The sequence below is a fragment of the Amycolatopsis sp. CA-126428 genome, assembly GCF_002904335.1.
GTDB lineage: Bacteria > Actinomycetota > Actinomycetes > Mycobacteriales > Pseudonocardiaceae > Amycolatopsis.
Map to the genome: position 1 here is coordinate 55,280 of NZ_PPHF01000034.1, position 56,642 is coordinate 111,921.

Annotated in this window: 58 protein-coding genes (2 of these 58 running past the window's edge); 41 read left to right on the forward strand and 17 right to left on the reverse strand. The window is 70.5% G+C overall.

Annotated elements, in window-relative coordinates; all coding sequences use genetic code 11:
* From hemB to C2L58_RS10160, 8 genes are all read left to right on the forward strand, one after another.
* Positions 1–919, forward strand: the 3' portion of a protein-coding gene (hemB, locus tag C2L58_RS10125) for a porphobilinogen synthase (RefSeq protein WP_103337299.1). 53 nt of this gene lie to the left of the window's left edge; 919 of the gene's 972 nt are visible here — the last part of the coding sequence; the start codon falls outside the window, past its left edge; its stop codon occupies positions 917–919.
* A 17-nt stretch (positions 920–936) separates the two neighbouring features.
* Complete coding sequence (locus C2L58_RS10130) at positions 937–1,473, forward strand: hypothetical protein (RefSeq protein WP_103337300.1); 537 nt, start codon at positions 937–939, stop codon at positions 1,471–1,473.
* Entirely contained in the window at positions 1,470–1,916 is a 447-nt protein-coding gene (locus C2L58_RS10135) for a hypothetical protein (protein WP_103337301.1), read from the forward strand. The genes C2L58_RS10130 and C2L58_RS10135 overlap by 4 nt, the downstream gene beginning before the upstream one ends.
* Before the next feature lie 13 nt (positions 1,917–1,929).
* A complete protein-coding gene (locus C2L58_RS10140) occupies positions 1,930–2,268 on the forward strand; it encodes a hypothetical protein (protein WP_103337302.1) in 339 nt (112 codons plus the stop codon).
* A gap of 62 nt (positions 2,269–2,330) precedes the next feature.
* Entirely contained in the window at positions 2,331–3,632 is a 1,302-nt protein-coding gene (locus C2L58_RS10145) for an efflux RND transporter periplasmic adaptor subunit (RefSeq protein WP_103337303.1), read from the forward strand.
* On the forward strand, positions 3,629–4,333 hold the full coding sequence (locus C2L58_RS10150) for an ABC transporter ATP-binding protein (protein ID WP_103337304.1): 705 nt from the start codon (positions 3,629–3,631) through the stop codon (positions 4,331–4,333). The genes C2L58_RS10145 and C2L58_RS10150 overlap by 4 nt, the downstream gene beginning before the upstream one ends.
* Positions 4,330–5,535 (forward strand): ABC transporter permease, encoded by a 1,206-nt coding sequence (locus tag C2L58_RS10155; RefSeq protein WP_103337305.1) that lies wholly within the window; start codon positions 4,330–4,332, stop codon positions 5,533–5,535. Before C2L58_RS10150 ends, C2L58_RS10155 begins: the two co-directional genes overlap by 4 nt.
* An 11-nt stretch (positions 5,536–5,546) precedes the next feature.
* Entirely contained in the window at positions 5,547–6,104 is a 558-nt protein-coding gene (locus C2L58_RS10160) for a hypothetical protein (protein ID WP_103337306.1), read from the forward strand.
* Here C2L58_RS10160 and C2L58_RS10165 read toward each other — a convergent pair.
* Complete coding sequence (locus C2L58_RS10165) at positions 6,101–6,577, reverse strand: TspO/MBR family protein (RefSeq protein WP_103337307.1); 477 nt, start codon at positions 6,575–6,577, stop codon at positions 6,101–6,103. The two genes, C2L58_RS10160 and C2L58_RS10165, sit on opposite strands and share 4 nt — an antisense overlap.
* Before the next feature lie 60 nt (positions 6,578–6,637).
* Between C2L58_RS10165 and hemL the strand changes: the two genes are divergently transcribed.
* The 7 genes from hemL (at position 6,638) to C2L58_RS10200 (ending at position 14,738) form a co-directional block, all read left to right on the forward strand.
* Positions 6,638–7,939, forward strand: coding sequence for a glutamate-1-semialdehyde 2,1-aminomutase (hemL, locus tag C2L58_RS10170; RefSeq protein WP_103337308.1), 1,302 nt, complete (start codon positions 6,638–6,640; stop codon positions 7,937–7,939).
* Positions 7,936–8,562 (forward strand): histidine phosphatase family protein, encoded by a 627-nt coding sequence (locus C2L58_RS10175; protein ID WP_103337309.1) that lies wholly within the window; start codon positions 7,936–7,938, stop codon positions 8,560–8,562. Before hemL ends, C2L58_RS10175 begins: the two co-directional genes overlap by 4 nt.
* Positions 8,559–9,119, forward strand: a complete 561-nt coding sequence (locus C2L58_RS10180; protein ID WP_103337310.1) for a TlpA family protein disulfide reductase — start codon at positions 8,559–8,561, stop codon at positions 9,117–9,119. Before C2L58_RS10175 ends, C2L58_RS10180 begins: the two co-directional genes overlap by 4 nt.
* 763 nt (positions 9,120–9,882) lie before the next feature.
* The gene (locus tag C2L58_RS10185) at positions 9,883–10,656 is read left to right on the forward strand and encodes a cytochrome c biogenesis CcdA family protein (RefSeq protein WP_103337311.1); all 774 of its coding nucleotides are present in this window, start codon (positions 9,883–9,885) and stop codon (positions 10,654–10,656) included.
* Positions 10,653–12,248 (forward strand): cytochrome c biogenesis protein ResB, encoded by a 1,596-nt coding sequence (gene resB, locus C2L58_RS10190; RefSeq protein WP_103337312.1) that lies wholly within the window; start codon positions 10,653–10,655, stop codon positions 12,246–12,248. The genes C2L58_RS10185 and resB overlap by 4 nt, the downstream gene beginning before the upstream one ends.
* Positions 12,249–12,251: 3 nt before the next feature.
* Positions 12,252–13,220, forward strand: a complete 969-nt coding sequence (ccsB, locus tag C2L58_RS10195; RefSeq protein WP_103337313.1) for a c-type cytochrome biogenesis protein CcsB — start codon at positions 12,252–12,254, stop codon at positions 13,218–13,220.
* A 75-nt stretch (positions 13,221–13,295) separates the two neighbouring features.
* A complete protein-coding gene (locus C2L58_RS10200) occupies positions 13,296–14,738 on the forward strand; it encodes a MinD/ParA family ATP-binding protein (protein ID WP_103337314.1) in 1,443 nt (480 codons plus the stop codon).
* A gap of 77 nt (positions 14,739–14,815) precedes the next feature.
* Here C2L58_RS10200 and C2L58_RS10205 read toward each other — a convergent pair whose 3' ends face one another.
* Both C2L58_RS10205 and C2L58_RS10210 read right to left on the reverse strand, forming a co-directional pair.
* Positions 14,816–15,001, reverse strand: a complete 186-nt coding sequence (locus C2L58_RS10205) for a hypothetical protein (protein ID WP_103337315.1) — start codon at positions 14,999–15,001, stop codon at positions 14,816–14,818.
* Between the two features lie 145 nt (positions 15,002–15,146).
* Positions 15,147–15,359: a BldC family transcriptional regulator gene (locus C2L58_RS10210; protein ID WP_103337316.1), complete on the reverse strand. Its 213-nt coding sequence runs from the start codon at positions 15,357–15,359 to the stop codon at positions 15,147–15,149.
* Positions 15,360–15,636: 277 nt separating this feature from the next.
* Between C2L58_RS10210 and C2L58_RS10215 the strand changes: the two genes are divergently transcribed.
* Genes C2L58_RS10215 through C2L58_RS10225 form a run of 3 tightly spaced genes read left to right on the forward strand, consistent with a single transcriptional unit; the run spans position 15,637 to position 17,485 of the window.
* Positions 15,637–16,110 (forward strand): Lrp/AsnC family transcriptional regulator, encoded by a 474-nt coding sequence (locus tag C2L58_RS10215; RefSeq protein WP_199191200.1) that lies wholly within the window; start codon positions 15,637–15,639, stop codon positions 16,108–16,110.
* 11 nt (positions 16,111–16,121) lie between these two features.
* Positions 16,122–16,403 (forward strand): DUF4229 domain-containing protein, encoded by a 282-nt coding sequence (locus C2L58_RS10220; protein ID WP_103337318.1) that lies wholly within the window; start codon positions 16,122–16,124, stop codon positions 16,401–16,403.
* Positions 16,400–17,485, forward strand: coding sequence for a PLP-dependent cysteine synthase family protein (locus C2L58_RS10225; protein ID WP_103337319.1), 1,086 nt, complete (start codon positions 16,400–16,402; stop codon positions 17,483–17,485). The genes C2L58_RS10220 and C2L58_RS10225 overlap by 4 nt, the downstream gene beginning before the upstream one ends.
* Here C2L58_RS10225 and C2L58_RS10230 read toward each other — a convergent pair.
* The 4 genes from C2L58_RS10230 to C2L58_RS10240 all read right to left on the reverse strand — a co-directional run bounded on the left by C2L58_RS10230 (position 17,482) and on the right by C2L58_RS10240 (position 20,706).
* On the reverse strand, positions 17,482–18,354 hold the full coding sequence (locus C2L58_RS10230; RefSeq protein WP_199191201.1) for a 1,4-dihydroxy-2-naphthoate polyprenyltransferase: 873 nt from the start codon (positions 18,352–18,354) through the stop codon (positions 17,482–17,484). The genes C2L58_RS10225 and C2L58_RS10230 overlap by 4 nt on opposite strands.
* A gap of 113 nt (positions 18,355–18,467) precedes the next feature.
* Positions 18,468–18,605, reverse strand: coding sequence for a hypothetical protein (locus C2L58_RS49785; RefSeq protein ID WP_199191202.1), 138 nt, complete (start codon positions 18,603–18,605; stop codon positions 18,468–18,470).
* Positions 18,606–18,656: 51 nt separating this feature from the next.
* Entirely contained in the window at positions 18,657–19,781 is a 1,125-nt protein-coding gene (gene menE / locus C2L58_RS10235) for an o-succinylbenzoate--CoA ligase (RefSeq protein WP_199191211.1), read from the reverse strand.
* Between the two features lies 1 nt (position 19,782).
* Positions 19,783–20,706 (reverse strand): 1,4-dihydroxy-2-naphthoyl-CoA synthase, encoded by a 924-nt coding sequence (locus C2L58_RS10240; protein ID WP_103337386.1) that lies wholly within the window; start codon positions 20,704–20,706, stop codon positions 19,783–19,785.
* A 90-nt stretch (positions 20,707–20,796) separates the two neighbouring features.
* Between C2L58_RS10240 and menD the strand changes: the two genes are divergently transcribed.
* The 3 genes from menD (at position 20,797) to C2L58_RS10255 (ending at position 24,584) form a co-directional block, all read left to right on the forward strand.
* The gene (menD, locus tag C2L58_RS10245; protein WP_199191203.1) at positions 20,797–22,473 is read left to right on the forward strand and encodes a 2-succinyl-5-enolpyruvyl-6-hydroxy-3-cyclohexene-1-carboxylic-acid synthase; all 1,677 of its coding nucleotides are present in this window, start codon (positions 20,797–20,799) and stop codon (positions 22,471–22,473) included.
* 118 nt (positions 22,474–22,591) lie between these two features.
* On the forward strand, positions 22,592–24,124 hold the full coding sequence (locus C2L58_RS10250; RefSeq protein WP_103337320.1) for a M1 family metallopeptidase: 1,533 nt from the start codon (positions 22,592–22,594) through the stop codon (positions 24,122–24,124).
* A 22-nt stretch (positions 24,125–24,146) separates the two neighbouring features.
* Positions 24,147–24,584, forward strand: a complete 438-nt coding sequence (locus C2L58_RS10255) for a DUF3592 domain-containing protein (RefSeq protein ID WP_103337321.1) — start codon at positions 24,147–24,149, stop codon at positions 24,582–24,584.
* 383 nt (positions 24,585–24,967) lie between these two features.
* Here C2L58_RS10255 and C2L58_RS10260 read toward each other — a convergent pair whose 3' ends face one another.
* Complete coding sequence (locus C2L58_RS10260; protein WP_103337322.1) at positions 24,968–25,525, reverse strand: GNAT family N-acetyltransferase; 558 nt, start codon at positions 25,523–25,525, stop codon at positions 24,968–24,970.
* Positions 25,526–25,555: 30 nt separating this feature from the next.
* Positions 25,556–26,386 carry an inositol monophosphatase family protein gene (locus C2L58_RS10265; RefSeq protein ID WP_013222446.1) on the reverse strand — a complete coding sequence of 277 codons (831 nt, stop codon included), beginning with the start codon at positions 26,384–26,386 and terminating at the stop codon, positions 25,556–25,558.
* Positions 26,387–26,563: 177 nt separating this feature from the next.
* Between C2L58_RS10265 and C2L58_RS10270 the strand changes: the two genes are divergently transcribed.
* The 18 genes from C2L58_RS10270 to nuoN all read left to right on the forward strand — a co-directional run bounded on the left by C2L58_RS10270 (position 26,564) and on the right by nuoN (position 46,980).
* Entirely contained in the window at positions 26,564–27,634 is a 1,071-nt protein-coding gene (locus C2L58_RS10270; RefSeq protein ID WP_304532846.1) for a glycosyltransferase family 4 protein, read from the forward strand.
* 1 nt (position 27,635) lies between these two features.
* Positions 27,636–28,739 (forward strand): glycosyltransferase, encoded by a 1,104-nt coding sequence (locus C2L58_RS10275; RefSeq protein ID WP_103337324.1) that lies wholly within the window; start codon positions 27,636–27,638, stop codon positions 28,737–28,739.
* A 22-nt stretch (positions 28,740–28,761) separates the two neighbouring features.
* Entirely contained in the window at positions 28,762–29,451 is a 690-nt protein-coding gene (locus C2L58_RS10280) for a demethylmenaquinone methyltransferase (protein WP_103337325.1), read from the forward strand.
* 10 nt (positions 29,452–29,461) lie between these two features.
* The gene (locus tag C2L58_RS10285) at positions 29,462–30,748 is read left to right on the forward strand and encodes a geranylgeranyl reductase family protein (RefSeq protein WP_199191205.1); all 1,287 of its coding nucleotides are present in this window, start codon (positions 29,462–29,464) and stop codon (positions 30,746–30,748) included.
* A 435-nt stretch (positions 30,749–31,183) separates the two neighbouring features.
* The gene (locus tag C2L58_RS10290; protein WP_013222453.1) at positions 31,184–31,603 is read left to right on the forward strand and encodes an NADH-quinone oxidoreductase subunit A; all 420 of its coding nucleotides are present in this window, start codon (positions 31,184–31,186) and stop codon (positions 31,601–31,603) included.
* Between the two features lie 4 nt (positions 31,604–31,607).
* Positions 31,608–32,156, forward strand: a complete 549-nt coding sequence (locus tag C2L58_RS10295; protein WP_003081859.1) for a NuoB/complex I 20 kDa subunit family protein — start codon at positions 31,608–31,610, stop codon at positions 32,154–32,156.
* A 4-nt stretch (positions 32,157–32,160) separates the two neighbouring features.
* The gene (locus tag C2L58_RS10300) at positions 32,161–32,910 is read left to right on the forward strand and encodes an NADH-quinone oxidoreductase subunit C (RefSeq protein ID WP_103337326.1); all 750 of its coding nucleotides are present in this window, start codon (positions 32,161–32,163) and stop codon (positions 32,908–32,910) included.
* On the forward strand, positions 32,907–34,286 hold the full coding sequence (locus C2L58_RS10305; protein WP_103337327.1) for an NADH-quinone oxidoreductase subunit D: 1,380 nt from the start codon (positions 32,907–32,909) through the stop codon (positions 34,284–34,286). The genes C2L58_RS10300 and C2L58_RS10305 overlap by 4 nt, the downstream gene beginning before the upstream one ends.
* Positions 34,283–35,140 carry an NADH-quinone oxidoreductase subunit NuoE gene (nuoE, locus tag C2L58_RS10310; RefSeq protein ID WP_103337328.1) on the forward strand — a complete coding sequence of 286 codons (858 nt, stop codon included), beginning with the start codon at positions 34,283–34,285 and terminating at the stop codon, positions 35,138–35,140. Before C2L58_RS10305 ends, nuoE begins: the two co-directional genes overlap by 4 nt.
* Positions 35,140–36,438 carry an NADH-quinone oxidoreductase subunit NuoF gene (nuoF, locus tag C2L58_RS10315; protein ID WP_103337329.1) on the forward strand — a complete coding sequence of 433 codons (1,299 nt, stop codon included), beginning with the start codon at positions 35,140–35,142 and terminating at the stop codon, positions 36,436–36,438. The genes nuoE and nuoF overlap by 1 nt, the downstream gene beginning before the upstream one ends.
* Positions 36,435–38,906: an NADH-quinone oxidoreductase subunit G gene (locus tag C2L58_RS10320; protein WP_103337330.1), complete on the forward strand. Its 2,472-nt coding sequence runs from the start codon at positions 36,435–36,437 to the stop codon at positions 38,904–38,906. Before nuoF ends, C2L58_RS10320 begins: the two co-directional genes overlap by 4 nt.
* The gene (gene nuoH / locus C2L58_RS10325) at positions 38,903–40,252 is read left to right on the forward strand and encodes an NADH-quinone oxidoreductase subunit NuoH (protein WP_103337331.1); all 1,350 of its coding nucleotides are present in this window, start codon (positions 38,903–38,905) and stop codon (positions 40,250–40,252) included. The genes C2L58_RS10320 and nuoH overlap by 4 nt, the downstream gene beginning before the upstream one ends.
* Positions 40,239–40,763, forward strand: a complete 525-nt coding sequence (gene nuoI / locus C2L58_RS10330; RefSeq protein ID WP_103337332.1) for an NADH-quinone oxidoreductase subunit NuoI — start codon at positions 40,239–40,241, stop codon at positions 40,761–40,763. The genes nuoH and nuoI overlap by 14 nt, the downstream gene beginning before the upstream one ends.
* Positions 40,760–41,647 carry an NADH-quinone oxidoreductase subunit J gene (locus tag C2L58_RS10335; protein ID WP_103337333.1) on the forward strand — a complete coding sequence of 296 codons (888 nt, stop codon included), beginning with the start codon at positions 40,760–40,762 and terminating at the stop codon, positions 41,645–41,647. The genes nuoI and C2L58_RS10335 overlap by 4 nt, the downstream gene beginning before the upstream one ends.
* The gene (gene nuoK, locus C2L58_RS10340; protein ID WP_003081840.1) at positions 41,644–41,943 is read left to right on the forward strand and encodes an NADH-quinone oxidoreductase subunit NuoK; all 300 of its coding nucleotides are present in this window, start codon (positions 41,644–41,646) and stop codon (positions 41,941–41,943) included. The genes C2L58_RS10335 and nuoK overlap by 4 nt, the downstream gene beginning before the upstream one ends.
* A gap of 11 nt (positions 41,944–41,954) precedes the next feature.
* Positions 41,955–43,856, forward strand: a complete 1,902-nt coding sequence (nuoL, locus tag C2L58_RS10345) for an NADH-quinone oxidoreductase subunit L (RefSeq protein WP_103337334.1) — start codon at positions 41,955–41,957, stop codon at positions 43,854–43,856.
* Positions 43,856–45,406 (forward strand): NADH-quinone oxidoreductase subunit M, encoded by a 1,551-nt coding sequence (locus C2L58_RS10350; protein WP_103337335.1) that lies wholly within the window; start codon positions 43,856–43,858, stop codon positions 45,404–45,406. Before nuoL ends, C2L58_RS10350 begins: the two co-directional genes overlap by 1 nt.
* A gap of 2 nt (positions 45,407–45,408) precedes the next feature.
* Positions 45,409–46,980, forward strand: a complete 1,572-nt coding sequence (nuoN, locus tag C2L58_RS10355) for an NADH-quinone oxidoreductase subunit NuoN (protein WP_103337336.1) — start codon at positions 45,409–45,411, stop codon at positions 46,978–46,980.
* A 49-nt stretch (positions 46,981–47,029) separates the two neighbouring features.
* Here the strand turns inward: nuoN and C2L58_RS10360 are convergent, their stop codons facing one another.
* The 5 genes from C2L58_RS10360 to C2L58_RS49790 all read right to left on the reverse strand — a co-directional run bounded on the left by C2L58_RS10360 (position 47,030) and on the right by C2L58_RS49790 (position 50,827).
* A complete protein-coding gene (locus tag C2L58_RS10360; protein WP_233225658.1) occupies positions 47,030–47,695 on the reverse strand; it encodes an ESX secretion-associated protein EspG in 666 nt (221 codons plus the stop codon).
* Positions 47,695–49,026, reverse strand: a complete 1,332-nt coding sequence (locus tag C2L58_RS50345) for a PPE domain-containing protein (protein WP_146073565.1) — start codon at positions 49,024–49,026, stop codon at positions 47,695–47,697. Before C2L58_RS50345 ends, C2L58_RS10360 begins: the two co-directional genes overlap by 1 nt.
* Positions 49,026–49,643 carry a DUF3558 domain-containing protein gene (locus tag C2L58_RS10370; RefSeq protein WP_146073566.1) on the reverse strand — a complete coding sequence of 206 codons (618 nt, stop codon included), beginning with the start codon at positions 49,641–49,643 and terminating at the stop codon, positions 49,026–49,028. Before C2L58_RS10370 ends, C2L58_RS50345 begins: the two co-directional genes overlap by 1 nt.
* Before the next feature lie 8 nt (positions 49,644–49,651).
* Positions 49,652–49,924, reverse strand: a complete 273-nt coding sequence (locus C2L58_RS10375; RefSeq protein WP_233225659.1) for a hypothetical protein — start codon at positions 49,922–49,924, stop codon at positions 49,652–49,654.
* A gap of 312 nt (positions 49,925–50,236) precedes the next feature.
* Positions 50,237–50,827, reverse strand: coding sequence for a hypothetical protein (locus C2L58_RS49790; protein WP_199191206.1), 591 nt, complete (start codon positions 50,825–50,827; stop codon positions 50,237–50,239).
* Between the two features lie 259 nt (positions 50,828–51,086).
* On the opposite strand from C2L58_RS49790, the gene C2L58_RS10385 reads away from it, so the two are divergent.
* Positions 51,087–52,139 carry a polyprenyl synthetase family protein gene (locus C2L58_RS10385; RefSeq protein WP_103337340.1) on the forward strand — a complete coding sequence of 351 codons (1,053 nt, stop codon included), beginning with the start codon at positions 51,087–51,089 and terminating at the stop codon, positions 52,137–52,139.
* Between the two features lie 23 nt (positions 52,140–52,162).
* Positions 52,163–53,389 (forward strand): sunset domain-containing protein, encoded by a 1,227-nt coding sequence (locus tag C2L58_RS10390; RefSeq protein WP_103337341.1) that lies wholly within the window; start codon positions 52,163–52,165, stop codon positions 53,387–53,389.
* Here the strand turns inward: C2L58_RS10390 and C2L58_RS10395 are convergent.
* The 3 genes from C2L58_RS10395 to C2L58_RS10405 form a co-directional block, all read right to left on the reverse strand.
* Entirely contained in the window at positions 53,382–53,723 is a 342-nt protein-coding gene (locus C2L58_RS10395) for a VOC family protein (RefSeq protein WP_233225660.1), read from the reverse strand. The genes C2L58_RS10390 and C2L58_RS10395 overlap by 8 nt on opposite strands.
* A 96-nt stretch (positions 53,724–53,819) precedes the next feature.
* On the reverse strand, positions 53,820–54,884 hold the full coding sequence (locus C2L58_RS10400) for a 2-oxoacid:ferredoxin oxidoreductase subunit beta (RefSeq protein WP_103337343.1): 1,065 nt from the start codon (positions 54,882–54,884) through the stop codon (positions 53,820–53,822).
* Positions 54,881–56,642: the 3' portion of a 2-oxoacid:acceptor oxidoreductase subunit alpha gene (locus tag C2L58_RS10405; protein WP_103337344.1), read on the reverse strand. It continues 164 nt past the right edge of the window; only the last 1,762 of its 1,926 coding nucleotides appear in the window; its start codon lies beyond the right edge, outside the window — the gene reads right to left on this strand; it ends in the stop codon at positions 54,881–54,883. The genes C2L58_RS10400 and C2L58_RS10405 overlap by 4 nt, the downstream gene beginning before the upstream one ends.

Sequence of the window (56,642 nt, forward strand, 5' to 3'; positions counted from 1 at the left end):
GCTGGTGGGCGAAACGACGCTGCGGCCACGCCAGCTGATCCTCCCGATGTTCGTCGCCGAAGGGATCGACGCGCCGCGGCCGATCTCGAGCATGCCCGGCGTCGTCCAGCACACCCGCGACACGCTGCGGAAGGCCGCCGTCGACGCGGTCAACGCCGGCGTCGGCGGGCTGATGCTGTTCGGCATCCCGGCCACGCGCGACGCCGAAGGCTCCGGCGCCGTCGACGAAAAGGGCATCCTCAACGTGGCCCTGCGCGACCTGCGCCAGGAGCTGGGTGACGCCACCGTGCTGATGGCCGACACCTGCCTCGACGAGTTCACCGACCACGGCCACTGCGGTGTCCTGGACGCCGACGGCGGGGTCGACAACGACGCCACGCTGCGGATCTACGCCCAGATGGCCATCGCGCAGGTCGAAGCCGGGGCGCACGTGCTCGGGCCGAGCGGGATGATGGACGGCCAGATCGGCGTCATCCGCCGGGCGCTCGACGAGGTCGGGCACAAGGAGGCGGCGATCCTCGCCTACTCCGCGAAGTACGCCAGCGCGTTCTACGGCCCCTTCCGGGAGGCCGTCGACTCGCAGCTCAAGGGCGACCGCAAGACCTACCAGCAGGACCCGGGCAACGGCCGCGAGGCGCTGCGCGAGATCGAGCTGGACCTCGCCGAGGGCGCGGACATGATCATGGTCAAGCCCGCGCTGGCCTACCTGGACGTCATCAAGGCGGCCGCGGACATCTCCCCGGTCCCGGTGGCGGCGTACAACATCTCGGGCGAGTACGCGATGGTCGAGTCCGCGGCGGCGAACGGCTGGCTGGACCGCGAGCGGACGGTTCTCGAAGTGCTGACGTCGATCCGCCGCGCGGGCGCCGACCTGATCCTGAGCTACTGGGCCGCGGAAGCCGCTGCCTGGCTCGACTGACCCGTTAGAGTCCACGCGTGGAAGACAAAGAGGACCTCACGGGTCTGACCGACGACGAACGGCGCAAGCTCGGCCGGTCGCCCGACCCGGTGCTCCCCGGCGAGCGGGCCCCGAAGGCGGCACCCCCGCGTCCGGTGGCCGTGTCGTTCTGGCTGTGGCTGGCCGGCGGCGTCGTGCTGATCCTGGGGTACGTCCAGCTGATGGCCGGCAAGTCCGCGGTCATCGACCGGTACGTCAAGGGGACGACCGACCCGAAGATCACGCCGCAGATGATCGCGGACGGCGTCACGGCGATGCTGTGGTTCCTCCTCGCCGGATCGGTCGTGTTCACCCTGCTGTTCCTGCTTTTCGCGTACAAGGCCCGCGAAGGCACCCGCTCGGCCCGGACGGTGCTGACCGTGCTGCCGATCGTGATGGTGCTGCTGATCTTCACCTTCGCGCCGGTGCTCAGCTACCTGACGCTGGTCGCGGTGCTGCTGTTCGTGATCGCGCTGGTGCTGCTGTACCTGCCTTCGGTGAGCGGCTACTTCCCCAAGGTCGGCAAGAAGCTGTGAGCGACCGGTTCTACGCCGAGTCCGGCGTGAGCTGGGCGGCGATCGGGTGGGGCCCGGCGTTCGCGCTGGTGGGCGCGCTGGCGGAGCTCGTCACCGGCGGCCCGGTGCACGTGGTGGGCTGGCTGATGGTCGGGTTCGCGCTGGCCGTCATCACGATGCCGTGGGTGTACGCGCGCCGCCGGTTCCTGTCCCTCGAGGTGACGACCGAGCAGCTGCGGCAGGGCCGGGAGAAGGTGCCGGCCGCGCAACTGGCTTCGGTCACCGACGTCGGGACGCCGGTCGGCGCGCGCGTGCTGGGCGGGGGCTGGTCGGTGCCGCGCAAGTACGACTCGCTGCCGGTGCGGCTGGCCGACGGCACGGTCGTGCTGGCGTGGGCGAAGGACGTCGAGGCCCTCCAGGACGCGCTGGACCGGCTCGTCCGGGCGACGCCGCGCGAAGCATGAGAAAATCCCCGGTGTGATCGACCTTCCGCAGCCCACCGGGGCCGAGCTCTGGCCGCCGGAAGAACCCGGCCCGCGTGCGCGGCTGCACAAGCCCTGGCGGACGTTCGTCGCCGCCGTGGAAGTCGTGCTCGCCGTCGTCGCCGGCTGGGCCGCCTACGCGTGCTGGCACAGCAGCGTCGCCACCGTCGTCACCCGGACCGAGGACGGCGCCGTGCTCGAGTCGCACCGGTACTTCGGCGGGCTGCTCGCCGCCGCCATCGGGCTCGGGACCGTGGCCGCGCTGCTGCTGGTCGACGCGGTGCGTCAGCTGGCGCTCGCCATCCGTGCGCGGAGCGCCAAGACCAAGGCCTGATACACAGCTCGCGCACAGGAAACGAACAGTCTCCTGCTAAGCGGCGGCACCAAGGTTGCCGCATGACGCGCGTGCGTGCCTCGAAGGCATGGGTGATCAACGGAGCCCTCGTTGTCCTGCTGGCCGGGGCCGGATTCGGGATATACCAGGCATTCAGCCCCGGACCGAGCTCGGCGCAGACCCAGTCGCGCAGCACCCCGGTCCGCCGGGCGACGGTCACCGAGACCGTCTCCGCCGCCGGGACCCTCGCCAGCAGCTACACCGGCGCGGCGAACTTCGCGACGGCCGGCAAGGTCACCTCGATCGACGTCAAGGTCGGTGACGTCGTCAGCACCGGGCAGAAGCTCGCCACCGTCGACAGCACCCAGGCGGCGAAGCAGCTTCAAGTCGCGAAGGCGAACCTCGCCGTCGCCCAGAACGCCCTCAACACCGCCGAGACGGCCGAAAACACCCCGGCCACCGGGCAGAACAGCCAAAACAGCCAGAACAGCGCCCAGGCCGCGGCCAACAACGTCACCTCGGCGCAGGCGAAGCTCGACCAGGCCCAGCTCGACGTCCAGACCGCGCAGCAGACGCTCGACAACACGACGCTCTACGCGCCCGGCGCCGGCACGGTCACCGCGATCAACGGCGCGGTCGGGCAGCAGTCCTCCAGCGGCTCCTCGGCCACGAGCCAGTCTTCGAGCAGCGGCAGCGGCCAAGGCGGCCAGGGCTCGTCGTCGAATTCCGGCGCCGCCGCATCGAGCAGCAGCAGCAGCTCCGGGTTCATCACCATCACGAACCTGACCGGCCTGGTCGTCAACACCTCGGTCGCGGAGATCGACGTCAGCAAGGTCAAGACCGGGCAGAAGGCCACCGTGACGCTCAACGCGCTGCCGGACAAGCCGGTCCAGGCCACCGTGTCGAGCATCAACCTGACCCCGACCACCAGCGGCAGCGTCGTCTCCTACGGCGCGCAGCTGGCCCTGACCAGCCCGCCGGACGGGCTGCGGCCCGGCCAGTCGGCGAGCGTCGTGATCACCGTCGCCGAGGCGGACAACGCGCTGAGCGTGCCGGCCGCGGCGGTGCAGACCGTCGGCAGCACCAACCTCGTCACCGTGCAGGAAAACGGGCAGAACGCCACCCGCCAGGTGCAGGTCGGGCTGCGCGGCGAGTCGACGGTCCAGATCACCTCCGGGGTGACCGAAGGCGAGAACGTCGTGCTCACCGGGACGGCCTCCACCGGGACCACCGGCGGCACCGGGCGCACCGGCGGCACGGGCGGCACCGGTGGCTTCCCCGGCGGCGGGACCGGTGGGTTCCCGGGCGGCGGCCAGCGCGGCACCGGCACCGGCACCGGCGGCGGCTTCGGCGGACGCGGATGAACCCGGTGATCGCGGTCTCCGGACTGCGCAAGACCTACGGAGCCGGCGAGACGGCGGTGCACGCGCTGCGCGGCGTCGACCTCACCGTGTGGCCCGGCGAGTACGTCGCGATCATGGGCGCGTCCGGCTCGGGGAAGTCCACGCTGCTGAACATGCTGGGCTGCCTGGACGTGCCGACGTCCGGCCGGTACCTCCTGGACGGCTTCGGGGTCGGCAAGCTGAACGAACGGCAGTTGGCGTTGCTGCGCAACCGGAAGATCGGGTTCATCTTCCAGTCCTTCAACCTGGTGCCCCGGACGTCCGCCTTGTCCAATGTGGAACTCCCATTGGTCTACAGTGGACTCAAGCGGTCCGAGCGGCGTCGCCGCGCGCTCGCGGCGCTCGACATGGTCGGGCTGTCCGACCGGGCCAAGCACCTGCCGAGCGAGCTCTCCGGCGGCCAGATCCAGCGCGTCGCGGTGGCGCGGGCGCTGGTCACCGGCCCGGCGATGCTGCTGGCCGACGAACCCACCGGCAACCTCGACCGGCACAGCACCGAGGACGTCCTCGGCGTGTTCGACCGGCTCAACTCCCTCGGCCGCACCATCGTCGTCATCACGCACGAGGACGAGGTCGCCGCACACGCGCACCGCGTCGTCCGGGTCGACGACGGGCTGATCGTGTCCGACGAAACCACGCGTGCGGTGGGAGCGGTCTTGTGAACCTCCTCGAAATCCTGCGGTTCGCCGTGCGCGGGCTCACCGCGAACAAGCTGCGCTCGGCCCTCACCACGCTCGGCATCACCATCGGTGTCGCCGCGGTGATCCTGCTGGTCGCGGTCGGCAACGGCGCGTCGGCGGCCATCGCGGCCAGCATCCAGGGCCTCGGCACCAACGTCGTCAACGTCTCCCCGGCCCGCGGCGGCGGCCAGGGCGCGGCGGCGCGGCCGCTGACCGTCCAGGACGCGCACGCGCTCGTCGACCCGGTCGGCGCCCCGGACGTCAAGGCCGCTTCGCCGGTGGTCAACACGACGGCGACCGCGACCTACGGGCAGACGTCCTACGACATCTCCAGCGTCGCCGGCACCGAACCCGCGTACTTCACCACGACCAACCGCGAACTCGCCCAGGGGCAGCTGTTCACGAGCGAGGACGTCACGGCCGCGCGGAAGGTCGTCGTGCTCGGCCCGACGACCGCGGCGTCGATCTTCGGCACCACCACGGACGCGGTCGGCAAGAACGTGTTGCTGAACAGCATCCAGTTCACCGTGATCGGCGTGCTGCAGGCCAAGGGCAGCACCGGGCTGCAGAACGCCGACGACGTCGCCATCGCGCCGATTTCGGCGGTCCAGAACTCCCTCGCCGGCTACGGCAGCCTCAGCCAGATCGCCGTCCAGGCCACCAGCGCCGACGCCGTCTCGCTGGCCCAGTCCGAGATCACCGCGATCCTCAACGCCCGCCACGGCGTCCGGCTCGGCGGCACCCCGGACTACCAGATCCAGAACTCCGAGCAGCTCCTGGCGACCCGGACGTCGGCGACCGAGACGTTCACCGTGCTGCTGGGGGCGGTCGCGGCGATCTCCCTGCTGGTCGGCGGGATCGGCGTCACCAACATCATGCTCGTCACGGTCACCGAGCGGATCCGCGAAATCGGCATCCGCAAGGCCATCGGCGCCCCGCGCTCGGCCATCCTCGGCCAGTTCCTCGCCGAAGCGACCATGCTCAGCCTGTTCGGCGGCCTGCTCGGCGTCGCGATCGGGGTGATCGGCAGCCGGTTCACCATCTCCGGGATCAAACCCGTCGTGGTGCCCTCGTCGATCCTGCTCGCCTTCGCGGTCTCCGCCCTGATCGGGCTGTTCTTCGGCAGCTTCCCGGCGAACCGGGCCGCCAAGCTCCGGCCCATCGATGCGTTGCGTCACGAATAAGGAGTCCCCGCATGTCTTCCTCCACCCAGACGCCGCCCGTCCCGGGTGACGAGCCGACGGCGATCCTGCCCGCCGTCGAGCCGACCGCGGAGCAGATCGTCGCCAGCCCGGCCGTCGACGGCGACCTGAACGCCGAAATGCGCCGGGCCGCGAAGCCGTTTTCCCGCACCACGCTGGTGCTCGCCGGGCTGGTCGCCTTCGCGATCGCGTTCGGTGGCGGCGCCTGGACGCACGCCGCGTTCGGCTCCTCGACCCCGTCGACGCCCGGCCGTCCGGCGGGTGGCACCCAAGGTGGCCAGCAAGCCGGCACCGGCCAGCAGGGCGGCGGGTTCCGCGGCGGCCGTGGCACCACCGGCACGATCGACCACGTCGACGGCACCACTGTCTACGTCAAGACCGCGCAGGGCGACGACGTCAAGGTGTCCACATCGGACTCGACCACGGTCGGGGTGACCCAGCAGGGCAAGCTGGCGGACCTGAAGCCGGGCGCGACGGTCGTCGTCCAGGGCCAGGCCGGCAGCGACGGGACGGTGGCCGCGCAGACCATCACCCAGCAGGCGGCGCGCTAGTTGAGGACGATGATCGCGGTGTTGAGCGCCGTCGCGTAGAGGATCCAGGCGAGGTAGGGCACCAGGAGCGCGGCGGCGGCCTTCGACCGGCGGCCGAACAGGACGATCGTCACGACCACCACGACGTCCAGCAGCACGATGTCGGCCAGGGCGAGCCCGGCCGCGCCGCCCTCGAAGAACAGCGGGGTCCAGAGCAGGTTGAACAGCAGGCCGATGCCGTACGCGGCGAACCCGCGCGTCTCGCCGTCGGTCCGCCAGTACAGCCAGCCCGCCACCGCGATGGTGACGTACAGCACCGTCCACACCGGACCGAACAGGGCGGCGGGCGGTGCCCACGCCGGCTGCTCGAGCCGCGCGTAGACCGCCCTCGCGTTCGCCGCGGCCAGGCCGCCGACCACGGCCACCACGGCGACGACGCCCAGGAACCCGGCCAGCACGAGCCACGGGTTGCGGTGCGGGGCGCGTTCGGTCACCGGCTGTTCCCCTCCCGGGCGGCTGCCCGCCATCCTAAGCGGGTTTGCCACACTGGGTGGGTGAGCACTGGAACCGAGCAGTCCAAGGCATGGTTCGACCGCGCGAAGACGGCCATCCCGGGCGGGGTGAATTCGCCGGTGCGGGCGTTCAACTCGGTCGGCGGCACGCCGCGGTTCATGGTCCGCGGCGAGGGCCCGCACCTGTGGGACGCCGACGGCAACCGCTACGTCGACCTGGTGTCGTCCTGGGGCCCGATGATCCTGGGGCACGCGCACCCGGCGGTCGTCGAGGCGGCGCGCCGGGCGGCGACGTCCGGGCTCTCCTTCGGCACCCCGACCATCGGCGAGGTCGAACTGGCGGAGGAGCTCATCGGCCGGGTCGAGCCGGTCGAGCAGGTCCGCCTGGTCAACTCGGGGACCGAGGCCACGATGAGCGCGATCCGGCTGGCCAGGGGGTTCACCGGCCGGTCGAAGATCGTGAAGTTCGCCGGCTGTTACCACGGTCACGTCGACGCGCTGCTCGCGCAGGCCGGCTCCGGCGTCGCGACGCTCGGGCTGCCGACCTCGCCGGGTGTCACCGGGGCCCAGGCCGCGGACACGCTGGTGCTGCCCTACAACGACCTCGACGCGGTCCGGAAATCCTTTGTGGACAACCCGGGCGAGATCGCCGCGGTGATCACCGAGGCGGCGGCCGGGAACATGGGCGCGGTCGCGCCGGACGACGGCTTCAACGCCGGATTGCGCGAGATCGCCCACGAGCACGGCGCGCTGCTGATCATGGACGAGGTGATGACCGGGTTCCGCGTCTCGCACGCGGGCTGGTTCGGCCTCGAAGGCGTGGCCGGCGACCTCTACACGTTCGGCAAGGTGATGTCCGGCGGGCTGCCGGCGGCGGCCTTCGGCGGCCGCGCCGACGTGATGGCCAAGCTCGCCCCGGGCGGCCCGGTCTACCAGGCCGGGACGCTCTCCGGGAACCCCGTCGCGGTGGCCACGGGCCTGGCGACGCTGCGCGCGGCCGACCACGCCGTGTACGCGGCGCTCGACGCCAACGCGAAGCGCCTCGGCAACCTCTTCCACGCCGCGCTCCTCGAAGCGGGGGTCGCGCACAACGTCCAGTACGCGGGCAACCTGGTGAGCGTGTTCTTCGGTGAGACGCCGGTCCGCGACTACGCCGGCGCGCAGGCGTCCGAGACGTGGCGCTTCCCGCCGTTCTTCCACGCGTTGCTCGACGGAGGCGTGTACGCGCCCCCGAGCGCGTACGAGGCGTGGTTCGTCAACGCGGCCATGGACGACGAAGCGTTCTCCGTGATCGAAGCGGCGCTGCCCGCGGCGGCGCGCGCGGCGGCCGGGGCCGTCCAGTGACCACCGTCGTCCACATGCTTCGGCACGGCGAAGTGCACAACCCGTCGAAGATCCTGTACGGCCGGCTGCCCGGCTACCGGCTCTCGGAGCGCGGGCAGCGGCAGGCGCTGACGGTCGCCGAAGCCATTGCCGCCCACGACCTCGTGCACGTCGTCGCCTCGCCGCTGCAGCGGGCGCAGGAGACGGCGGCCCCGATCGCCGCCGCGCACCGGCTCGACATCGCGACCGACGAGGGCCTGATCGAGGCGGGCAACCAGTTCGAGGGCCTGCACGTGGCGGTCGGCGACGGCGCGCTGCGGGAGCCCAAGCACTGGCCGAAGCTGGTGAACCCGTTCAAGCCGTCGTGGGGCGAGCCCTACCTCGAGATCGCCCACCGGATGCTCGGCGCGGTCCACCGCGCCCGCGAGGCGGCTCTTGGTCACGAGGCCCTGTGCGTCTCGCACCAGCTGCCGATCTGGACGCTGCGGCGGTTCCTCGAGGGCAAGCGCCTGTGGCACGACCCCCGGCGCCGCCAGTGCTCGCTGGCGTCCCTGACGTCGCTGGTGTTCGACGGCGACGAGCTGCGCGAGATCGTCTACAGCGAGCCGGCGGGCACGACCGACCCGAAGGTGACCGGGGCATGAGGCTGGTCTGGGCGGTGCTCGCGGTACTGGCGCTGGCCGGCTGCAGCGCGGGCAAGGACGCGGTGGTGCAGGGGAGCAGCTTCAGCTTCGTCTCCCCAGGCGGCAAGGTCGACATCACCTACGACGCCGCCCAGCGCCAGACGGCCCCGGTCCTGGCCGGCGAGGACCTGATGAACGAGGGCAAGCAGCTGTCGCTGGCCGACTACGCGGGCAAGGTCGTGGTGCTCAACCTGTGGGGCCAGTGGTGCGGGCCGTGCCGCACGGAGGCACCGGAGATGGAGTCGCTGGCGAAGCAGGGCGTCCAGGTGGTGGGCATCGACGTCCGCGACCCGGCCCGCGAGGTGGCCCAGGACTTCGTCCGCGACCGGCAGCTGACGTACCCGTCGATCTACGACCCGGACGGCCGGGTGCTCCTCAAGCTGAGCGGCTACCCCCGCAACATCATCCCGTCGACGATCGTGCTGGACAAGCAACACCGAGTGGCGGCGGTGTTCCTGCGACCGGTGCTGGCCCAGGACCTGCTCCCGGTGACGCAACGACTGACCGCGGAGGCTTGAGCGGGCGCTTTTGCGGGGGCTTTTTGCCGGTTTGCCGACCGGCGCGCCTGACCCGCGCCCCACCCAGACCTCCCCCGCCACCCCGATCCGAAGCCAGCACGCGGACGGTGGTGCCGGGTCAAGGCATCTTTCCCACCTTGACGCGGCGCTACCGTCCGTAGTCACAATCCGGCTTCGGGGTGGCGGTCACCCGCAACGACACGCCTCCCGATGCTCGACGACCGCCCGGCTCGAGAGCGCGGCCCGCCCTTCCCTTGGGGGGACCTCCCTGGTCCAGTCTATCGGCGGGGTACGACAGAACCCCGAAATCGCCGGTCGGAAAGCGGAGTCCTCCACAACTCGGCCGGGCTGTGGATGAATCAGGCGGAGTCAGGGCCGGGCCGGGCTGTGGAGGAATCAGGCGGAGTCAGGGCCGGGCCGGGCAGGAATGGCGGAATCCGGGCCGGGCCGGGCTGTGGAGGAATCAGGCGGAGTCAGGGCCGGGCCGGGCTGTGGATGAATCAGGCGGAATCAGAGCCGGGCCCGGGCTGTGGAGGCATCAGGCGGAATCAGAGCCGGGCCCGGGCAGGAATCGGGCCATCCCGCGCCGCAACCTCACCGCAACAGCGCGGACCGCGACCGAACCACGCCCCAAGCCCGGCACCGGGAAACCCGGCCACCCGGGCCGAAACCCCCGGGACCAAGGTCCTGATCTGCTGTGACCGAGGTCCTGTGAAGCGGCCCCGGCGTTCTCACCAGGACCTCACTGCCTACCCTCAACGGAGTGAACTCCGTGACCGAGCTGGCGATCTCCGGACCGCTGCTGCTCGCCGCGGGTGTCGCGCTGCTCGCCGGCGCGATCTCGTTCGCCTCGCCGTGCGTGGTGCCGCTCGTTCCGGGCTACCTCGCCTACCTCGCCGCGCTCGTCGGGGCCGATGCGCCCGCCGTCAGCGCCGATGAAGAGCGCAAGCAGGGCCGGTGGGCCGTCGTCGGAGCCGCCCTGCTGTTCGTGCTCGGGTTCACCGTCGTTTTCGTCGGCACGTTCGGCACCCTCGTCTGGCTGACCGCGACCCTCACCCTCAACCAGGACCTGCTGCAGCGCCTCGGCGGCGTGCTCACCATCGCCATGGCGCTGGTCTTCCTCGGCTGGATCCCCGGCCTGCAGCGCGAGGTGCGCTCGCACCACGTCCCGCGCGGCGGTGTCTGGGGCGCCCCGCTGCTCGGCGCGATCTTCGGGCTCGGCTGGACGCCCTGCATCGGCCCGACGCTGTCCGCCGTCACCACCCTGGCCAGCGCGACCGGCGGCGCCGCAGCCCGCGGGTACCTGCTGATCGCCGTCTACTGCCTCGGCCTCGGGGTGCCGTTCCTGCTCATCGCGCTCGGCGCCCGGTGGGCCGTGCGCGCCACCGACTGGGTCCGCCGGCACGGCCGCCAGGTGCAGGTCTTCGGCGGCGTCCTGCTGATGATCGTCGGAATCCTGCTGGTCACCGGCGTCTGGGGAGACCTGATGGGCTGGTTCCGCAACGAACTCGCGGTCAACCTGGAGCTGCCGCTGTGACGGCCACTGAAGTACCCCCGAAGACCCCGCCGGGTCCCACGCCCGCCAAGCGCACCTTCGCCTTCCTGCGCAACACCTGGCGCGGCCTGACGTCCATGCGCACCGCGCTCGTCCTGCTGTTCCTCCTCGCCCTGGCCGCCCTGCCGGGCGCGCTCCTGCCGCAGCGGAAGCTCAACGCGCCCAAGGTCGCCGAGTACATCGCCGCCCACGGGTGGTGGGGGACGCTGCTCGACAAGCTCGAGTTCTACGACGTCTACTCCAGCATCTGGTTCTCGGCGATCTACCTGCTGCTGATGATCTCGCTGATCGGCTGCCTGACGCCGCGCAGCTTCGAGTACGTCAAGGCCATGCGCGCCAAGCCGGTGCTGACGCCGCGCAACCTGGCGCGGATGCCGCACTACCGGCTCGGCCGCAGCGAAGCCGACGTCGCCGCCGAGATCGCGGGCGTCCACAAGCAGCTCTCCGGCTGGCGCCGCGTCGAACGCGAGGAAGCCGACGGCGTCCGCACGATCTCGGCCGAGCGCGGGTTCCTGCGCGAGACCGGCAACCTCGTCTTCCACTTCAGCATGCTCGGCCTGATCGTCTTCTTCGCCCTCGGCAAGCTCTACGGCTACGAAGGCCAGGTCATCGTCCAGGCGAACGGCGACGGCTTCTGCAACGCCGGCATCTACAACTACGACTCCTTCAACGCGGGACTGCGCGTCGACGGCACCGACCTCGACCCGTTCTGCGTGAAGGTCAACGACTTCACCGCGCGCTACACCGAGTCGGGCCAGCCCGACTACTACCACTCGAACATCGAATACCAGTCCGGCCCGGACCTCGAGACCGGCACCTGGCGCCCGTACGGCCTCGAGGTCAACTCGCCGCTGCGCACCGCCGGCGACCGCGTCTACCTGCTCGGGCACGGCTACTCGCCGAAGTTCACGGTCACCTTCCCGGACGGCTCGCAGCGCACCCAGAACACCCAGTGGCGCACGGTCGACCCGACCACGATGCTCGCCGAGGGCGCGACGAAGTTCGACCAGCCCGGCATCACCGACGAGGTGCAGCGGCGGACCCGCCAGCTGGCCGTCACCGGCCTGTTCGCCCCCACGGCGTTCCTGCACGGCAACGTCCTGACGTCGTCGGCGCCCGAGGCGAAGGACCCCGCCGTCGCCGTCGACGTCCTGCGCGGCGACCTGGGCCTCGACGCCGGGCGCGGCCAGTCGGTGTTCGAGGTCGACCAGACCCTGATCGACGACGGCAGGCTGAGGAAGGTCGCCCGCGAGAACCTGAAGGCCGGCCAGGAGATCAAGCTCGACGACGGCACGAAGGTCCGCTTCGACGGCGTCGGCGAGTGGGTCTCCCTGCAGGTTTCCCACGACCCGACCCAGGGGTTCGTGCTCGGGTTCGCCATCGCGATGTTCCTCGGCCTGGGCGCGTCCCTGCTGGTCAAGCGCCGCCGGCTGTGGGTGCGGGTGAAGCCGGGGACGCCGGCCGAGCCGGGTACCGTGATCGAGGTCGCCGGGCTGGCCCGCACCGACCAGGCCGGGTACGGCGAAGAGTTCCAGCGGGTCAGTGAACGCCTGATCAGTGGTCAGAAGGGCTGAGGCATGCCGATCAACGAGACGCTGTCGACCTACAGCGATTGGCTGTACACGACCGCCGCGGCGATCTACGTCGTCGCGCTGATGATGACGCTGGTCGAGCAGGGCTTCGGCGCCAAGGGGCGGCTCGCCACCGAGCGCGCCAAGCTGCGGGCGCGCGAGCTCGTCGGCGCCGGCGGGCCGCCGGTCGAAGAGATCCCAGCCGCCCAGCGGGAGGTCGGCCGCCCCGAGCGGATCGGCCGGATGGGCGCGTCGCTGCTCGTGCTCGGCGCGCTGCTGCAGCTCTCGGCGATCGTGCTGCGCGGCCTCGCCGTGCACCGCGCGCCCTGGGGCAACATGTACGAGTACGGCATGGCCGTCACGTTCATCACGGTCCTCACCTGGCTGATCGTGATGGCGAAGTTCCCGGTCCGGCACCTCACCGGCTTCCTGCTGCTGCCCGTCGTGATCCTGATGTTCATCAACGGCACGCTGCTGTACACGACCGCCGCGCCGGTGCAGCCCGCGCTGCAGTCGTACTGGCTGGTCATCCACGTCTCGGCGGCGATCATCGGCTCCGGCGTCTTCCTGGTGCCGGGCGTGGCCAGCGTGCTGTACCTGTTCCGCGCGGCCTACGAAAAGGACGGCACGAAGTTCGCCCGGTTCGCCTCGAAGCTGCCGTCGGCCGACGTCCTCGACCGGATCGCCTACCGGACCACCATCTTCGCCTTCCCGGTCTTCACCTTCGGCGTCCTCTGCGGCGCCGTGTGGGCCGAGTCGGCGTGGGGCCGGTTCTGGGGCTGGGACCCCAAGGAGACCGTCGCCTTCATCGCCTGGGTGGTCTACGCGGCCTACCTGCACTCGCGGGCCACCGCGGGCTGGCGGGGGGCCCGGGCCGCGGCCATCAACATCGTCGGGTTCGCCGCGATCGTGTTCAACCTGTTCTTCGTGAACCTCGTCACCGCGGGCCTGCACTCCTACGCCGGGGTGGGCTGAGCAGCCCGCGCGTCCGCCGACTACCGTCGTCACCGGGGGCGGAGTGTCAGGCGGAGCGCGTGGAGGTTTTCACCGGTGACCGGACCCAGCGAAGAATCGGCTCCAGGCCACCCCGAACAGGCTGAACCGGCCGCTGCGGCACCGCAGCCGGGCCTGTTCGCCGACGATCGGACGGACTCGCACCCGCACCCCGAGACATCGGGGGCGTTCGACGTGCAGCCGACGCAGGCGGTGGCGCCGCCGGTCAACCCGGCGGTCTCGGGGCCGCACCAGGTGCCCAACCCCGCCATGTCGGGGCCGCACCAGGTGCCCAACCCCGCCATGTCGGGGCCGCACCAGGTGCCCAACCCCGCCGTGTCGGGGCCGCACCAGGTGCCCAATCCGGCCGTGTCGGGGCCGCACCAGGTGCCCTACGGCTACGACCAGAACCTGCCGCCGCTGCAGCCGCAGTACCGCGACCCGGCGCAGCAGTACCAGGCCAACGCCCAGTACCCGCAGCAGCCGCCGCCCGGGCCGCAGCAGCCGTCCGGGCTGCCGCAGCCCCAGGGCGGCCGGCACGCGGCCCCGCAGCCGCAGCCGGGCCACGGCCACGACCTGTCCACCGCGCACCTGGTGAAGCAGACCCGGCGGCCCCCGCAGTCCGGCTGGCGCAAGGCGCTCTACGTCGGCACCGGGAAGCTGGTCAACCCGGGGGAGAGCCCGGCGGACACCCGCCGCCGCGAGCTCATCGCGCGCGTCAACCAGCCGCTGCGCGGCTGCTACAAGATCGCGATGCTGTCGCTGAAGGGCGGCGTCGGCAAGACCACGGTGACGACGACGCTGGGCTCGACGTTCGCGTCCCTGCGCGGCGACCGCGTCGTCGCCGTCGACGCCAATCCGGACCGCGGCACGCTGTCGCAGAAGATCCCGCTGGAGACGACCGCGACGGTCCGCCACCTGCTGCGTGACGCCGCCCGCATCACGCGCTACAGCGACGTCCGGTCCTACACGTCCCAGGGCTCCAGCCGGCTGGAGATCCTGGCCAGCGAGCAGGACCCGGCCGTGTCGGAGGCGTTCTCCGAGGACGACTACCGGCGCACGGTCAACCTGCTGGAGCACTTCTACAACATCGTGCTCACTGACTGTGGGACCGGCCTGATGCACTCGGCGATGAAGGGCGTCCTGGACGTCGCGGACGCGCTGGTCGTGGTCTCGTCCGGCTCGGTCGACGGCGCCCGCAGCGCCTCGGCGACGCTGGACTGGCTCGAAGCCCACGGCTACGGCGAGCTGGTCAAGCGCTCGGTGGCGGTGATCAACTCGGTCCGGCCCAAGGGCGGCTCGGTCGACCTCGACAAGCTGTCGGCGCACTTCGGCGCGAAGGTCCGGGCGGTCTGCAAGGTGCCGTTCGACCCGCACCTGGAGGAAGGCGCCGAGATCGAGCTCGACCGCCTCTCCGGCGACACCCGCCTCGCGCTCCTGGAGCTGGCCGCGACCGTCGCCGACGGCTTCGCCACCCCGCTCTCCCAGGGCTACCGCTGACCGGTCGTGAGTGGTAAGGCGGGTTCTAACCCGCCTTACCACTCACGACCGGCCGCGGCAGAAAGGTAAAGGGCCGCCTAAAGGTCTTCGTCCCGGCGTTTGCGCTGCTGTTCGGCCAGCTGGCGCAGGAAGTCGGGGTCGTCGTCCGGGGCGAGGGTGACGCGGCGCGGAGCCGAGGGCACCCCGATCCGCTGGCCGGCGAACGACCGCCACAGGAGCAGGGCGACGACCAGCGCGCCGACCGCCGCGAGCAGAGCGAGCATGCCGGATCCTTCCGTATGGCTGCCTGTCCCCCGAGGTTAACCTCTTCGGCCGTGTGGTGGGCCTGAAGCGGGTCACCGGAAACACGAAGGCCGTGCCGGGACGGGGTGGTTCCCGTACCCGACACGGCCCTGGCGTCCGGATGGTTCAGGCGGTGCGCGTCGGTTCGCTGGCGTCGGTGGTCAGCTCGGCGAGGAGCTCGTTCACCTCGGACTCCCGGAACCGCCGGTGCCCGCCCGGGGTCCGGATCGAGCCGATCCGCCCCGCGGTCGCCCACCGCGTCACCGTCTTGGGGTCCACTCGGAACAGCGCTGCCACCTCGCCTGGGGTGAGCAGGCGTCCGCCCATCGTCGCGGTCATTTTCCGCCTCCTTAACGAACTCACTGCTATACCGGAGGCGTCCGGGCCTTCTGGCCCGTCGCGCCGGGGTTGCCAACAAGGCAATCGTTGCACTTCACCCGTCGGGTACTCGAACGGTTGTCCGCGAGTAAAGAGCCCTTAAAGGTCAAAACGGACAGATTGCGCGCCGCGGCGGCTACCGTCTGGTGACGTGACGTGCGAGGACGTCCCTCCCCTGGGCGTCGGCGGCGAGGCGTGGTGCCAATGGGGGATTGTCCAACCGCATAGAGTGATCCCCGTGGATCAGTTGGACCGGAAGATCATCGCAGCGTTGCGCATCAACGGACGGGCCACCTACGCCGATCTCGGACGAGCCGTCGGGCTGTCCGCGTCGTCGGTGCACGAGCGCGTGGGAAAGCTGGAGGCCGCCGGCGTGATCACCGGCTACCACGCGGTCGTCGACCCGAGCTCGGTCGGGCTCGGCGTCACCGCCCTCGTCAGCATCCACCCGACCGACACGGCCACGGAGGACGACGTCGCCGACGCGCTCGCCGAGCTCGACGAGGTCGAGAGCTGCTACGCGGTGGCCGGCGACGAGGCGTTCGTCGTCAAGGTGCGCGTGTCGACCGTCGACGAGCTGGAGCGCACGCTGGGCCGGCTGCGGCGCATCCCCGGCGTCGGGCGGACGAACACCACCGTGGTGCTCTCGACCCGGTTCGAGGGCCGCCCGAACAACGCGGGCCTGCAGAAGGACCGGGCGGGCGGGGCGTAGCCTGCGTTGATGTGAGCGACGTGAAGGCCGACCACCTGCCCCGTGACCTGACGCTGTACCTGCTGGCGCGGTTCGTGCTGGTCGGGGTGATCGCGTGGGGGCTGTCCCTGACCGGGGTGCCGCTGCTGGTCGCCCTGGTGATCGGCCTGGTCGTCGGGCTGCCGCTCGGCCTGCTGCTGTTCCGCCCGCTCAACGCCCGCGTGACCGCCGGGCTGGCGAAGCGCAACGAGAAGCGCGCCCGCGCCCGTGCCGAGCTGCGCGCGCAGCTGCGCGGCGAGGGACAGCCCGAGTGAGCCGCCGCCCGCACAACCGCAGCTGGGTCCGCGAGGCCGTCCGGATCATCGAGGCCGACGCCAACCGCAGCGCCGACACCCACCTGCACGTCTTCCCGCTGCCCCCGGAGTGGGGCATCGACCTGTACCTCAAGGACGAGTCGGTCCACCCGACCGGCTCGCTGAAGCACCGGCTGGCCCGGTCGCTGTTCCTCTACGGGCTCGTCAACGGCCAGATCGGGCCGGACACCGTGCTCGTCGAGGCCTCCAGCGGGTCGACCGCGGTGTCCGAGGCCTACTTCGCCCGGATGCTCGGCCTGCGCTTCATCACCGTCGTGCCCCGGCGCACGTCGAAGGAGAAGGTCGCGCTCATCGAGTTCTACGGCGGCGAGTGCCACTTCGTCGACACCGCCCCGGCGATGTACCCCGAGGCGGAGCGGCTCGCCGCCGAGTGCGGCGGGCACTACCTCGACCAGTTCACCTACGCCGAGCGCGCGACGGACTGGCGCGGCAACAACAACATCGCCGAGTCGGTGTTCGCGCAGATGCGCTCGGAGCGCCACCCGTGCCCGGCGTGGATCGTCGTCGGCGCGGGCACCGGCGGCACGAGCGCGACCTTCGGCCGGTACGTCCGCTACAAGCGCCACACGACGAAGGTCTGCGTCGTCGACCCGGAGAACTCGTCGTTCTACGGCGCCTGGGAGACGGGGGCGCTGGACTACGCCACCGGCATGCCGTCGCGGATCGAGGGCATCGGGCGGCCGCGCTGCGAGCCGTCGTTCGTCCCCGGCGTCATCGACGAGATGTTCCAGATCCCCGACGCCGGCTCGCTGGCGGCGATCCGGCTGCTGCGCGAGCGGACCGGCCACTGGGCGGGCGGCTCGACCGGCACCAACCTCTACGGCGCGTTCCAGCTCATCGCCCGGATGGTCGAGGACGGCCAGGCGGGCAGCGTCGTGACGCTGCTGTGCGACGGCGGCGAGCGGTACGCGCACACCTACTACAACGACGAGTGGCTGGCCCAGCAGAACCTGGACCTGGCCCCGCACACGGCGTTGCTGGAGGAGTTCCTGACGACCGGGAAGTTCGTCCCGGAGAGCTAGAGGTTCAGGCCGACCGCGGCCAGCACCGCCCACGCGAGCATCGCGAGCCCGGTGTCGCGCAGGGCCGGGATGAGGTCGCGGCCGGTCGCGTCCCGGAGGATGGCCTTGACGGACTGGGGCAGCAGGGCGGCGCTCAGCACCGTGAGCGCGGCGAGCGAGTGCGTGGTGAACTGCAGGACCCCGCCGAGCACGTACGGCACCGCCACCAGCACCAGGTAGAGCCGTCGCGTGCCCTTGTCACCCAGGCGGGTGGCCAGGGTGCGCTTGCCGGCCTCGACGTCGGTCGGGATGTCACGCAGGTTGTTGGCCGTCAGGACCGCCGTCGAGAAGCAGCCGACCGCGATCGCGCACGCCAGCGCCGGCCAGCTCACCCGGCCCGCCTGGACGTACACCGTGCCCAGGACGCCGGCCAGGCCGAAGAACACGAAGACGGCGATCTCGCCGAAGCCGTAGTAGCCGTAGGGCTTCTTGCCGCCGGTGTAGAACCACGCGCCGAGGATGCACAGCGCGCCCATCCCCAGCAGCCACCAGTGCCCGCTGACGGCCACCAGGACCAGCCCCAGCACCCCGGCCAGGCCCAGGGAGATCAGCGCGGCGGTCAGCACGGCCTTCGGGGCGGCGACGCCGGAGCCGACCAGCCGGAGCGGGCCGACGCGGTTTTCGTCCGTGCCGCGGATGCCGTCGGAGTAGTCGTTGGCGTAGTTGACGCCGATGATCAGCGAGAGGGAGACCAGCAGCGCCAGCGCCGAACGCCACCAGGAGAACGCGTCCAGCGCGATCGCCGCGCCGACGCCCGCCACCACCGGCGCCACCGCGTTGGGCAGCGTCCGCGGCCGGGCCCCTTCGATCCACTCGCTCAAGCTCGCCATGGCGCCATTCAACGCCATGTCGATCAGTGGCAAGCGGGAACCCGGGAACCCGGGAAGTCTTTCGGGGGTTCCGGGTGGCGGAGCCCCCGGCCCGGGGCGAAGGCCCGGATGTCTCAGTCGCTGGTCGGCAGCTGCCAGACGAGCGAGCCGCTGTTGGGGTCCACGTCCTCGGCGAGAGCCGCGCTCGCGGGCAGGAGGATGCCCAGCGTGACGGCGGTGGCGGCGATAGCGATTCTGATCCAGCGCGTCATGGTGAGTAGCCAAGCGGGCGCACCCGGTGCGTGTCAACGAAGTGCCGCCATTCAGCGGGTCACGCCCGGTGTCAGCTGGGCCTTCACCGCCGCCCGGTCGACCTTGCCCGGGCCGCGCAGCGGCAGTTCGGAGCCGAATTCGATGCGCTTCGGCGTCGCCGCCGCACCCAGTTCCGCGCGGACCGCCGCGCGGAGGTCGCCGTGCTCACCCCGCGGGACGACCAGCGCCACCACGGCCTCGCCCCACTCCGGGTCCGGCACGCCGACGACGCAGGCGTCCCGCACCCCGGGCTGCGCGCAGAGGCACCGCTCGATCGCGTTCGCCGACACCTTCACGCCCCCGGTGTTGATCATGTCGTCGGCCCGGCCGAGGACCTCGATGCGGCCGTCGTCGTGCCGGACTCCCCGATCGGACGTCGTGAACCAGCCGTCCGCGAACGACTCCGCCGTCAGGTCCGGCCGGCGCCGGTAGCCGTGCGCGAGGACGTCCCCGGCGATCCGGATCCGGTCACCGGAGAGGTCGACGCGGACGCCGTCGAGGGGGAAGCCGTCGTAGACGCAGCCGCTGGCCGTCTCGCTCATCCCGTACGCGGGCACGATCCGCACCCCGGCGTCCGCGGCGCGCTCACGCAGGGCCGGCGAGGTCGCCGCCGCGCCGACCACGATCGCGTCGAACGTCTTCGCCGCGGCCAGCCCCGGGCCGCCGTCGTCGAGCAGGCGGACCAGCTGGGTGGGCACCAGCGCCGTGTACCGCGGGCCGCCCGGCAGCCGGGCCGCCGCGGCCGCGAAGTCGTCCGGGCGGAAGCCGGTGCCGGTCAGCGGCACCGGGGTCGTCCCGGCCAGCAGCGACCGGACCAGCACCTGCAGGCCGCCGATGTAGTGCGCCGGGGTGGCCAGCAGCCAGTGCCCCGGCCCGCCGAGCCGCGTGTGCGTGGCCTCGGCGGACGCGGTCAGCGCGCGGGCCGACAGCAGCACGCCCTTGGGGGCGCCCGTCGAGCCCGAGGTGGCGATGACCACGGCGGTGCCCGGCTCGGCGGGCTCGGCCGGCGCCATCGCGTCGCGCAGCGCGGGGTCGGTGAACGGCAGGACCGCCGGGCCGCCGCCCAGCGCGTCCGCGACGGCTCTGTTCAGCGTGTCGAGCGCTTCGGGCGAGCCGTCGAGGTGGACCGGGCGCAGCTCAGTAGTAATAGGGGACGTCCTTGAAGTCGGGGTCGCGCTTCTGGAGGAAGGCGTCACGGCCTTCGACGGCTTCGTCCTGCATGTAGGCCAAGCGGGTGGTTTCGCCGGCGAACAGCTGCTGGCCGACCAGGCCGTCGTCGGTGAGGTTGAACGCGTACTTCAGCATCCGCTGCGCCGTCGGCGACTTGCGCGTGATCTCCCACGCCCAGGTCAGCGCCTCTTTTTCCAGGTCGGCGTGCGGGACGACCGCGTTCACCGCACCCATCCGGTGCATCTGCTCGGCGGAGTACTCGCGGCCGAGGAAGAAGATTTCGCGGGCGAACTTCTGGCCGGCCATCTTCGCCAGGTAGGCCGAGCCGTAGCCGCCGTCGAACGAGCCGACGTCGGCGTCGGTCTGCTTGAACTTCGCGTGCTCGGCCGAGGCGAGCGTGAGATCGCACACGACGTGCAGGGAGTGCCCGCCGCCCGCGGCCCAGCCCGGCACGACCGCGATCACCGGTTTCGGCATGAACCGGATGAGCCGCTGGCACTCGAGGATGTGCAGCCGGCCGGCCCGCGCGGGGTCCACCGTGTCGGAGGTCTCCCCGCTCGCGTACTGATACCCGGAGCGTCCGCGAATACGCTGGTCACCACCGGAGCAGAACGCCCACCCGCCGTCCTTGGCCGACGGGCCGTTCCCGGTGAGCAGGACACAGCCGACGTCGGAGCTCATCCGGGCGTGGTCGAGGGCCCGGTAGAGCTCGTCGACGGTGTGCGGCCGGAAGGCGTTGCGGACCTCCGGACGGTCGAACGCGATGCGCACCACGCGTTTGCCGCCGCGGTTCTCAGCGGAACGGTGGTAGGTGATGTCGGTGAAGGCGAAACCTTCGACCTCGGTCCACGCGGCGGGGTCGAACAGCTCGGAAACTCGGGCGTCATCCACGTTTGCGAGGATAGGACCTGTGGACACTTCTGCTGTGCCGGCTGCCGCCTCCGCGGTGAAGAGCGCGTCGGCGGGCGACGGAGCCTGCCGGTGAACCCTTCCACCGCGCAGGCCAGGGTCATCGTCGACGAACTCGTCCGCAACACCGTTTCCCACGTCGTCCTCTGCCCGGGCTCCCGCAACGCGCCGCTGTCGATCGCGCTCTACGACGCGGCGGCCGCCGGGAAGCTGCGGCTGCACGTCCGCATCGACGAGCGCGGCGCCGCCTTCCTCGCCCTCGGCATCGCCGCGCGCACCGGCCGCCCGGTGGCCGTGCTCTGCACGTCCGGCACCGCGGCCGCGAACTTCCACCCGGCTGTCCTGGAGGCCGACCGGGCCGGCGTCCCGCTGATCGTCATGACCGCCGACCGGCCGCCCGAGCTGCGGGCCGCGGGGGCGTCGCAGGTGATCGACCAGCACCAGCTCTACGGTGACGCCATCCGCTACTTCGACGAGCTGGCCGTCGCCGAGCGGCGGGCCGGGCAGAACTCGTACTGGCGCAGCCAGATCTGCCGGGCCTGGAACGCCGCCTACGGCGAGTGGCGCTGTGGGCCGGTGCACCTGAACATCCCGTTCCGCGAGCCGCTCGTGCCCGATTTGGACGATGACGGTGAGTGGTACGAATCCCTCGACGGCCGCGCGGACGGGTCCCGCTGGACCGAGCTGCCGGACTTCGGGGCGCTCCCGTCGTTCGTGGTGCCTTCGGCGCGCCACGGCCTGGTGATCGCGTGCGACACCGGCGTCCAAGCGGCCAGCGAGTGGGCCGAGCAGCACGGCTGGCCGGTCGTCTCGGAGACCGGCGGCCTGGGGCTCTCCGGCGGCACGGCGATCTCGTCCGGGGTGTGGTTGCTGGCCGTCGAGGAGTTCATCAGCAGGCACAAGCCGGAGCAGGTGCTCTGCCTCGGCCGTCCGACGGTGTTCCGGCAGATCCAGAACGTGCTCTCGGACGCCGAGGTCGAGGTGCTGCTGGTGCGGCCGGACTCGGACTGGCCGGCGCCCGCGCACAACGTCCGCCAGGTCGGGCAGTGGTTCGACGAGCCGACCAAGCCCGCCGACCCGGAGTGGCTGGCGAGCTGGCGCCGCGCCGACGCCGCGGCCGCTTCCGCCGTCGCCGCGACACTGGCCGAAGAGTCGTGGCCCAGCGGGCTCCGGGTGGCCACCGAGCTGGTGGACGCGCTGCCGCCGGACTCGCTGCTGGTCGTCGGCTCGTCCAACCCGACCCGGGACGTCGCGCTGGCCGGCCGGCTGCGGCCGGACGTCCTCGTGCACCGCAACCGCGGCGTCGCGGGCATCGACGGCACGGTCTCGACGGCCATCGGCGCCGCGTACGTGCACCGGGGCCCGTCGTACGCGCTGCTGGGCGATCTGACGTTCCTGCACGACGCCTCCGGGTTGCTGACCGGGCCCGCCGAGCAGCGTCCCGACCTGACGATCGTGGTCCTCAACGACGACGGCGGCGGCATCTTTTCGCTGCTGGAGCAGGGGGCGCCGGAGCACTCGGCCAGCTTCGAGCGCGTCTTCGGCACCCCGCACGGCGCCGACCTGGGGGCGCTGTGCGCGGGCTACCGCGTCCCGCACGTCGTCGCGGAGACGCTGACGGAGTTCCAGGCGGCGCTGGCACCCGCGCCCGGGCTGCGGGTCGTCGAGGTGCGGGTGGACCGGTCGCGGCACCGCGACCTGCACGCCCGCCTGCGGGCGGCGGTGTCCGCAGCCGTGTCCGCGGGCTGAGTCAACCGCTTTCCGGGTGCAATCCCAGTAGGCAAGAAACCTCCCTTCGGCTGTTCCTGCCTCCGCCTGCCCTGGCTACGTTCGAGCGCGCTGATCCTCACCTCTTGGAGGAATTCGAATGCGTGCAAGAACGCGTACCGGTCTCGGTGCGCTCGCGGCCGGCGTCGTCTCGGTGCTGCTCGCCGGCACCGCGAGCGCGGCGCCCGCCCCCGGCGCCCCCGGTGCCGGCGACCCGTACTACCCGAACGCCGGCAACGGCGGCACCGACGTGCTGCACTACGACATCCGGCTGACCTACCAGCCCGCGACCGACCTCCTGTCGGGCACCACGACCCTGCTGCTCACGGCGACGCAGGACCTCTCGCGGTTCGACCTGGACTTCGCGCTGAAGGCGTCGAGCGTGCGGGTGAACAACCGGCCCGCCCAGTTCACGAACCAGACGGGCAACGGCGAGCTCGTCGTCACGCCGGCGCAGCCGCTGCTCAAGGGCCAGACCGCGACGGTCGTCGTCGCCTACGCGGACACGCCGTCGACCGAGACGGTGGACGGCATCAACGCGTGGAAGAAGGGTTCGTTCGGCGCCCTGGGCATCGACGAGCCGCAGAGCTCGGCGTGGTGGTTCCCGGCCAACGACCACCCGACCGACAAGGCGACCTACGACGTCACCATCGAGGCGCCGGACGACAACGCGGCCATCTCCAACGGCACCCTCGTCCGGAAGACGAAGAGCCGTGCGGGCTGGACCCGCTGGCAGTGGCGGAGCACTCACCCGCAGGCGACCTACCTGACGTCGTTCATCGTCGGCAAGTACGAGGTCGTCGAATCGACCACGCCGGACGGCAAGCCGTTCATCACGGCGTACGGCACCGACCTCGGCGACTCCCTGTACGCGGCGAAGGCCAGCGTCGAACGGACGCCGGAGATCGACGAGTTCCTGGCGACGCAGTTCGGGCCGTACCCGTTCGAGGCCGAGGGCGGCGTCGTGACCAGCGGCATCGGTTTCTCCCTGGAGAACCAGACCCGGCCGACGTACGGCGCCCGGAACTTCCGCGCGGGCTCGAACACGACGTTGATCGCGCACGAGAACGCCCACCAGTGGTTCGGCGACAACGTGTCGCTGGGCCGGTGGAGCGACATCTGGCTGAACGAGGGCTTCGCGTCCTACGCGTCGTGGCTGTGGTCGGAGCACGAGGGTGAGGGCACGGTCGCGGAGCTGGCCCAGTACACGTACGACTCGAACGCGGCGGACGCCGACCTGTGGAAGCTCGTCCCGGCCGACCCGGGCGCGGACAACCAGTTCGACAACGCGGTCTACGACCGGGGTGCGCTGACGCTGCAGGCGCTGCGGACGGCCGTCGGGGACGACGCTTTCTTCGCCATCCTGAAGGCGTGGCAGGCCGCCAAGGGGGGCTCGGACGGGCGGATCCTCCAGTTCATCGCGCTGGCGGAGAAGATCTCGGGCAAGCCGCTGCACGACCTGTTCCAGACTTGGCTGTACACGGCGGGGAAGCCCGCGGTGGGGCCGAACGGTGCTGCCGCTCCCGCTTTGCGGGCCTCGGCCTCGGCTGCGGCTCCGGCTTCGGTCAAGCCGCGTTCGTACGACCAGATCCAGGCGAACCACCGGTTCCTCGCCGCCGAACACGCGGGCTGAGCAAGACCGCTACGCTCGCGGCGTGAGCACGAGAGGCGAGCGGGCGAGGCGCGTCGGGTGGTGGACCATCCTCGGCGTCGCCTCGCTCCTCACGGTGATGTGCGTGTGCCTGCTGTTCGCCGCGATCCGCAACGACAGCGCGATCTCGGCCCAAATGGGGACGGCCACGGCGACGGTGGATTCGGTGGCGTTCGACCGGACGATCATCCACTTCGAGACGCCGGACGGGATCGTGCACAGCCCGGCGAACGGGGTGCTGTACCCGGACGGGCTGGCGGCCGGGCAGCTGGTGCGGATCGAGTACGACGCGTCTGACCCGGAGCTGGCTCGGGTGGCTGGGCGGTCGGCTGCTTTGACGTTGCTGCCGCTGGGGAGTTTTGTTTTCTTTACGTGGCTGGTGGGCGGGCCCGCGCTTTGGTGGATCCGGCGGCAGGACAAGCGGGTCAAGGCTGCGGCCTGATTCGTGGTTCCCCGCTCCTCGTCCTTTGATTGTTCAGCACCGGAGAGCCGGCCTCAAGGGCGCCTTCGGCGTCGCTTCGCGATGAGCTTCGCTCACCCTTGACCCCGGCTCTCCGGTGCTGACTGCGGCTGGGACGAGGGGCGGGGGAGGTGTAGGGCGGGGAGGTGTAGGGCGGGCTGGTTCGGCTCATGCCCGGCCGGGCTTGTGTCGGGCGGCGGAGGTGTCGGTGGGCTGTGTGCTTTTGCGGGGTTGAGGGCCCCCGGCCGCCCAGACAGCTCCCCGCCACACCCTGGGGGGCGTGCCCTGTTCCAGTCTATCGGTGGGTCGCTGCACAAATGGGTGATGCGGCGAATCTGTGGATAGCCGGACATGATGTGGACAACTCAGCCCGCTGTCTCCAGCCACCGCTTCCGCGTTATCTCGTACTCGACCTCGCCCTGCTCGGCGCCTTCGATCGGGTCGTCGTACTCCGCGGCCGAGGTGAATGCCCGAGCGAACGTCAGCCCGGCTGATGCCATGGTGGCTCGGGATGGCGTGTTGACCGCCATCGTCTGGGCGAAAACACGGTCGAGGCACAGCTCCTCGAAGCCGTAGCGGAGCAGCTCCAGCGAACCCTCCCGGGCATAACCTCGCCGCCACTGGCGGCGCAGCAGGCGGTACCCCAGCTCCGCTTCGCCGTCGACCTCCGGCTGGTCCGGGCCGTGCGGCGGCCGCAACAGCCACCAGCCGACGAAGTCCTCGCCCGCGAAGCCCATCCAAAAGCCGAAGCCCGACGCCGTCGCCGTCCGGCGGGCGTGGGCCTGGGCGACCTCGGCGCGGGTTGCCGCTCGGCCGGTGAGGTAGCGCATCACCTCGGGGTCGGAGTCCAGCTCGTACTCCAGCTCGAGGTGCTCGTCGGCCAGCGGCACCAGGGTGAGCCGCGGCGTGTGGAGGGTCGGCATGGCCTGATCTTCACACCTCTCGCAACCCGATCAGCCCGCCGTCTCCTGCCACCAGCCGAGGACCTCGTCCGCCACTCCCGGGGCCGCCACCAGCAGGCCGTCCGTGGGGAGGGCCGTGTCCTCGCCGTGCTTGTCCAGTACCACCGCTCCCGCCTCGATGGCCATCGCCACCGAGCCGGCCACGTCCCACTCGTGGTAGCTGTGCAGCACCGCCGCCGCCGCGTGGCCCAAGGCCACCTGGGCGATCGACAACGCCGCCGAGCCGAGGACCCGGACCCCCGCGTGGGCCGCCGCGGCCCGCTCGATGAAGCCGCCCATGCCCGGCCACGGGCCGCTGCGGGCCAGCTCGGTGCACACCAGGGCCCCCGCCGTCACGCAGCGGTCCACCAGCTTGATCGGCTTGCCGTTCGCGCGGGCCCCCCGGCCGCGCGCCGCCGCGTAGATCTGGGCGCGGTACGGGTCCGCCACCACGCCCACCACCGGGCCCGCCGCGTCCACCAGTGCCAGGCTGTACGCGCACCACGGCACCCCGGCCACGTAGTTCGCCGTGCCGTCCACCGAGTCGACCACCCAGCGGTATTCCGCGATGTCCGCGCCGTGGTCGGCGCCGAACTCGTGGCCGACCACCGGGATGCCCGGGAACTCCGCGGTCAGGACGCGCCGCGTGTGGCGCTCCAGGATGCGATCCGTGTCGGTGACCCAGTCGAACGGCGAATCCAGCGTCGAAGGGTGGGCGCCGCGGCCGGCGGTCGCGGTGATCACGTCGGTGGCGTCGTTGGCCAGCCGCCCGGCCACTTCGAGCGCCCTCGACAGCAGGCCGGGCTCGACGGGCCGCGGCGGCCGTGAGGACAAGAGGGTCATGCCTGCTTAGCCTGGCCCACCCTGGTTTCCAGGACACGACCTTGAGATGACATGTCGTAGCCGATCTGTTCCGGCAGCGTTGGCTCACACGTCACACCAGCGCCAGGATCGGGTGCGATCGTCCAGGACGTGCGAGTCGCCATAGTCACCGAAAGTTTCCTGCCCCAGGTGAACGGCGTGACCAACTCCGTCCTGCGGGTCGTCGAGCACCTGCGCGAACGCGCGCACGACGTGCTGATCATCGCCCCCGGCCCCGGCCCGGACTCCTACCGCGGGGCCCCGGTGGTCCGGATTCCCGCGCTCGACGTCCCCGGGGTCAGCTCCCTGCCGATCGGCCTGCCGACGCGCACGGTGCTGAACGCGCTGGCCGCGTTCGGCCCGGACGTCGTGCACCTGGCGTCGCCGTTCGTCGTCGGCGCGCGCGGGCTCGCCGCCGCGAGACGGCTGCGCGTCCCGTCGATCGCCGTCTACCAGACCGACATCGCCGGGTTCGCCGCCGCGTACGGCTTCGGCATCGGCGCCCGCGCCGCGTGGCGGTGGGTGCGGCGGCTGCACTCGCGCGCCGACCGGACCCTCGCGCCGTCGAGTGACTCCGTCGAGCAGTTGCGGCTCCACGGCGTCCCGCGGGTGCACCGGTGGGCGCGCGGCGTCGACATCGATCGGTTCTCCCCGGCGCACGCCGACCCGGTGCTGCGGGCCGAGCTGGCCCCGGCCGGTGAGCTGCTCGTCGGGTTCGTCGGCCGGCTGGCCCCCGAGAAGGAGGTCGACCGGCTGGCCGCGCTGGCCGGGGTGCCGGGCATCCGCGTGGTCGTCGTCGGCGACGGGCCCGAGCTCGAAAGCCTCAGGGACCAGCTGCCGGACGCCGCTTTCCTCGGCGCGAAGTACGGCGAGGACCTCTCGAAGGCGTACGCGAGCCTCGACGTCTTCGTCCACACCGGACCGCACGAGACGTTCTGCCAGGCGGTGCAGGAGGCGATGGCGTCCGGGCTGCCGGTGCTCGCCCCGGACGCGGGCGGCCCGAAGGACCTCGTGCTGCCCGGCCGCACCGGCTACCTGCTGCCCGCGGACCGCGAGCGGTTCGGCCCGGCGCTCGTCGAAAAGGTCGACGCCCTCCGAGACGCCGCGTTGCGCGCGAGGCTCGGCGAGAAGGCGCGCAAGGTGGTGCTGGGCCGCACCTGGCCCGCCGTCTGCCACGAGCTGGTCGGGCACTACGAAGCCGTGCGGGGCCGGGCCGCCCGCGCGGCCTGACGTGCACATCGTCCAGCTCGCGAACTTCTACGGGCCGCGCTCGGGCGGCCTGCGCACCGCGCTGCACCACCTCGGCGCCGGGTACGTCGCGAGCGGGCACGAGGTGACGCTCGTGGTGCCCGGCCGCCGGTACGCCGACGAGGTCCTGCCGACCGGCGTCCGGCGGTTTTCGCTGCCGGCGCCGCGGATCCCGGGTACCGGTGGCTACCGGGCCGTCGACCCGCACCGGGTCCGCGCGGTGCTGCGGAAGCTCGAGCCGGACCGCCTGGAGGTGTCCGACCGGCTGACGCTGCGGGGGATGGGCGGCTGGGCGAGCCGCCACGGCGTGCCCAGCACGGTCATCTCCCACGAGCGCCTCGACCGCCTGCTGGAGCAGTTCCTGCTGCCAGCGCCGGTGGCCCGCCGCGTCGCCGACACCGCGAACCGGCGGATGGCCGCGAGCTACGACACGGTCGTCTGCACGACGGCGTTCGCACGCGCGGAGTTCGACCGGATCGCGGCGCCGAACGTCCGCCGCGTCCCGCTCGGCGTCGACCTCGCGACGTTCCGGCCCGCCATGCGCGACGACGGCTGGCGGACCGGCCTGGCCTCCGGCGCGGACACCCTGCTCGTCCACTGTGGACGTCTCTCGCCGGAGAAGCACGTCGAGCGCAGCGTGGACACCGTCGCCGAGCTGACGGAGTCGGGCGCGAAGGTGCGGCTGGTGGTGGCGGGCGACGGGCCGCGACGACGGGCGCTGGAGCGCCGGGCGCGTGGCCTGCCGGTGACGTTCCTGGGCTTCCTGCCGGGCCGCGGCGACGTCGCCCGGCTGCTGGCCAGCGCGGACGTCTCGCTGGCGCCGGGGCCGCACGAGACGTTCGGGCTGGCGGCCTTGGAGGCCCTGGCCTCGGGGACGCCGGTCGTCGTGTCGGCGTCGTCGGCGCTGCGGGAGATCGTGCGGCCGGGCTGCGGCGAGGCGGTCGACGACCACGCGCCGGCGTTCGCGACGGCGGTGACCAGCCTCCTCGAGCGCCCCGAGGAGGCCCGGCGCGCGGCGGCACGGGCCCGGGCCGAGGAATTCACCTGGCCCGCGGCGGTGGCCGGGATGCTGGCCACCTTCCGCTGAAGCCGCGGACTAATCTCAGGCTATGTCACGCGCAAGCCTGGACAAGGACCCGCACGAAGTCGCCGCGATGTTCGACGGCGTCGCGGACGGGTACGACCGGGCGAACTCGTTCATGACGTTCGGCTTCGACCGGCGCTGGCGCACCACCACCGCCCGCGTGCTCGACGCCCGCCGCGGCGAAAAGGTCCTGGACCTCGCGGCCGGCACCGGGGTGTCCACCGTCGAGTACGCCCGCGGGGGCGCCTGGTGCCTGGCCGCGGACTTCTCGTTCGGCATGCTCCGCGCCGGGCTGCACCGCCAGGTCCCGATGGTCGCGGCGGACGCGCTGAACCTCCCGTTCGCCGACGAGAGCTTCGACGCCGTGACGATCTCCCTCGCCCTGCGCAACTTCGTCGACACGAAGGCCGCGCTCACCGAGATCGCCCGGGTGGTCAAGCCGGGCGGCCGGCTGGTGATCTGCGAGGTCTCGACGCCGCCGTTCGCCCCGATCCGGTTCATCCACCGGCGCTTCATGCTCAAGCTGCTCACCTGGGTCGGCAAGCGGACGTCGTCCAACCCCGAGGCGTACTCCTACCTGGCCGAATCCATGCTGGCCTGGCCGGACCAGCGCACCCTCGGCGAGATCATCGCGAGCGCGGGCTGGGCCGACGTCGAGTGGTTGAACCTCACATTCGGCGTCGTGGCGATCCACCGCGCGCGCAAGCCTGCCTAAACTCGCGGGTATGAGCCGTCGTAGCCCTGACCAGGACGCCGAAGTCATCGTCGTCGGCGCCGGACCCGCCGGGTCCACCGTGGCCACCTACCTGGCCCGCGCGGGCGTCGACGTCCTCCTGCTGGAGAAGACCGAGTTCCCCCGCGAGAAGGTCTGCGGCGACGGCCTGACCCCGCGTGGCGTCAAGCAGCTGATCGACCTGGGCATCGACACGAGCGAGGAAGCGGGCTGGGTGCACAGCCGGGGGCTGCGGATCCTCACCGGCGACCTCACGCTGGAACTCGACTGGCCGGACCTGACCAGCTACCCACCGTACGGGGTGTCCCGCACCCGCCACGACTTCGACGACCTCCTCGCGAAGCTCGCGGTCAAGGCCGGCGCGCGGCTCTACGAGCGCACGGCCGTCACCAGCGCGATCACGAACGCGAGCGGGCGCGTGGTCGGCGTCGAGGCGAAGGTCGGCCCCGAAAAGGTTGTCGCCAAGTACTACGCGCCGCTGGTCCTGGCCTGCGACGGCGTGTCCGCGCGGCTCGCGCTGAGCGTCGGCATCCAGAAGAACGAGAAGCGCCCGATGGGTGTCGCGGTGCGCCAGTACTACAAGAGCCCGCGCCACGACGACCCGTTCATCGAGGGCCACCTCGAGCTGTGGGACAAGTCCGACCCGCGCGACCCGAAGCTGCTGCCGGGCTACGGCTGGGCGTTCCCGCTCGGCGACGGCACGGTGAACGTCGGCCTCGGCATGCTCTCGACGTCGGCCTCCTTCCGGAACACCGACTACCGCGCGCTGCTGCGCCAGTGGCTCGACGGGACGCCGGAGGAGTGGGGCTACCGCGAGGAGAACGCCATCGGCAAGGTCGGCGGCGCCGGCCTCCCGATGGGCTTCAACCGCACCCCGCACTACCGCGACGGCCTGCTGCTCCTCGGCGACGCCGGCGGCATGGTCAGCCCGTTCAACGGCGAAGGCATCTCGGCCGCGATGGAGTCCGCGCAGATCGCCGCGGAGGTCGTCGTGCAGGCCCTGGCGCGGCGCGAAGGACCTTCGCGGGAGCGGGCGCTGGAGGCGTACCCGCGGGCCGTGGGCGAGCTGATGGGCGGCTACTACCAGCTCGGCAACGTCTTCGCGAAGATCATCGGCAAGCCGAAGATCATGCACGCGTGCACCAAGTACGGGCTGCGCATCAACAAGCTCCTGCCGCTGGTCTACAAGGGCCTCTCGGGCTGCTACGACGCCAAGGGCGGCGACGGCGTCGACCGCCTGATCTCGGCTCTGGCGAAGGTGACCCCGAGCCCGCGCTGACGCGCGCGGACACACGAGTGGCGTAACAAGTTGGCCGTGCGGTCAGTGGGATAGATCACAGGTCAGCGCCCGTTTTGTCCGTCCGGAACGCGATCTTGACCGCTCTTCGCGCAGGTCGCGCGCGCGGTGTTGCCGACCCGTGACAACGATGGCGCGGGAACTTAGGCGACCCTTATAACACGGGGTACTAGGGACAAGAGTGTGAGTCGCGTCCTAGACTCCCCCCATGCTTTGTGAATCCCTTCACATCCGCAACGAGTGGCTTGTGAACTATTTCACAAGCGCACTGTGTTTTCCCTCTGGGCCCAGCCACGGGCCGTAAGGAGACCCTGACCCTCGGCGGTGTGACCCAGGTCCCTTAGGGTGCCGACGAGGCCCAGCGGTTCCCCACCACAAGCTCAACCGCAGCGGCGCGGAAAGGATGGCGAAGACCCCGTGCTGACGTTGCTGACCCGGACCGACACGGTGCAGCTGGCGCAAGAGGCCCCGAGCCTGAAGCCCTACCTGCCCCTGGTCCTGTTGTTCGTGCTGGCGCTCGGTTTCGCCGTGCTGTCGGTCCTGCTCGGGCCGCTCGTCGGCCCCAGCCGGTACAACAAGGCCAAGCTGTCCGCCTACGAGTGCGGCATCGAACCGTCCCCGCAGCCGCTCGTCGGCGCCGGGCGGATGCCGGTCGCGTACTACATCACCGCGATGCTGTTCATCCTGTTCGACATCGAGATGGTCTTCCTCTACCCGTTCGCCGTGCAGGCGGACGCGCTGGGCACGTTCGGCCTGGTGGAGATCCTGCTGTTCATCGCGACGGTCGGCTTCGCGTACGCCTACGTGTGGCGGCGCGGCGGCCTGGATTGGAACTAGACCCATGGGCCTGGAAGAAAAACTCCCCAACGGCATCCTGCTGGCCAGCCTCGAAGGCCTCGTCAACTGGGCGCGCAAGAACTCCCTGTGGCCCGCCACCTTCGGTCTCGCCTGCTGCGCGATCGAGATGATGACGGTCGGCGGTTCCCGCTACGACATCGCCCGCTTCGGCATGGAGCGCTTCAGCGCGACGCCGCGGCAGGCCGACCTGATGATCGTGGCCGGGCGCGTCACGCAGAAGATGGCCCCGGTCCTGCGCCAGATCTACGACCAGATGGCCGAGCCGCGCTGGGTCCTCGCGATGGGCGTCTGCGCCTCCTCCGGCGGCATGTTCAACAACTACGCCGTGGTCCAGGGCGTCGACCACATCGTGCCGGTCGACATGTACCTGCCCGGCTGCCCGCCGCGGCCGGAGATGCTGCTGGACGCGATCCTCAAGCTGCACGCCAAGATCCAGGACGAGCCGATCAACGCCCGCCGCGCCGCCATCCGCGCCGCGAGCGGGGAGCGCACCGAGCTCGTCGCGTCGTCGATCAAGTACGCGAAGAAGTAGAGCGATGACTGAGAACCCCCAACCCGGCGAAGAGCAGTCGAGCGCCGAGCGAGCCGAAACCGGCCTGACGGCGAAGGGCCCGGGCGCGGCCGAGGCGGTCGTCACCGGGCGCGAGCGCCAGGGCATGTTCGGCGTCCACGGCACCGGCGACACCTCCGGCTACGGCGGCGTCCGGCTCCCGGCGTACAGCCCGGCGCCGGCCGAGCGCCCGTACGGCGGCTGGTTCGACGCCTTCGCCGACGAGTTCTACGCCGCGCTGGCCGACCGCAAGATCCCCGCCGAGGCGATCCTGCAGACGACGGTCGACCGCGGCGAGATCACCTTCTACGTCGCCCGCGAGCACCTGCCCGCGATCGCGAAGACCCTGCGCGACGACGGCGGCCTCCGGTTCGAGCTGCTGTCCTCGGTGTCCGGTGTGGACTACGGCGTCGACGTCCCGCAGCGGCTGCACGCGGTCTACCACTTCACGTCGCTGACCTACCGGCGCCGGATCCGGCTCGAGGTCACCCTCGACGTCGAGGACGCGCACGTGCCGTCGCTGGTGGAGACCTACCCGACCGCCGACTGGCAGGAGCGGGAAGCCTGGGACATGTTCGGGATCGTCTTCGACGGCCACCCGGCGCTGACCCGGATCCTGATGCCGGACGACTGGGACGGCCACCCCCAGCGCAAGGACTACCCGCTCGGCGGGATCCCGGTCGAATACAAGGGCGCGGAGATCCCGCCGCCGGACCAGCGGAGGTCGTACTCGTGAGCACCGAAAACCTGTCGGACGTCACGACCGGAACGAGCACCACCGAGACCGGCAGCGACAGCACGGACAACGCGAACTACGCCGACTCCCGCGACACCACCGAAGGCCGCGTCTACACGGTCTCCGGCGGCGACTGGGACGACGTCATCGCCGACGCCGCGCACGACGAGCGCATGGTCATCAACATGGGCCCGCAGCACCCGTCGACGCACGGCGTGCTCCGGCTCGTGCTGGAGATGGAGGGCGAGACCGTCACGCAGCTGCGGTCGGTCATCGGCTACCTGCACACCGGCATCGAGAAGAACTGCGAGTACCGGACCTGGACCCAGGGCGTCACGTTCGTGACGCGCATGGACTACCTGGCCCCGCTTTCGACGGAGATGGCGTACTGCCTCGGCGTCGAGAAGCTGCTGCAGATCGAGGCCCCGCGCCGCGCGCAGCTGCTGCGCGTGATGCTGCTGGAGATCAACCGGATCGGCTCGCACCTGGTCTACATCGCCACCGGCGGCATGGAGCTCGGGGCCACCACCGCGATGACGCTCGGCTTCCGCGAGCGCGAAGAGGTGCTGCACCTGCTGGAGCACCTGACCGGCCTGCGGATGAACCACGCGTTCATCCGCCCCGGCGGCCTCGCGCAGGACATGCCGGCCGACTACGTCGAGGTCGTCAAGGCGTTCCTCAAGACCATGAAGGAACGCCTTCCGCTGTACGACAAGCTCTTCACCGGGCAGCCGATCTGGCGCAACCGGCTCAAGGGCGTCGGGTACCTGCCGGTCGACGCGTGCCTCGCGCTCGGCGTCACCGGCCCGGTGCTGCGGTCCGCGGGCCTGCCGTGGGACCTGCGCAAGACCGAGCCGTACTCCTGCTACGACGAGTTCGACTTCGACGTCCCGGTCGACAACGGCGCCGACTGCTGGTCGCGCTACCTGATCCGGGTGCACGAGATGCACGAGAGCCTCAAGATCATCGAGCAGTGCCTGGAGAAGCTCGAGCCGGGCCCGGTCATGGTCGAGGACAAGAAGGTCGCGTGGCCGGCGCAGCTGTCCATCGGCAGCGACGGCATGGGCAACTCGCTCGAGCACGTCAAGAAGATCATGGGCCAGTCGATGGAGTCCCTGATCCACCACTTCAAGCTGGTCACCGAGGGTTTCAAGGTGCCGGCCGGGCAGGTCTACACCTCCGTCGAGTCGCCGCGCGGCGAGCTGGGCGTGCACCTGGTGTCCGACGGCGGCACCCGGCCGCTGCGGGTCCACGTGCGCGAACCGAGCTTCGTGAACCTGCAGTCGATGCCCGCCATGGCCGAGGGCGGCCTGGTCGCCGACGTGATCGCCGCCATCGCCTCGATCGACCCCGTCATGGGGGGAGTGGACCGATGACCACAGCTGTTCCCGAGCCGGGCTCCAACTACGCCGCGGCCACGCACGCCGCGGCCGGCCCGGACACCGACGTCGTCGCCATCGCGCCGGACCCCGAGGTGGCCGCCGGCATCATCACCGAGGCGCCGCCGGAAGACATCTTCGACGCGGACATCCACGCCAAGGCGCAGGACCTGATCGCGCGCTACCCGATGTCCCGCTCGGCGCTGCTGCCGCTGCTGCACCTCGTGCAGTCGGTGCAGGGGTACGTCAGCCAGGAGGGCATCGCGTTCTGCGCGCGGCAGCTCGACCTGTCCGACGCCGAGGTCAGCGCGGTCGCGACGTTCTACACGATGTACAAGCGGCGTCCGTGCGGCGAGCACCTCGTGAGCGTCTGCACCAACACGCTGTGCGCGGCCATGGGTGGCGACGCGATCTACAAGAAGCTCCAGACGCACCTCGGTTCCGAGGAGCAGCCGCTGGGGCACAACGAGACCGCCGGCACGCCGAACGAGCCCGGCTCGATCACCCTCGAGCACGCCGAGTGCCTCGCGGCCTGCGACCTCGCGCCGGTCATCCAGGTCAACTACGAGTACTTCGACAACCAGACCGAGGAGAAGGCCGTCGCGCTGGTCGACGCGCTGCAGGCGGGCAAGAAGCCGGCCCCGACGCGCGGTGCCCCGCTGACGAACTTCAAGGGCGCCGAGCTGCAGCTCGCCGGGTTCTTCCCGGAGGACGAGCGGACCTACCGCACGGACGTCGACGGCCCGTCGCAGGCCGTCGAGACGCTGCGGGGCGCGAAGCTCGCGCAGGACCGCGGCTGGGTCGCCCCGGTGGCTCAGGACGTCCCGTTGCCAGAAGTGGAGAAGAAGTAGTGGCTGACCCCATCACTCCGGTCCTCACGAAGCGCTGGCTGTCCCCGAACTCCTGGCAGATCGGGACGTACGAGGCACTCGAGGGCTACACCGCCGTCCGCAAGGCCCTGGCCGGGACGCCGGAGCAGCTCGTCCAGCTGGTCAAGGACTCGGGCCTGCGCGGCCGCGGCGGGGCGGGCTTCCCGGCCGGCATCAAGTGGTCGTTCATGCCGCCGAACTTCGACAAGCCGCACTACCTCGTGATCAACGCCGACGAGGGCGAGCCGGGCACGTGCAAGGACATCCCGCTGATGATGGCGGACCCGCACTCGCTCATCGAGGGCTGCATCATCGCCTCGTACGCGATGCGCTCCAACCACTGCTTCATCTACGTCCGCGGTGAGGCGCTGCACTGCATCCGCCGCCTCAACGCGGCCGTGCGCGAAGCCGAAGCGGCCGGCTACCTGGGCGAGAACATCCTCGGCTCCGGCTTCGACCTCAAGATCACCGTCCACGCCGGCGCGGGTGCGTACATCTGCGGCGAAGAGACGGCGCTGCTCGACTCGCTGGAAGGCCGTCGTGGCCAGCCGCGGCTCAAGCCGCCGTTCCCCGCGGCCGCCGGGCTCTACGCCGCGCCGACCACGGTCAACAACGTCGAGACCATCGCGAGCGCGCCGTTCATCGTCAACGGCGGCTCCAGCTGGTTCCGCGAGATGGGCCGCGAGAAGTCGCCCGGCCCGAAGATCTACTCGATCTCCGGCCACGTCGAGAAGCCCGGCCAGTACGAGTGCCCGCTCGGCACCACGCTGCGCGAGCTGCTGGACATGGCGGGCGGCATGAAGGACGGCATCCCGCTCAAGTTCTGGACTCCGGGCGGCTCGTCCACCCCGATGTTCACCGCCGAGCACCTCGACGTTCCCCTGGACTTCGAAGGCGCGGCGGAAGCCGGGTCGATGCTGGGCACCACCGCCGTCCAGGTCTTCAACGAGACCGTGTCGGTGCCGTGGGCCGTGATGAAGTGGACGCAGTTCTACGAGCACGAGTCCTGCGGCAAGTGCACGCCGTGCCGCGAAGGCACGTACTGGCTGGCGCAGATCCTCGAGCGGATGGTCGAGGGCCACGGCACCGAGGAGGACATCGACACCCTCCTCGACGTCTGCGACAACATCCTCGGCCGGTCGTTCTGCGCCCTCGGCGACGGCGCGGTGTCGCCGATCACCAGCGGCATCAAGTACTTCCGGGACGAGTTCCTCGCGCTGTGCGAGAAGAACCGGCACGAACAGACCAAGCCCGAACTCGTGGGAGCGCAGGCATCATGACGATCGCGCCTGACAAGCCCGAAACCACCGAGACGCCGGTCCCCGAAGGCCACGTCAAGCTGGTCATCGACGGCGAAGAGGTCATCGCCCCCAAGGGCGAGCTGCTGATCCGCACGGCCGAGCGCCTCGGCACGGTCATCCCGCGGTTCTGCGACCACCCGCTCCTCTCCCCGGCCGGCGCCTGCCGCCAGTGCCTGGTCGAGGTCGAGATGGGCGGCCGGCCGATGCCGAAGCCGCAGGCGTCCTGCACGATGACCGTCGCCGACGGCATGGTCGTCAAGACGCAGCTGACCTCGCCGGTCGCGGACAAGGCCCAGCAGGGCGTGATGGAGCTCCTGCTCATCAACCACCCGCTGGACTGCCCGATCTGCGACAAGGGCGGCGAGTGCCCGCTGCAGAACCAGGCGCTGGCCCACGGCCGCACGGAGTCCCGGTTCGTCGACACCAAGCGGACGTTCCCGAAGCCGCTGCCGATCTCGACGCAGGTGCTGCTGGACCGCGAACGCTGCGTGCTCTGCCAGCGCTGCACCCGGTTCTCCAGCGAGATCGCCGGCGACCCGTTCATCGAGCTCCTCGAACGCGGCGCCCACCAGCAGATCGGCACCGCGGAGACGGCGGACGTCCTGGACCTGGCGTCGCGGACGACGTCCGGCCAGCCGTTCCAAAGCTACTTCTCCGGCAACGTCATCCAGATCTGCCCGGTCGGCGCCCTCACCAGCGCCGCCTACCGGTTCCGCTCCCGCCCGTTCGACCTGGTGTCCGCGCCCAGCGTGTGCGAGCACTGCTCGTCCGGCTGCGCCGAGCGCACCGACTTCCGGCGCGGCAAGGTCCAGCGCAAGCTGGCCGGCGACGACCCCGAAGTCAACGAAGAGTGGATCTGCGACAAGGGCCGCTTCGCCTTCCGCTACACGACGGCCGACGACCGCATCCGGCGTCCGCTGGTCCGCAACCGCGAGACCGGTGAGCTGGAAGAGGCGTCCTGGACCGACGCGCTGCGCGCCGCGGCCGCCGGGCTCGTCGAAGCCCGGTCCAACGGCGGTGTGGGCGTCCTGACCGGTGGCCGGCTGACCGTCGAGGACGCCTACGCGTACTCGAAGTTCGCCCGCGTCGCCCTGCAGACCAACGACGTCGACTTCCGCGCCCGCCCGCACTCGGCCGAGGAACTCGCGTTCCTCACCTCGCACGTCGTCGGCGTGACACCGGAGTCCGGCGTCACCTTCGGCGAGATCGAGCGGGCCCGCACGGTCCTGTGCGTCGCCTTCGAGCCCGAGGACGAGGCCCCGATCGTGTTCCTGCGGCTGCGCAAGGCGGCCCGCCGGAACCAGACCCGGGTCGTCCACTTGGGACAGTGGACGACGTCGTCGGTGCGCAAGACGTTCGGTGAGCTGCTCGCCTGCGTCCCCGGCCAGGAAGCCGCGGCCGTCGAGGGCATCGCCAAGCACGCGCCGGACCTCGACGAGGGCCTGCGCGGCGAAGGCGCGGTCGTCCTGGTCGGCGAACGCGCCGCCGCGATCCCCGGCCTGTTCGCCGCCCTGCACGACCTGGTCGAGCGCACCGGCGTCCGGCTCGCGTGGATCCCGCGCCGCGCCGGCGACCGTGGTGCGCTGGAGGCCGGCTGCGTGCCGTCGCTGCTGCCCGGCGGTCGCCGGGTCGGTGACGACGCCGCCCGCGTCGCCGTCGAAAACGCCTGGGGCGTCCCGCTCCCGGCCACCTCGGGCCGCGACACCACCGACATCCTGCTGGCCGCTTCGGCCGGCGAGCTCGGTGGCCTGGTCGTCGGCGGCGTCGACCCGTACGACCTGCCGGACCCGGACCTCGCGCTGCGCGCGCTGGACACCGCCGGGTTCGTCGTCAGCCTCGAACTGCGGCACAGCGCGGTGACCGAGCGCGCGGACGTCGTGCTCCCGGTGGCCGCGTCGGACGAGAAGGCGGGCAGCTACCTCAACTGGGAGGGCCGCACCCGCCCGTTCGACGTCACCCTCGAAGGCACCGGCGCCCTGCCGGACTGCCGGGTGCTCGACACCCTCGCCGTCGAGATGGACGCCGACCTGTTCACGCAGACGCCGGCCGCCGCGCGCGGTGACTTCGAGAAGCTGGGCCAGGCCTCGGCGCTGCGCTGGAGCCACGTCGCCGCCGAAGTCGCGCCGCCCGCGACGCCGGGTGCCGGCCAGGCGATCCTGTCGACCTGGCGCCAGCTGATCGACAACGGGTCCCTGCAGGACGGCGAGCCGCACCTCAAGGGCACCCAGCGCACCCCGGTCGCGCGGCTGTCCGCGAAGACCGCGGAAGGCCTGGGCGTCACCGTGCGGGTGAGCACCGAACGCGGTGCGATCACGCTGCCGGTGGAGATCGCGGACCTGCCCGACGGCGTCGTGTGGCTGCCGGGCAACTCCGACGGCTCCGCCGTGTTCAAGACGCTCGGTGCCGGGCACGGCGCCGTCGTGAACCTCGCTGGAGGTGGGCAATGACCCCGCTGCTGACCGAAGCTGCCGTCGGGACTGTCCCGGACGCGGCGACGCGGGCGGCACTGCTCGCGGACGACCCGTTGTGGCTGATCCTGCTCAAGTGCGTGGTCATCCTGCTGATCGGGCCGATCCTGACGATCTTCCTGATCGTCTGGGAGCGCAAGGCGGTCGGCCGGATGCAGAACCGGCCCGGCCCCAACCGCGTCGGCCCCGGCGGTTACCTGCAGTCCCTGGCGGACGCGATCAAGCTGCCGTTCAAGGAACAGATCATCCCGGACACCGCCGACCGCAAGGTGTACTTCCTCGCCCCGGTCGTCTGCGTGGTGCCCTCGCTGATCGCGCTGTCGGCCATCCCGTTCGGGCCGGTCGTGTCGATCTTCGGCGAACGAACCGTCCTCCAGCTGCTCGACCTGCCGGTCAGCGCGCTGGTGATCCTGGCCTGCTCCTCGATCGGCGTCTACGGCATCGTGCTCGCCGGCTGGTCGTCCGGCTCGCCGTACCCGCTGCTCGGCGGCATGCGCAGCGCGGCGCAGGTGATCTCCTACGAGATCGCGATGGGCCTGTCGATCGTCGCGGTGATCCTGCAGGCCGGGTCGCTGAACCTGGCCGACATCGTCGCCAAGCAGCAGCCGGCGTGGTTCCTCTACCTGGTCCCCAGCTTCGTGATCTACCTGATCTCGATGGTCGGCGAGACCAACCGGGCTCCGTTCGACCTCCCCGAGGCCGAGTCGGAGCTGGTCGGCGGCTTCCACACCGAGTACAGCTCGATGAAGTTCGCGATGTTCTTCCTCGCCGAGTACGTCAACATGGTGATCGTCTCGGCGTTCGCGACGACGTTGTTCCTCGGCGGCTGGATGGCCCCGTGGCCGCTGTCGCTGATCGGGAACAACGTGCTCAACACCGGCTGGTGGCCGGTGCTGTGGTTCTTCGCGAAGATGTTCGTCCTGCTCTTCGGGTTCATCTGGCTGCGCGGCACGCTGCCCCGCCTGCGCTACGACCAGTTCATGCGCCTCGGCTGGAAGGTCCTGGTCCCGCTGAACCTGGTGTGGATCATCATGGTGACCTTCGCGAAGGTCATCACCTGGAACACCGCGTCCATCATCATCGCCGCGGTCGCGATCTTCATCGTCGCTTCGCTGTTCTTCTACGTCCGCGCCGCGGGCCGGGAAGAAGAGAGCGAGAGCGTCCCGGTGACCGGCGGCGGGTTCCCGGTTCCGCCGCTGGACCTCAAGGTTCCGCAGACCACCCCGCGTCAGAAGGCTTTGGCCAAGGCCGAGGCGAAGGCGGCCCGCCGCAAGCCGGCGGCCGTCGGTACCGCACAGGAAGGGGCACAAGATGGGGTTTCTTGATCCCGTCAAGGGCTTCGGCGTCACCTTCGGGATGATGTTCAAGAAGGTCGCCACCGAGGAGTACCCGGAGGCCGGCGCGCCCGCCGCCCCGCGTTACCACGGCCGGCACCAGCTGAACCGCCACCCCGACGGCCTCGAGAAGTGCGTCGGCTGCGAGCTGTGCGCGTGGGCGTGCCCGGCGGACGCGATCTTCGTCGAGGGCGGTGACAACACCGAGGAAGCCCGGTTCTCGCCGGGCGAGCGGTACGGCGCGGACTACCAGATCAACTACCTGCGCTGCATCGGCTGCGGCCTCTGCATCGAGGCGTGCCCGACCCGGTCGCTGACGATGATCAACTTCTACGAGCTGGCCGACGACGACCGCCAGCGGCTGATCTACACGAAGGAAGACCTGCTCGCTCCGCTCCTGCCTGGCATGGAGCAGCCGCCGCACCCGATGCGGCTCGGCGAGAACGAGCAGGACTACTACGTGAACGGCCCCGAACTCGCTCGCGGGGAGGGCGCCAAGTGATCACCGCCCTCATGGCCGCGGCGCCGAACGCGTCGGCGGGGGTCTCCACCGGCGAAGCGATCGCGTTCTGGGTCCTCGGCCCGGTCTCGCTGCTCGGCGCGCTCGGCATGATCTTCTCCCGCAACGCCGTCCACTCGGCGCTGTGGCTGGTGCTGACCATGCTGAGCCTGGGCGCGCTGTACATGATCCAGTCGGCGCCGTTCCTGGGCTTCACGCAGATCATCGTCTACACCGGCGCGATCATGATGCTGTTCCTGTTCGTGCTGATGCTGGTCGGCCGGGAGAGCTCGGACTCGGTCGTGGAAGTCCTGCGTGGACAGCGGCTCGCCGCGACGGTGCTCGGCATCGGGCTCGCCGCGCTGCTGGCCACCGGCATCTACCGGGCCATGGAGAACGTCACCCCGGCCATCCCGCTCGACTCGGCCACCCCGGCGGGCGGCGGGCCGAAGGGCCTGGGACGGCTGATCTTCACCGACTACCTGTTCCCGTTCGAGCTGACGTCGGCGCTGCTCATCACCGCCGCCATCGGCGCGATGGTGCTGGCCTTCACCGACCGCCACGGCAAGGGCGGCAAGCTCTCGCAGCGCGAACTGGTGCTGCTGCGCTTCCGCGGTGAGCACGACCGGCCGTCGCCGCTGCCCGGCCCGGGTGTCTTCGCCACCGCCAACTCCGTGGCGACGCCGGCGCTGCTGCCGGACGGCTCGATCGCCCCGGAGTCGCTGTCGGCGATCATCGAGTCCACCTCGGCGATCGAGCTGGCGAAGGAACGCAAGCTCGTCGCCGACGAGGGCCCGCACGCGGACGCGCACGCGCTGGTCGGCACGGAACCCGCTGCCGGGGGAGCTTCGAAAGCCCCGGAAGTCTCGGAAGGGGAGAAGGCATGACCCCCACGTACTACCTGCTGCTGTCGGCGCTGCTGTTCGCGCTCGGCGCGGTCGGTGTGCTGGTGCGGCGCAACGCGATCGTCGTGTTCATGTGCATCGAGCTGATGCTCAACGCCGTGAACCTGTCGCTGGTCACCTTCGCCCGGATCAACGGCGGGCTCGACGGCCAGATCATGGCGTTCTTCGTCATGGTCGTCGCGGCCGCCGAGGTCGTGGTCGGCCTGGCGATCATCATGGCCATCTTCCGCACCCGGCGCTCGGCCTCGGTCGACGACACCAACCTGCTGAAGTACTAGGAGACCCCCGAGTGACCGCATCATCGTGGCTGCTGGTGGCCCTCCCCGGTCTCGGCGCCCTGATCCTCTTGCTGGCAGGGAAGCGCGCCAAGGCCTGGGGGCATCTGCTCGGCTGTGCCACCGTCACCCTCGCCTTCGTCTACGGGCTGATCCTGTTCTTCACCGCCGACACGGGCACCACGACCGACACCAAGGTCTACTCGTGGATCCCGGTCGGCCAGCTGCAGGTGGACTTCGGGCTGCGGATCGACGCGCTGTCGCTGACGTTCGTGCTGCTCATCACCGGCGTCGGCATGCTGATCCACTACTACTCGATCGGCTACATGGCCGACGACGAGGGCCGGTACCGCTTCTTCGCGTACCTGGACCTCTTCGTCGCCTCGATGCTGATCCTGGTGCTGGGCAACAGCTTCGTGACGCTGTACCTCGGCTGGGAGGGCGTGGGTCTCGCGTCCTACCTGCTCATCGGCTGGTACCAGGGCCGCCCGTCCGCCGCGACCGCGGCGAAGAAGGCGTTCCTGATGAACCGCGTCGGCGACGTCGGGCTCGCGCTGGCGATCTTCATCATGTTCAAGTACGCGGGCTCCACCGGCTACGCGCAGGTCTTCCAGGCGGTCGGCGACGGCAAGTTCTCGCCGGGCGCGATCACCGCGATGGCGATCCTGCTCCTGCTGGGCGCCTGCGGTAAGTCCGGCCAGTTCCCGCTGCAGGCGTGGCTCCCGGACGCGATGGAGGGCCCGACCCCGGTGTCGGCCCTCATCCACGCGGCGACGATGGTGACCGCGGGTGTCTACCTGGTGGCCCGCTCGAAGGACATCTTCAACGCCACCGAGGACGGCCGCCTGATCGTCACGCTGGTCGGCACGGTGACCCTGCTGCTCGGGTGCATCATCGGCTGCGCGTACGACGACATCAAGAAGGTCCTCGCGTACTCCACGGTCAGCCAGATCGGCTACATGATGCTCGCCGTCGGCCTCGGGCCCATCGCGTACGCGCTGGGCATCATGCACCTGGTCGCGCACGGCTTCTTCAAGGCCGGGCTGTTCCTCGGGGCCGGGTCGGTCATGCACGGCATGAACGACGAGGTCGACATGCGGAAGTTCGGCGGGCTGCGCAAGCACATGCCGATCACCTTCATCACCTTCGGCCTCGGTTACCTGGCCCTGATCGGCATCCCGCCGCTGTCGGGCTTCTTCACCAAGGACGCGATCATCGAAGCGGCGTTCGGCCAGGGCGGCTGGCGCGGCTGGGTGATGGGCGGCGCGGCGCTGCTCGGCGCCGGGCTCACCGCCTTCTACATGACCCGCCTGATGATGATGACGTTCTTCGGCAAGGAGCGCTGGAAGGACATCAAGTCCGCCGACGGCCGGGACTTCCACCCGCACGAGTCGAAGGCGGTCATGTGGATCCCGATGGCGGTGCTGGCGGTCGGCTCGGTCGGCGCCGGCGCGTTCTTCGCCCTCGGCCACCGCTTCAGCGACTGGCTGACGCCGTCGGTCGGCAAACTGGAGGAAGCGCACCACGCGCCGTTCGACGCGTGGGTGATATCCATCGCCGCGATCGTGTTCTCCGTGCTGGGTGTGGTGATCGCCGCCCTGATCTTCCGTCGTGACATCCCGGTCGAGCAGCCTCAGCGGGTCTCGTTCGTCACCCGGGCGGCGCGCAAGGACCTGTACGGCAACACGCTCAACGAGACGCTGGTCGCCCGCCCGGGCACCTGGCTCTCGCGGGCGCTGGTGTTCGTCGACAACCGCGGCGTCGACGGCGCGGTCAACGGCCTGGCCGCCGGTCTCGGCGGCGGGTCCGGCCGGCTGCGGCGGCTCCAGACCGGGTTCGTCCGGTCCTACGCGCTGTCGATGCTGGGCGGCACGTTCCTGCTTCTGGCGGCTCTCCTGCTGGTGAGGTTCTCCTGATGACCTGGTTGCTCATCCTCATCCTGGTGCCGCTCGCCGGCTCGCTGGTGCTGGCGTTCCTCAAGGGGAACGACCGCGCCGCGGTGCTGGCCGCGCTCGGGTTCTCGATCCTCGAGTTCCTGCTGGTGATCCCGTTCTGGCTCAGCTACTCGCCCTCGGGCGCGCGGCTGCAGATGACGTCGAGCTTCGACTGGATCCCCAGCTTCGGCGTGCACATCGCGTTCGGCACCGACGGCATCTCGCTGATCATGATCGCGGTGATCGCCCTGCTGGTGCCGATCGTCGTCGGCGGGCTCGGCACGCTGGACAAGCTGCCGCCGGGTCGCAGCGCGGGCGGCTTCCTGTCGCTGATCCTGCTGCAGGAGGCGCTCACGATCGGCGTGTTCGCCGCGACCGACGTCTTCCTGTTCTACGTGCTGTTCGAGATCATGCTGATCCCGATGTACTTCCTGATCGGCGGCTACGGCGGCGCGAACCGGCAGTACGCGGCGGTGAAGTTCTTCCTCTACTCGTTCCTCGGCGGCCTGATCATGCTGGCGTCGGCGATCGGGGCGTACTCGCTGGCGGCGGACAAGCTCGGCAAGGGCACGTTCGACTGGGCCACGCTGGTGACGGTGGTGCGCGACGCGCCGCTGTCCACGCAGATCTGGCTGTTCCTCGGGTTCTTCCTGGCCTTCGCGATCAAGGCGCCGCTGGTGCCGTTCCACACCTGGCTGCCGGACGCGGCGGGGGAGGCGCCGATCGGCGTCGCCGTCCTGCTGGTCGGCGTGCTGGACAAGGTCGGCACGTTCGGGTTCCTGCGCTACTGCCTGCCGATGTTCCCGGACGCGAGCCGGACCCTGGCGCCGCTGGTGCTGGTGCTCTCGGTGATCGGCGTCCTCTACGGATCGATCCTCGCCGCGGGGCAGCGGGACATGAAGCGGTTCATCGCCTACGTCTCGATCGCGCACTTCGGCTTCATCTCGCTCGGCATCTTCGCGTTCAACGAGCAGGCGATGGTCGGCTCGGCGACGTACATGCTGAACCACAGCCTCGCGACCGGCATGCTGATCGTGGTGATCGGCCTCGTGATCTCGCGAGGCGGGTCGTCTCGCATCTCGGACTACGGCGGCATGGCGAAGGTGACCCCGCTGCTCGCGGGCCTGTTCCTCCTCGCCGGTCTGTCGACGTTGTCCTTGCCGGGCACCAACTCCTTCGTTTCGGAGTTCCTGGTGCTCATCGGGTCCTTTGTGGACCAGCCGGTGTACACGATCCTCGCCACGGTGGGCATGGTCCTGGCCGCGGCGTACGTTCTGTGGCTCTACCAGCGGGTCTTCCAGGGCCCGGTCCGCGGTGACGCCCTGGTGGGTGTCGGCGGGGGCCCGGGCACGGCCATTGCGCCGGAACTGGGCGCGAAGAAGGCCATCACGGACCTCAACGGCCGGGAGATCGCGATCCTCGCGCCGCTGGTCGTGCTGATCCTCGTTCTCGGCTTCTACCCGAAGCCGGTGCTCGACACAGTCATCCCGACGGTGCAGCAGACGCTGTCCGCGGTCCAGGGAGGCAAGTAAAAGTGCTCGACATCCTCCTGACCCAGGCACCGGAGCCGCCGGTGCAGGTGCCGTCGGTGGACTACAACGCCGTGCTGCCGGTGCTGATCATCTTCGGTGCGGCGTGCGTCAGCGTGCTGGTCGAGGCGTTCGCCTCGAAGCGCTCGCGGTTCGGCGTGCAGGTCGGGCTGAGCTTGCTGGCGATCGTCGCCGCGGGTGCCTGGCTGATCAAGTACGCGGTCTCCGACTCGCCGGCGGGCGGCGTGACGACGTTCAGCGGCGCGATCTCGATCGACCGGCCGGCGCTGTTCCTCTGGGGCACGCTGCTGGCGCTGGCGGTCGGCGCGGTGCTGCTCATCTCGGACCGGGTGGTCGAGCCGGGCGGCGCGCTCGTCGCCCAGGCCGGCATCCGGCCCGGCACGGTCCAGGACCGCGCCCAGACGGCGACGGTCATGCAGACCGAGGTGTTCCCGCTGACGCTGTTCGCGCTCGGCGGCATGATGGCGTTCTGCGCGGCGAACGACCTGCTGACGATGTTCATCGCGCTGGAAGTGCTTTCCCTGCCGCTGTACCTGATGTGCGGCCTCGCGCGTCGCCGCCGCCTGCTGTCCCAGGAAGCGGCGGTCAAGTACTTCCTGCTGGGCGCGTTCTCCTCGGCGTTCTTCCTGTACGGCCTGGCGCTGCTGTACGGCTACGCGAACTCGGTGAAACTGGGCGACATCGCGGCCGCGGCGGCGGGTTCGGACCGGTCGGACACGCTGCTGTTCGCCGGGCTGGGGCTCTTGGTGGTCGGCCTGCTGTTCAAGGGTTCGGTCGGCCCGTTCCACACGTGGACCCCGGACGTGTACCAGGGAGCGCCGACGCCGGTGACGGCGTTCATGGCGGCGTGCACGAAGGTCGCGGCGTTCGGCGGGATCCTGCGGGTGCTGTCGGTGGCGTTCTCGTCGACGTCGTGGGAGTGGCGCGGAGTCCTGTGGGGCGTGGCGATCATCTCGATGGTGATCGGTGCGGTGCTGGGCCTGACCCAGACCGACGTCAAGCGCATGGTGGCGTACTCGTCGATCGCCCACGCGGGCTTCCTGCTGGTGGGTGCGATCGCGATGACCAAGGACGGGTTGTCGAGCACGCTGTTCTACCTGCTGGCGTACGGCTTCACGACGCTGGCGGCGTTCGGTGTGATCAGCCTGGTCCGGGATTCCTCGGGCGAAGCAACGCACCTCTCGGCGTGGGCCGGGCTGGCCAAGCGGTCGCCGCTGCTGGCGGGCGTGTTCACGTTCTTGCTGCTGGCCTTGGCCGGGATTCCGCTCACGTCCGGGTTCGTGGGGAAGTTCGTGGTGTTCTCGGCGGCGCTGTCGGACGGCATGGCCCCGCTGGTGGTGATCGCCCTGGTGTTCAGCGCGGTGGCGGCGTTCTTCTACCTGCGCGTGATCGTCCTGATGTACTTCTCCGAGCCGGCGGCGGACGGCCCCTCGGTGTCGGTCCCGGGCTTCGGCACCGGAACGGCGATCTTCCTGGGCACGGCGGTGACGCTGGTGCTGGGCCTGGTCCCGGCGTTCGCGCTCGGCTGGGCCGGTTCGGGCGGGTTCGCTTTCTGAGTTTCTTTCTTTGGCCGCCACTTTCCCGTTTTCCGGGGGAGTGGCGGCCCTATTTCAATTTCTGGCTCAGCGTTTTGGGTTCGCCGGGCAGAACGCTGATGTAGCCGTCGGCGAGGGCGATCCCGACGCGTCCGGAGGCCAGATCGAGGTAGCTGACGGTCTTGTCTCCGGTGTGGAGCTGCCCAACACCGTAGTGCGGCTGCTGGAAGAGGGCGTCGAGTTCTTGTGCCTCGCGGCTGCGAACGGGGGCGTCGTCGAAGACGTCGCTCTCCGGTTGTTTCCGGAAGTCTTCCTGGGGGAGCGAGAAGGGCTTGATGTCCGCGGGCCGGTACCGGGGCAGGGCCGCGACGAGGGCGTCGGCGGGATGGGTGCCGACATCGGTGAGTTCGACCTGGTCGTCCCGGCAGACAACGCACACCTTGTCCCGGCCGTTGACGGCTACCAGGACGCCGATTTGTTCGGTGGTGTCCCGCGCGTAGGCGAAGTATTCCTGGGCGGGGTGGCCGATGAGGTGCAGGCGTTCTTCGAAGTCGGGCGTGAAGCCGTCACCTTGGATGAACCCGTAGGGGCTGAGTTCTTCGAAGGCATCCCGGTCAACCCGTTTCGCAGCCGACGGCGGGACGTAGCGCAGTCCTTTGGCCAGAACGGGGTGCGGATCACCGCACCCGACGGAGCGCATGGCGGTGAGCAGGGTGGTCAGCGAGAAGACGGCCATTATGGTTTTCTGTTCCGGTTTTCCCCGATGACGGGTGGCATGGGCTTTTCGATGAAGCCGCCGAAGGTTTCGTCGGGATCGGGGTTTTGCAGGTAGGGAGCCTTTTTCTTTTCCCGGTCTTCTTCTTTGCCGCCGCGGCTCTGCATGGGGCCGCCCATGGGCAGGCCGTTGGCGCCCCGGGGGCCGGCAGAGCTGCGGGTGGGGTTGGCGCCGGGGAGGCGTTCCTCGGGGAGTCGTGCCCCGGTGCTGCTGCCGGGGCCGGGCTGGTTCATCCGGTTTCCGAGTCCTGTGGTGGGCCCTGGTGTCCCGGGGCGTGATCCGGTCCCTACGCCGGTCCCCGTGCCGGTCCCGGTTCCCGGCTGGTAGCCAACGCCGGCGTATGGCCCGGTCCCTGGCCCGAACCCGCCGGGAGAGTTCGTGCCGGTGCCGGTGCCGGTGCCGGTGCCGGTCAGGTTGCTGATGGGCTGCCCGGTAGGCCCGAACTCGTACCCGCCCTGAGCGGCGGGGAGGACGGGCTTGGGGACGTAGTTGTTGGCGTGGGTGTTCTCGGGGTTCGTGGTGCCGGGCTGGACCTGGTTCTGCTGGTTCTGCTGGGTTTGCGGGTCCCGTTGGTGCTGCTGGTGCTGTTGGTCTTGCTGGGTTGCCGCCTGCGTCCGGTCCCCCTCCGTGCCTCGGGATTGCCCGGGCCGAACGGTCTGCCGATCCTGGGAGGGAACCTGCGTTTGTGCAGGATTCCGAGCCCATTCCCCGGTATCAGTGGGCTTAGCTTTCCACTCGGTGGAGGTGCTCCTGCTCATCGAGACGGCAGCGCCGGTGTCGGCGAGCTGGGCGTATTGGGCGGGCATTTGCCCGCCATTGGCGGAGCTGGCGGAGTGGTAGGCACTGAAGGCATCGATGTTGGCCTGGCTGTCGGCCTGCCACCCGGCAACTTTGGTGTGGTAGGAATCCCACCCCTTGTCACTGATGGCGTGCAGAACATCATCAACCCCCAACACCGGCGGCTGGGCGGCAACAGGCTTGACGGAGTTCTTGGCAGTACCAAAGGCATCCATCTGAGCCCCAACAGCAGCCTGGGCATTCTGCAGATGAACAGCATCATCAGCGGCGGCTTGCACAAGAGGCCGAGTGGCATCAGCAGCGGCTTCCCCGGCGTCTCCACGCCAGCCGGACATGGTCTTGGCCCTGAGGGCGCTGATCCGCTGGGCCCGTTCCACCATCCGAGTGGTCAGGTGGGTAGCACCGTCTTGTGCGCTGGCAAGCGAATCGCTACCGGCCCCGCCGGTGACTTGCTCGTAGATTTGAGCTGCTGTCAACGGGCTCTCAGTGGCCATCAGTTCGCCTTCCGCAGGTTTTCCAGCACCTTTGCCGCCACGTCATGGGCGGCTGCACAAGGATCCTTCTTCCCGATATTCGTTTCGGACAGAGAAACAGCGATGTCGACTTGTTGGGTGTCGCTCGTGCCGAGCGCCAGCAGGCAGCGCCCCTTGGTGTTTCTCTCGTCGATCTGGCCGAAAGCCACTGTGGGGTAGCCCTCGATCGGATCGAGTGGCTGAAAAAACGGGTAGATGGTGTCCTTCGCCCCGTAGATACCGGTCAGTCCGAGCTGGGTGGTCTTGAAGTAGGTCACCCCAACGCCGGCTTGGGAAACGGCGGGGACGTTCCAACGGCAAGTAGGACCGGCTTGATCATCGACCGCAGGATTGGTGGTGACTTCCGTTCCGAGGAGTTCCTTACTCTGCTCCGGGGTCAGCGAGTCACAAGGAGATTGCTGGAAGTGGCTGACATCGAGCGGGTTGCCGACCTTTGGCACTCCCTGTCCAGGTACAGCTTCGTTCGATGACGGAGCCGTGGTCGGCTGGGATCCGGGAGTTGACGGTGTAGCAGTGCCATCCATGCGGTCGGTGCAGGCCGCTAACGCCAGCAGCGAGGTGCTGAGCAGAACGACCAACCGGCGGATCAAAGCGTGCCTCCAGTTTGCTTGATCTCCGCGTAGTTCGCGTCCTCGGTGGCCGCGTACCTGCCCAACGCCGCTTCGAACTTCTTCGCCATCGATCGGCAGTACCGTTCCCGCTCGTCGAGTGTGGCCAGCAAAGCCAGGCCGGAGCTTCGGATCTGCTCGGCGTTGCCTTCGCTTGCGTACTCGAGCCCCGGCGCCTGCACCTGAGCCATCAATTGGGCGCTTTGCTGGTCGTCGCGGAACTCGTTGGCCAGGTCGTTCCACTCGTGCATCAGCTCCCGCAGGGTCTCCTCGTCGTACTCAAACCCCGCACCCCCGTCACCCCCACCCCCGTACGCCCCGGCAACCGGGACCCCGTCCGGCCCAGGCAACCGCCAATCCCGGCCCGGCTCATAAACCGGTCCCTCAACCACGACACACGTCCGTCGTCATCAGCTCTCCCCTAGCTTGCAGTGTGCTCCACCCCGAGCACCCTGCGTATCCGACGCTCCGCACCCTACCAGGGTTCCCACCTCGGAAAACCAAGGTCACAAGGGCCGCGGCGGCCCTCTCGGTGCTCTCCCAAGCCGCGGCCCTCGTGACGTCTATGGGGTCGGGGCACAGCTGGTCCGGCCCAATTCCACCGTTCCGCTGATGCCCGATTCCGGGAGGAAATCAATGCGCAGCATCGTCAAGCCGACACTTCCGTCGCCCGGGAGGTCCTGGATGTTGAACACCGCGTTCGCCAACACCGTTCCGTCCGATTTCCGGAGCGGTGACACGTAACCCACCGGTACCGGGCTCGGCGGGTTCGCGATTCCCGACAGCCCGCCGTAGCTCCAGTTCGCGCTCGTCTGCCCCGGCGCCCTCTCGCACGTCACCGTGAAGCTCGACAGCCTCACCCGGGGCCCTCCCGCACGCAACAACGCCGTCAGCTCGAAGTCCTTGCCTGTCGCCGTCACCTTCGAGTCCGTGCACGATGACGTGCCGCCGCCGAAGGTGATTTCCGGTTTCGACACCCGCTCGGCCGTTGCGCTCGACGGGCCGCCGATTGCGCAGGGAGCCTGGGGTGGTATCTCGACCGCGGTGAACGAAGCCGAGCCGATGTCGGCCACGCCCGGTTGTGGCGAAGCCGACGAAGGCGAAGAAGCGGCCAGGCCCGTCACCATCACAGCCGTGACGATCGTGCTGCGCATCTCGCTGTCCTCCTCGCCGCCGGGGAGCGGCCGTGGTGGCGGCTCCTCCTCGGTTGAATATCCGCCCGGTGGGGACGTCCGTTGCGCCCGGAATCTCCGATCACCCTTCCGAGGATCACGAACCACCCGGTGGGTGACCGTGGCCGGTGTCATGTTCGTCACCGTTTCCGCAGGACAGCGGGTAAACGACCGCGCGGCGTAGCCACTACGCTCAAGGGGCAACCGACCGGTGCACGAGTAGAGCGGAGCCGACGTGTCTGTGCCTTCCCCAGCCCCCGGGGCGGGATCCCTCCCCGCTGCGCCGGGCGGCGCCCTCGACGACCTGCGGGCGTCGGTCGGGCTGCAGATCGCCGACGAGACCCTGCTGCGCTCGATTGCCGGCGGGCTGACCGAGGTCGAGAAGCTGCTGCGCGAGGTCGTCCGCAGTGACGTCCAGGCCGTCAACGACGCCGCGTTGCACCTGGTCGAGGCCGGGGGCAAACGCTTCCGTCCGCTGTTCACCCTCCTGTCGGCGCAGTTTGGCCCCAAGCAGGACGACCACGTCGTGATCGCCGCCGCCGCGGTCGAGCTGGTGCACCTGGCCACGCTCTACCACGACGACGTCATGGACGAGGCCGACATGCGGCGCGGCGCCGAGAGCGTCAACGCCCGCTGGGACAACACCATCGCCATCCTCACCGGCGACTTCCTCTTCGCGCACGCTTCGCGCCTGGTCGCCGACCTCGGCACGGACGCCGCGCGGATCATCGCCGAGACCTTCGGCGAGCTGGTCACCGGCCAGATGCGCGAGACCGTCGGCCCCGGACCGGGTGACGATGCCGTCGCGCACTACCTCACCGTGATCGCGCAGAAGACCGGCTCGCTGATCGCCACCGCCGGCCGGTTCGGCGGCATGATGTCCGGCGCCGCCGAGGAGCACATCCAGGCGCTGCGCCGGTTCGGCGACATCATCGGCACCGCCTTCCAGATCTCCGACGACATCATCGACATCGCGTCGCCGTCCGACGAGCTCGGCAAGGCGCAGGGCACCGACCTGCGCGAAGGCGTCCGGACGCTGCCCATGCTGTACGCGCTGGCCGACCCGGGCACCGACCCCCGCCTGGTGGAGCTGCTGTCCGGCCCGATCGCCGACGACGCGCTCGTGCAGGAGGCGCTGGAGCTGCTGCGCGTCAGTAGCGGACTCGATCGAGCACGCGTCACCCTTTCCGACTACGCTCAGCGCGCGCGAGCCGAGCTCACCGCGCTGCCCGCATCACCCGCCCGGGACGCGTGCGAGTCGGTCGCCGACTACCTGGTCGCGCGCACGCGCTAAGCACTTAACAGGGGCAGGAAAAGATGTCCATATTCGGACAGGTCTGGCTGTGGAGCCTCGCCGCGTTCTTCGTCGGTGTCCTCCTCACCTGGCTGGTGCTCGTGCTGCCGCTCCGCAAGAGCGTCCACCGGCTGGAGAGCTCGCTGGCGCAGGCCCACGCCGACGCCGCGCGCACCCCCGCGAACGCGGCCGCGGTGAGCGCCGGCGCCGAGGTGTTCCGGCGGCCCGAGCTGGAGCCGTCCCGCCAGGAGACGTCCTACCCCGGCACGCTGGTCGCCGCGCCGCCGATCCACCGCGACGACGTCCACGACGACATCGACGAGGACTTCGCCGAGCTGGACGCCCAGGTGCCGTCGCGGATGCCGCCCGAGCCGGAGCCCGTCCGCGCGCCCGAGCCGGAGCCCGAGGAAGACGACCCGTACCGCAACGCGGCCACCCAGTTCCTGACCCCGGACGACGAACCGGAGCCGGAGCCGGACAGCGCCACCGCCACCCAGTACATGGCCCCGGTCGGGACTTCGTTCGACGACGACGAGGAGCCCGAGTCGCCGGCGTTGTCGCGGCTCGAGCAGCAGCTGGACCCGGGCCCGGGCTCGCTGTTCCAGCCGCCGTCCGGCGAGGCGACGCCGGACTGGTTCGACCACGAGCCGCCGTCCGAGCGGTCGGCGTTCGAAGAGCCGGTGGAGCGCACGCGCTACATCGGCGAGCACCCCGGTTCGGTGCGCGACGAGGAACCCGACGCCGAGCCCCCGCAGTACGCGTTCGGCGGCGACATCGCCGAAAGTGAGCTGGAGGTGCCGCCGGAGACCCCTGCCGAAGCCACGCAGGTGCTGCCGAAGCGGCAGCCGCGGGAGGCGGTGCGCGGCGGGTTCGACGCGCCGCAGCCGATCCAGCCGTCGATGCGCACGGTCGAGCGCCGCGAGCCCGACCTCTCCGGCGGTCACAGCGGCTCGCTGTTCGAGCCGTCGGTGCAGCCGAACCAGGCGGCGGCCACCGGCGTCGTGGCGCCGGAGCCGCCCCCGGCCCGTCAGGCGGCGGGCGACTCGGTCCCGCCGGGACCGTTCGGCCCCGGTTCGGCGATGCCGCGCCCGGGCGGCGGGGCACCCAGCGACAGCTTCGCGGTGAAGGCCAGCGTCACGGCTTTGCGGTACTGCACCGAGGAATCGGCGCAGTTCCCGAAAATGGTCGCCGAGGTCTGGTTCCGGACGGCGGAGGACGCCGAGCGCGTCGGGTTCCGGCCGCTCAGCTGAGTTCCTGGAACAGCACGAGCGCGGCGCCGCCGGGATCGGTGACCACCACCAGGGAGCCGAACGGCAGGTCGGTGCGCTCGCGCACGAGGGTTCCGCCCAGCTCCAGCGCTTTCGCCGCGGCGGCGTCCACATCGGACACCGGCGCGTAGGGCAGCCACTGCGGGGCCCGGTCATCGCCCGGGGCCAGCTCGGTGAGGCCGCCCCAGGGTGCGCCGCCGGCCGTCAGCAGCGGGCCGTCCGCCTCCCAGCCCAGCAACTCGGCGAAGAACCGCTTGCTGCCCGCCGCGTCGGCGGTACGGACGTCGAAGAACACGAAGGGTGATTCAGGTCGCATGGACTAAAACTTAGGACAAGTGTCCCAACCGTGGCAACCCCGAAAACGGCGAAGGCCGCCATGCACCGGGCATGGCGGCCTTCGGGAGCAGCGGGGTTACGCGACTGTCCAGGTGTCCTTGCCGCGCAGCAGGCCCTGCAGGTCCGGCTTGCGGGCCGCACGAGCCTCTTCGACCTGGGCGCGGGCGCCGTCGTCGTACGTCGGGCGCTCGACCTGGCGGAGGATGCCCGTCGGGACGTGGTTGAGGTTCTGGTCGCCCAGGCGCGACAGCGCGAACGCGTACGACGTGTCCGCGATCGCCGGGTCGTGCACCACGATGTCGTCTTCGCCGATGTCCGCGATCTTGGCGACGTCCAGGCCGCCCCAGTCGCCGCGCTTGACGCCGAACTCCTGGTTCGGGCCGAAGCGGATCGGCTCGCCGGCGCGCAACGGGATCAGCCGGGCAGCGGCTTCGTCGGCGTCCTTGAGGACGTCGAACGCACCGTCGTTGAAGATCGGGCAGTTCTGGTAGATCTCGACCAGCGCCGAGCCGCGGTGCTGCGCCGCCGCCTGCAGGACCTCGGTCAGGCCCTTGCGGTCGGAGTCCATCGCCCGGCCCACGAACGACGCCTCCGCGCCGATCGCCAGCGACAGCGGGTTGAACGGCGTGTCCACCGAACCCATCGGGGTCGACTTGGTGACCATGCCCTGCCCGGACGTCGGGGAGTACTGGCCCTTGGTCAGCCCGTAGATCCGGTTGTTGAACAGCAGGATCTTGATGTTCACGTTGCGGCGCAACGCGTGGATCAGGTGGTTGCCGCCGATGGACAGCGCGTCGCCGTCACCGGTGACGACCCACACCGACAGGTCCGGCCGCGTGGTGGCCAGCCCGGTCGCGATCGACGGCGCACGGCCGTGGATCGAGTGCATGCCGTAGGTGTTGAGGTAGTACGGGAACCGCGACGAGCAGCCGATGCCCGAGATGAACACGATGTTCTCGCGCTTGAGGCCGAGGGTCGGCAGGAAGGACTGGACCGCGTTCAGGACGACGTAGTCGCCGCAACCGGGACACCAGCGGACTTCCTGGTCCGACTTGTAGTCCTTGGCCTTCTGCGGCTCGTCGGTGGTGGGCACAAGGTCCAGGCCGCCGAGGTTGGGTATCCCCAAGTCGATTGCGGTCATTCTGCCGCCTCCGTAGTAACGCCGGTGATGATCTCCGAGAACAGGTTCTGCAGCTCTTCGGCCTTGAACGCCATTCCGGCGACCTTGGTGTGCGAGTGGATGTCCACCAGGAACTTCGCCCGCAGCAGCATCGAAAGCTGGCCGAGGTTCATCTCCGGCACCACGACCTCGTCGTAGCTGCGCAGGATGTCGCCGAGGTTGGCCGGCAGCGGGTTGAGGTGCCGCAGGTGCGCCTGCGCGATCGGCAGCCCGAGCTTGCGCACGCGGCGGCAGGCCGCGCCGATCGGGCCGAACGAGCTGCCCCAGCCGAGCGCGAGCACGCGGGCCTTGCCGCCGCTCGGGTCGTCGACGACGAGGTCGGGGACGTCGATGCCGTCGATCTTCGCCTGCCGCAGCCGGACCATCTTGTCGTGGTTGGCCGGGTCGTAGGAGATGTGACCGGTCTTGTCGGCCTTCTCCAGGCCGCCGATCCGGTGCTGCAGCCCCGGGGTGCCCGGAACCGCCCACGCGCGGGCGAGGGTTTCGGGGTCGCGCACGTACGGCCAGAATTCGCCGGAGTCGTTGTCCGCGTTGGGTTCGGTCGCGAACTCGACCCGCAGGTCGGGCAGGTCGTCGACGTCCGGGATCAGCCACGGCTCGGAACCGTTCGCGATCGCGCCGTCCGAGAGCAGCAGCACCGGGGTGCGGTACTTCAGCGCGATCCGGGTCGCCTCGACGGCCGCGTCGAAGCAGTCCGCCGGCGACAGCGGCGCGATGATCGGGACGGGCGATTCGCCGTTGCGGCCGAACATCGCCTGCAGCAGGTCCGCCTGCTCGGTCTTGGTCGGCAGGCCGGTGGACGGGCCGCCGCGCTGGACGTCGATGACGACCAGCGGCAGCTCCACCATCACGCCGAGGCCGACGGCTTCGGACTTGAGCGCGACACCCGGCCCGGACGTCGAGGTGACGCCGAGCGCGCCGCCGTAGGATGCGCCGAGCGCGGCGCCGATGCCGGCGATCTCGTCCTCGGCCTGGAAGGTGATGATGCCGAAGTTCTTGTGCTTGGACAGCTCGTGGAGGATGTCCGACGCCGGGGTGATCGGGTACGTGCCGAGCAGGATCTGCAGCCCGGACCGCTGCCCGGCGGCGACCAGCCCGTAGGCGAGCGCGGTGTTGCCGGTGATCTGCCGGTAGGTGCCCTGCTTAAGCTTCGCCGGGGCGACCTGGAACGTCGTCGCGAACGATTCGGTGGTCTCGCCGTAGTTCCAGCCCGCGCGGAAGGCCAGGATGTTCGCCTCGGCGATGTCCGGCTTCTTCGCGAACTTCTCGCGCAGGAACCGCTCGGTGCCCTCGGTCGGCCGGTGGTACATCCACGACAGCAGGCCGAGCGCGAACATGTTCTTGCAGCGCTCGGCGTCCTTCTTGCCGAGGGCGGTCTCCGCGAGCGCGCCCTGGGTCAGGGTCGACATGGCGACCCGGTGCACCTGGTACGCCTCGAGCGTGTCGTCCTCCAGCGGGTCGCTCGCGTAGCCGACCTTGGTGAGGTTGCGCTTGATGAAGTCGTCGGTGTTGAGGATGATCGTGCCGCCGTGCGGGACGTCGGCGAGGTTCGCCTTGAGCGCGGCCGGGTTCATCGCCACCAGCACGTCCGGCCGGTCGCCGGGGGTGAGGATGTCGTAGTCGGCGAAGTGCACCTGGAAGCTGGAGACGCCGGGGATGGTGCCCTGCGGCGCGCGGATCTCGGCGGGGAAGTTGGGCATCGTCGACAGGTCGTTGCCG

Coding starts and splice junctions, on each gene's coding strand:
- C2L58_RS10160 (WP_103337306.1), top strand. CDS start 5,547: ATGTCTTCCTCCACCCAGACGCCGCCCGTCCCGGGTGACGAGCCGACG.
- C2L58_RS10150 (WP_103337304.1), top strand. CDS start 3,629: ATGAACCCGGTGATCGCGGTCTCCGGACTGCGCAAGACCTACGGAGCC.
- ccsB (WP_103337313.1), top strand. CDS start 12,252: ATGCCGATCAACGAGACGCTGTCGACCTACAGCGATTGGCTGTACACG.
- C2L58_RS10145 (WP_103337303.1), top strand. CDS start 2,331: ATGACGCGCGTGCGTGCCTCGAAGGCATGGGTGATCAACGGAGCCCTC.
- C2L58_RS10285 (WP_199191205.1), top strand. CDS start 29,462: ATGAGCCGTCGTAGCCCTGACCAGGACGCCGAAGTCATCGTCGTCGGC.
- C2L58_RS10375 (WP_233225659.1), bottom strand. CDS start 49,924: ATGCACGAGTGGAACGACCTGGCCAACGAGTTCCGCGACGACCAGCAA.
- nuoH (WP_103337331.1), top strand. CDS start 38,903: ATGACCCCGCTGCTGACCGAAGCTGCCGTCGGGACTGTCCCGGACGCG.
- C2L58_RS10390 (WP_103337341.1), top strand. CDS start 52,163: ATGTCCATATTCGGACAGGTCTGGCTGTGGAGCCTCGCCGCGTTCTTC.
- C2L58_RS10350 (WP_103337335.1), top strand. CDS start 43,856: ATGACCTGGTTGCTCATCCTCATCCTGGTGCCGCTCGCCGGCTCGCTG.
- nuoI (WP_103337332.1), top strand. CDS start 40,239: ATGGGGTTTCTTGATCCCGTCAAGGGCTTCGGCGTCACCTTCGGGATG.
- nuoK (WP_003081840.1), top strand. CDS start 41,644: ATGACCCCCACGTACTACCTGCTGCTGTCGGCGCTGCTGTTCGCGCTC.
- C2L58_RS10400 (WP_103337343.1), bottom strand. CDS start 54,884: ATGACCGCAATCGACTTGGGGATACCCAACCTCGGCGGCCTGGACCTT.
- C2L58_RS10180 (WP_103337310.1), top strand. CDS start 8,559: ATGAGGCTGGTCTGGGCGGTGCTCGCGGTACTGGCGCTGGCCGGCTGC.
- nuoE (WP_103337328.1), top strand. CDS start 34,283: ATGACCACAGCTGTTCCCGAGCCGGGCTCCAACTACGCCGCGGCCACG.
- C2L58_RS10250 (WP_103337320.1), top strand. CDS start 22,592: ATGCGTGCAAGAACGCGTACCGGTCTCGGTGCGCTCGCGGCCGGCGTC.
- C2L58_RS10260 (WP_103337322.1), bottom strand. CDS start 25,525: ATGCCGACCCTCCACACGCCGCGGCTCACCCTGGTGCCGCTGGCCGAC.
- C2L58_RS49790 (WP_199191206.1), bottom strand. CDS start 50,827: ATGCGCAGCACGATCGTCACGGCTGTGATGGTGACGGGCCTGGCCGCT.
- C2L58_RS10230 (WP_199191201.1), bottom strand. CDS start 18,354: ATGGCGAGCTTGAGCGAGTGGATCGAAGGGGCCCGGCCGCGGACGCTG.
- C2L58_RS50345 (WP_146073565.1), bottom strand. CDS start 49,026: ATGGCCACTGAGAGCCCGTTGACAGCAGCTCAAATCTACGAGCAAGTC.
- C2L58_RS10395 (WP_233225660.1), bottom strand. CDS start 53,723: ATGCGACCTGAATCACCCTTCGTGTTCTTCGACGTCCGTACCGCCGAC.
- C2L58_RS10265 (WP_013222446.1), bottom strand. CDS start 26,386: ATGACCCTCTTGTCCTCACGGCCGCCGCGGCCCGTCGAGCCCGGCCTG.
- C2L58_RS10205 (WP_103337315.1), bottom strand. CDS start 15,001: ATGCTCGCTCTGCTCGCGGCGGTCGGCGCGCTGGTCGTCGCCCTGCTC.
- C2L58_RS10210 (WP_103337316.1), bottom strand. CDS start 15,359: ATGACCGCGACGATGGGCGGACGCCTGCTCACCCCAGGCGAGGTGGCA.
- C2L58_RS49785 (WP_199191202.1), bottom strand. CDS start 18,605: ATGACGCGCTGGATCAGAATCGCTATCGCCGCCACCGCCGTCACGCTG.
- C2L58_RS10300 (WP_103337326.1), top strand. CDS start 32,161: ATGACTGAGAACCCCCAACCCGGCGAAGAGCAGTCGAGCGCCGAGCGA.
- C2L58_RS10280 (WP_103337325.1), top strand. CDS start 28,762: ATGTCACGCGCAAGCCTGGACAAGGACCCGCACGAAGTCGCCGCGATG.
- C2L58_RS10295 (WP_003081859.1), top strand. CDS start 31,608: ATGGGCCTGGAAGAAAAACTCCCCAACGGCATCCTGCTGGCCAGCCTC.
- C2L58_RS10320 (WP_103337330.1), top strand. CDS start 36,435: ATGACGATCGCGCCTGACAAGCCCGAAACCACCGAGACGCCGGTCCCC.
- C2L58_RS10360 (WP_233225658.1), bottom strand. CDS start 47,695: ATGGCCGTCTTCTCGCTGACCACCCTGCTCACCGCCATGCGCTCCGTC.